Below are 57,547 nucleotides of genomic sequence, written 5' to 3' on the forward strand. Positions count from 1 at the left end.
AGGAGTTGTTTCTAAAGTTATAGCTTAATTTAGCTAAAAATTTGAAATAAAATACTTTCATTAAAAGGCGGGGAAGTCCCCGTCTTTTTTTAAAGATTATTATTGAAATTTTATGAGGAAATTAAATGAAAGAAAAATTGAGTGATTTTAAGGAAATATTTAAGAAAATATTTTTTATATCTGTATTAATTCTTGTAATTGTAGAATTTAGAAAAATATCCAAAGAAATAAAGGTTGAAGATGTAAAATTTATTTTTTCTAGCTTATCGGTTATTACATTACTTTTTATGGGAATCTATGGAATTTTTGCTAATATTCCAGCAAGCTTGTATGATTTTATTTTGAATGAAGAGCTTGGAAATGATTATGATAAAAAATACATAGGAGAAACTGGATTTTGTATTAATAATTTTAACGATCTTTTGGGGCTTGGTGGATTTATTTCTATTGGACTTAGAACGGCTTTTTACGGTAAGGGACATGAAGCTACAAAGCTTGTGAAAAAAATCTTACAACTTTTGGTATTTTTGCCATGTGGCTTGTCATTTTTTTCTATTATTTCCTTAATTTCTTTAATATTTCGCTCAAATCCAAATTTACAAAGTTATATGATTTTGCTTGTTGGTGCAAGTTTGTATATTCCTTTTGTATTGGCTTTGTCTTTTTTTGGAAAGATTAAATTTTCTAGAAAAAATCAAATAAAATTATTTTTAATCTCAATTGCTGAATGGTTTGGAGTTATGAGTGCCTTTGTGGTTATTGGGTATTTAATGGGGATTAAATTTGATTTGCTTAGTTTATCAACTTTGGTTGTTGCTGCAAATATTGTAGGATATATTTCTATGATTCCTGGTGCCATCGGTTCTTTTGACCTTATAATTTTGTTTGCTTTAAAAAGTCAGGGTATAAATCAAGAATTGGCACTTGCTTGGATTCTTCTTTATAGAATGTTTTACTATGTTGTTCCATTTTGCCTTGCTTTTGTATTTTTTACTAAAAATTTTACAATTGCTTTTCAATTTAAGGAATCTGCTTTTATAAAAAGACTTTTCAAAAATATTCTTTTGGTTTTGAATACTTTTTTGTTGTATATTTTTGGACTTTTTATGATTTTGGCTGCAACTTTGCCAGATAAGGCTTATGGTGGAGGTCTTCTTACAAAATTAAATCCTATAAGAGCATCAGCTATTTATCAGTTTCCATCTCTTCTTTTTGGATTTATATTTATAGTTATGGCAAGAGCTTATATTTCAAAACAGAAAAAATCTTTTCTTTTAAATACCATAATGTTAATTCTTGTATTTTGCTATACTTATATAACTGGTTATAGTTTATCTACTCTTATTTATATTTTTATAATGTTTGTAATTAATCTTATTACAAAAGATGAACTTTATACTAAGCAATTTATTTATGCTAGCGAAGATAGGTTTATTGATTTACTTTTGACAAATTTTATGCTCATAGTTTATGTAGGGAAAATTTTGAAACGTGGATCTATCATTGATGTGAATATTAGTGAGGCTAATGATTTTATTTTGATTCCTTTTGAGTATAATTTTATTTCAATAATTGCTACTATATCAATAATTTATTTTATTGTTTATCTTTTGGTTAGGAATTTGCAAGGGGCTAGGTTAAAAGTTGGGGAAAAATTTGATTATGATAGGTATATAAATTTACTTAAAAATCAGGGCGGTTCCAAAGAAGCCTTTCTTTCTTTTTTGGATGATAAGGATCTTTATTGGTTAAAAAATGATGAATGTGATTTGGCTTGTCTTCAAATTAGGACTGTGGGCGATAAGGTAATTGTCATGGGGGATCCTATTGGAAATGAAAAATATTTTGATGAGCTTTTGGAAAAATTTATTTATGAAGCTGATGATTTGGGTTATAACATTGTTTTTTATGAAATAAATAAAGATATAACAATGAAAGTTCATGAATATGGTTTTAATTTTATGAAATTTGGGGAAAGTGCAAATGTAAATCTTGATGAGTTTAATCTTGATGGTAAGAAAAAGAAAAATCTAAGAAAAACTATAAATAAACTTGATAGAGATGGATATAGTTTTGAAATTTTGCAAGGACCTTTTGATGGAAAAACTATAAAAAGACTTCAAGAAATTTCTAATTCTTGGCTTGGAGAAGGCAAAGAAAAGGGATTTTCTTTGGGATTTTTTGACAAAGATTATTTGAATAACGGAGATATTGCTGTAATAAAAAATCCTAATCAAAAAATAATTGCTTTTGCAAATTTATCGCCAATTTATGTAGAAAATTGGGCAACAGTTGACCTTATGCGTTATGAAGAAAATGTTGATGGCTTGATGGATTATTTGTTTATAAATATTTTCACATATTTGAAAGAAAACAATATAAAATATTTTGACCTCGGCATGGCCCCACTTTCAAATGTAGGAGTTATGAGACATTCGTTTTTACAAGAAAGAATGGTATATACAATTTTTAAATTGGGAGATCATTTTTATTCTTTTGAAGGGCTAAAGGCTTACAAAGATAAGTATGCAAGTTTTTGGGAAGAAAAATATCTTTCCTACTCTAGAGGTTCATCTTTGATTTTTTCTGCAATGACCTTATTTTATGCTATAAATAAAAAGGCGAAATAATTTTGTGGAAAAATCAAGGACAATAGTATAATAAATTATGAATTTATACAGAAAATTAAATTCTAATAAAAACAATTTTAAAGGAGAAATAAATGGAAAATCCAATAGTTACATTTGAAATGGGAAATGGTGCAATCTTTAAAGCTGAATTATATCCAGAAATTGCTCCAAATACTGTAAATAATTTTATTTCATTAATAAAAAATAATTTTTATGATGGCTTAATCTTTCATAGAGTTATAAAAGATTTTATGATTCAAGGAGGAGATCCACAAGGAAGTGGAATGGGTGGCCCTGGATATGCTATAAAAGGAGAATTTTCTTCAAATGGTTTTGAAAATAATTTGGCTCACGACAAAGGGGTTTTATCAATGGCAAGATCATTTATGCCAGATTCTGCAGGAAGCCAATTTTTTATAATGCACAAAAAAAGTCCACATCTTGACGGAGATTATGCAGGATTTGGAAAAATAATTGAAGGCATAGAAGAAATTGATAAAATCGCAAATGTAAAAACAGATTATAATGACAGACCTGTTGAAGATGTAAAAATTAAAAAAGTTACAGTTGATACAAAGGGAATTGATTATCCTGAAGTTGAAAAAATGTAAATTTAAGGCAGATTAATTTCTGCCTTTTTTTATTTTCTAAATATGGTATAATTTTATTCGGATTTTTAAAATAAATTTTTAGGAGGTCTTATGACTTTTAATGACATTATGGCAGCCTTGGGTGTAGTAATTAATGGAATTCCCCAAGCACTTTTGGCACTTTCGGTAGGTTTTTCTGCATTTCCAACTTCGCTTGGTTTTGCTGTGGGAGTAGTTGCTTGTATGCTTTTGCAATCTCCAATTCCAATTTCTATGCAAGCTGAAACAATTGCCCTTGCAGGATCTTATGGCGATAATATTAGGGAAAGATTGTCGGTTGTATTTTGGGCAGGAATTATTATGTCCATACTTGGAATTACTGGAAGCTTAAATTTTATTGTTGATTTGGCTGGAGTTTATGTATTAAATGGAATGATGGCAGGAGTTGGATTGATTCTTGCAAAAATTGCAATTGATGGACTAAAGCTTGAAACAAAAATGGTAAGTTTAATTTCTATAATTTCAGCCCTTATAACATATTTTGTTTTTGGAAGAAATCTTGTTTACACTATTATAATTTCTGTTGTTATTTCTTCAATTTATGCAAATATTATGAAAATGGAAATAGGAAAAGAGATAAAAAAAGAAGAAAGAAAACTTTCTATTAAAAAACCTATTTTAAATAAAAAAGTTATCAGAGGTTCTTTATCTCTTGCTTGCCTTACAATTGGTGCAAATATTGCTTTTGGAAATATTACAGCATCTCTTGGGGATGGAAATTTGACAGCAAATATTGACCATTTGACAATCTATTCAGGTCTTGCTGATTCTGTTTCTTCACTTTTTGGTGGAGCGCCAGTTGAAGCAATAATTTCAGCCACAGGAGCAAGCGATAATCCAATTAATTCTGGAATTTTGATGATGGCAATTCTTGGGGTAATAATGTTTATGGGATTTTTGCCAAAACTTGGAAAATATGTTCCAGGAGAATCAATCCACGGATTTTTATTTGTACTTGGCGCTCTTGTAACTGTTCCAACAAATGCAAATCTTGCTTTTGCAGCAGGAGGCGATACAATATTAGTTGCAGGTATAGCTATGGCAACAACTGCAGCAAGCGATCCTTTTATGGGACTTGTAGCAGGAGTAATTCTTAAATTTATAATTTTATAGGAGATTTTATGGATTATTATAAATTAAATGTGTGTGGAGTCGAAAGAAATTTGCCAATAATACAAATATCAGATAATTTAAAAATTGCATCATTTGTTTTATTGGGAGATACAGAGCTTGCAACAAAAGCAGGATATGAATTAAGTAAAAAAATTGATTGCGATATAATTCTTACAGCAGAAGCAAAAGGTATAGCCCTTGCACATGAAATTGCAAGAAATATTGGAGAAAAATCATTTGTAGTTGCAAGAAAATCACAAAAATCCTACATGGAAAATCCTGTAAGTGTAGAAGTAAATTCAATTACAACAAAAAATACCCAAAAATTATTTTTGGATTTTAAAGATGTAGAAAAAATAAAAGGAAAGAAAGTAGCCCTAGTTGATGATGTAATTTCCACAGGAGAATCTATAAAAGCTTTAGAAAATCTTGTGAAAAAAGCAGGAGGAGAAGTTGTTCAAAAACTTGCGATTCTTGCAGAAGGAGATGCAGCTAATAGGGATGATATAATATTTTTAGAAAAACTTCCAATTTTTGAAATTTAATATAGAAATAGAAGAAAAAACTTAAATAAATTAAACTTCCAGAAATTGGAAGTTTTTTTAATTGCAAATAAAAAGCACTTATTGTAAAAATAAGTGCTCAATTAGAATTTTTGTTCCTAATAAAATCAAAATTACTCCACCAATAAGCTCTGAAATTTGTTTGATTTTCATGCCCAATTTATTTCCTATTTTAAAGGCTATTGATGATAGGATAAAGGTTGTGATTCCTATTATTGTGCTTGAAGAAAATATATTTACATTCAAAAATGCAAAGGAAACTCCAACTGCCATTGCATCAATGCTTGTTGCGATTCCAAGTGAGAATAAAGATTTTAAACTTAAGCCGTGGCTTATTTCACAGCTTGCATCTTTTGATTCTTTTATCATTTGAAAGCCAATTATAAATAATAAAATAAAGGCAACCCAATGGTCAATTGCTTTGATTGAATTTGCAAAACTTGATGCTAGAAAATAACCAATTATTGGCATAATTGCTTGGAAAATTCCAAAACAAAGTCCAATGCTTAGGGTATTTTTTATGTTATTTTCTTTTATTTGAAGACCTTGACAAATGCTTGCTGCAAAAGCGTCCATACTAAGTCCGATAGCTAAAATTAAAATTGAAATAAGACTCATTGCTACTCCTTTTTTTCGGAAAAAATTTATCAACGAAGAAACTATACTTGATATTTTTATATAAGCAAATAGAAGGCCTTAGCCTTCTATTTCTATAATTTTTTGTATTATTGGTTGGTCTTTTATTTCATCAAACCTATTTGAATCTATATTTATGTCAGGATTTGTTTTTTCTATTTCATTTATATATCCTGATTCAGTCACTCCGATTTCTTTTGGAAATCTCAATACATATCCAGAATTTGGCAAATCAATTTGCAAAGGATCAGTTCCAATTCCATCTCCCTTGCTTTGGCTTCCTACAATTGTTGCAAGTTTTGTTTCTTTACAAAAAGATGCTAGCATTTCTGCTGATGAAAATACTGATGAATCTATAAGAAGATAGATGTGTCCTTTAAATTTTATGGAATCTTCACTTGGGATTATTTTTGCAGGATAATTTGTGTAATAATCAAATTTTGAAAGTATCTGTTTTGTATCATTTGAAAAATTACTTGCATTTAAAAATTCGCTTACGCCTTCTTTGTATTTTTCTTGGCTTATTACTTTCTTATTTAAATCTCCTTTTTTGATAAAAGAATAATAACTTGTAGAATATGGCTTATCTATAATTTGTGGAAGAAGAAAATCTTGCCAATATCTAGAATCGCCACCAGTATTTCCTCTTATATCAATAACTAGAGCTTTTTTATTTTTTGCTTTTTTTAGATAAGTTTTCAATTTTTTTCGGTCATAATTTGAATAATCATAATTTACCATTGAATTAATTTTTAAATATCCTATCTTATCATTTATATCTTTAGCTTCAATATTGTCTGTACGAATTTCGTTTGAATTTTCTGTTGCCTTGCCTAAAATATTATTATTTTTATTTATTATAGCTTTTGTTTCATACTGGTTGTATTTCAAATAATCATTTATTTTTTTATTATCTAAATTGTACCTTCTTCTTACATTTTCCTTTTCATAAACATGGCTTATATAATGACGCCAATCATTTTCTGGCATTTTGTAGTAGGTTATATACATTTCAACTGCCTGATTTTGGTCAATTATTTGGGTGTGGTCGTTATTTAGCTCATACAAAATTTTATTCATTCTCAAACCAAAGTCCACATCATTTTTGGAATTTTCTATATATTTTTTGAAGGTTTCTTTTTTTCCTAACCAGTCAACATTATTAATTTTCTTATTTATGTCAAAATAAGGATAATAAGTTTCTAAAATATCGTAGGCAAATTCAAAATCTTCTATGTATTTATCCTTTGTCAAATCTCTCATCTTTTTTTCTTCCAAGCTTGGAAGATTTATTTTTTCGGCATTTTTTGGACTTGTAAAATTCAAAAAAGCCAAAATAAGTAAGAGTGAAATTATAGCAAAGGGAAAAAGTCTTCTTTTTTTCATCTAATTTATCCTTTCCTAATTAATTATAACAAATAAAAATTTCTTTTACACTTTTCTTATAGAAACAAGGAAGGGAGGTGTGTTTATTTGATTATAAAAATTATATTTTATGACTTGAAATGTTTTTTGATCTAGATTTTTTAAAAATTCTCCCACATATTTTTCCTCATTTTTCCCTTCATCATGACCTGGATAAAAAGTTATAAGAATAAGTCCATTTTTATTTAATAAATTTAAACATGACTTGAGAGATTCTATCACAGACTTATAATTTGTTGTAATTGACTTATCTCCTTTTGGCAAAAATCCCAAATTATAAATAAAAAGGTCGATTTTTTCTTCTATATATTTTTCAATATTTTTGTGATCATCAAGGATAAATTTAAAATTTTTCCTTTGACCTATAAGTTTTTTACATCTTTCTTGTGAAAGTTTTTGTATATCAAAAGCATACAAAATTTTTGGATTTTTCTTATCCAAAATAAATTTTGAATCATTACCATTTCCTGCTGTCATATCGCAAGCTCTTATATTATTTTCCACTCTATTTTCTATCAAATAATGGGAAAGTTTTACCGGATTATTTATAATTTCATCAGTATATATCATGATTTCTTATATCCTTGCCGTCAATATCCTTAAAAAAATTAGGATCAGCTTCTTCTTTTTTTATATTCATGCCCATCCTGTGCATCTCATTTAATTTAAAAATCATAAGATTTACATTCACATTATACATAGAGGCTAGTTGGTTGTAAGTGTAGCCTGCTTTTACATCATTTATCAATTCTTTTTCATCCAAAAGAAGATGAGCTGCAAAAATATTTGCACACAATTCCATTTCGCTATTTATATCAAAAAGTTCATACTCAATCAGATTTTCATTTTTTGCCATATCTTTGTGATAAAGGTCATGGCCCAATTCGTGAGCAAAAACCATATTTTGAATTCTTTTGTCAACAAAGGGATTGTAAAAAACAAAAGAATTTCTTTTGATAATTTTATACATACCCAAAAGTTTTGTATTTTCCTTAAAAGCAATTATATTTACGCCTCTTTGAATTAAAATTTCTTTTGGATTTCTGCTGTCATATTTTTTAATTAATTTTTTTACATCATCAAAAATTTCATCGTATAAAAAAGACATATTTCACCTAATCCTTGTGAGGATTATATTTTTTATTTTTATTTTTTGCAATATAGTAGGCCTCTTGAATAGAATCGAGGATTGCTTTTTTATCTTCCTCATTTATTTCTCCGCCAGCCATAAGACCAATTACCCCATCAACCATTTCCTTTGCATCTTTTGCTCCCTTGTAGCCATATTTTTCTCTAACATCAAGAATAAAATTCTCCTCATCAGTTACAAGATAATCGTGGCTAGTGTCCAAAACCTCTGCAAGCTTATCATAAATTTTTCTATATCGTGGTTTCGATTCTCCCATTTCATATCTCGAAATAGTTTTTAAAGAAACACCAACAAGCTTAGCTAGCTCTTCTTGAGTTAAATTTTTATTTTCACGAAGCTTTCTTAACTTAGATTCAAAACTCATAATTTCTCCTTTTAACAGACACTCAAATTCTTGAGCATCTTAAATTTAATCAAGTCATTTAATGTCATAATTATACAATATCAGTCATTCAAATTCAAGGAGAGAGAATATGGGAATAATTGCTAAAATTGCATAGAAATTATTGAAGATATAGGATAAGTGGCAAAAGCAAATACAAAACTAGAAAAATGTAGATTGCAAAAAATTATTAATTTTCTTAAAAAAAAATAAAAATATATCTTTAATTTTTAAAAATATTGTGGTATGATTATTTTACATTCATTTGGGGGTATTTATCATGGATTTTATTTTTAAAATTGAAAAATTTACAATTATGATTTTATCTATGAAAAAAATTGAAAGGCTAAGATCTTTCTGCGAATTTCTATGCCCAAATTTGTCTATGAATGGAGTAATGTTTTATCAGGGAAGCTAATTTTGTTAGCTTCCCTTTTCTTGTCTTTAAATTTAGACTAAAAGCTTATGGGAGGGATTAATGAGAGCTTTAATATCTGTTACTGAAAAAAAGGATGTAGAAAAACTTGCTAGAGGTTTGAATGAATTAGGTGTGGAAATTGTATCTACTGGCGGTACATATAAAAAAATTAAAGAAAGCGGAGTAGATGTAAAAGAAATTGAAGAGATAACAAATTTTCCTGAAATTTTGGACGGCAGGGTAAAAACTTTATCTCCTTATGTTCACGGAGGAATTCTTTACAAAAGAGATGACGAAAATCACAAAAAAACTGTGGAAGAAAATAATATCAAAGACATTGATATAGTTGTTGTAAATTTGTATAAGTTTGAAGAGTCCTTAAAGAGTAATGATATTGACAATATTATTGAAAATATTGACATAGGCGGACCAACTTTGATTAGATCTGCTGCCAAAAATCACAAGGACTGCATAGTTTTGACTGATCCAAGTGATTATGATGAATTTTTGGAAAAATTAGAAAATAATCAAGTTGATTTGGAATACAGAAGATATTTGGCTATGAAAGCATATTCTCTTACGGCTTATTATGATAGTGTAATTTCTAGATTTTTCAAAGATTTGACCAAAAAAGAAAGCGAATATAAAACTTATGGTCTTAGAAAAATTGAGGATTTAAGATATGGAGAAAATCCAAGCCAAAAAGCAAGTCTTTATGAAGATACTTATGCAAAAGGACTTTTAAAAGATATAGAAATTTTACACGGAAAGGCAATGAGTTTTAATAATTACAATGATTTAAATATTGCTTTGGAACTTGCAAAGGAATTGGGAGAAAATTCTTGTGTAGCTTTAAAACACCAATCTCCTTGTGGAGCTGCTATTGGAGAAAATGCTTTTGATGCTTACAAAAAAGCATATGAAGCTGATTCATTATCAATTTTTGGTGGAATTGTTGCCTTAAATGGAGTAGTTGATGAAAAAACTGCAAGCATGATGAGTGAAATTTTCCTTGAAATTATTGCAGCAAATGACTTTACAAAAGAGGCTTTGGAAATTTTATCTAAAAAGAAAAATGTTCGTCTAATAAAAGTTGATTTATCAAAAGATATGGTTGAAGAAGATGTTAAATATTTGGAAGGAAAAGTTTTAGTCCAAGATACCGATTCAAAAGAAGATGATTTTGAAGTTGTAACTGAAGTAAAACCAGATAAAAAAGATATTGATGATTTAAAGTTTGCAATGACAGTTGTAAAATATACCAAATCTAATGCCATTGTAATTGTTAAAGATGGAAAAACTTTGGGAGTTGGTTGTGGACAAACTTCAAGAATTTGGGCTTTGGAATCAATCAAAAATAACCACCCAGATGTAGATTTTACTGATTCAATTATGTCATCAGATGCCTTTTTCCCATTTGATGATTGCGTAGAATTTGCCCACAAAATTGGAGTAAAATCTATTATCCAACCAGGCGGATCAATTAAAGATAAGGATTCAATCGATAAGTGCAACGAATACAAAATGTCCATGGTATTTACCAACAACAGACATTTCAGACATTAAGGATAAAATCATGAAAAATTTGGTTAAGAGAGTTTATGTTAGAAAAAAAGACAGGTTCGATTACAAGTCCAAAGAAGTTAAAAAAGAAATAGAAAATCTTTTAAAAATAAAATTAGAAAAATTAAATATTTACAACAGATACGACCTTGAAATAAGCGATGAAAATTTGGATAAGGCAATTAATAATGTCTTATCCGAAAGAAATCTTGATTATGTCTATGCAAAAGATGAGGCAAAAAAACTTGAAGATTCATTCGAATCTGCTCTTGCAGTTGAATATCTTCCAGGTCAATTTGACCAAAGAAGAAAGGGAGTTCTTGACACTCTAGATTTAATTTTGGATGAAAAAACAGACTGTAAAACTGCAACAGTCTATGAATTTTCAAAATTAAGTGAAAATGACCTTAAAAAAATTGAAAATTATCTAGTAAATCCAGTTGATAGTCACAAAATTGATTTGAAAGAAATGCCAGAAAGTTTGGATACAAAAAGGGAAAAAAATCTTGAAAATGAAATTTATGATGGATTTATAAATTATTCTGATAAGGAAATTTCTGATTTTGTAAAAGATCATGATCTTGCCATGGATAATAATGATTTAAAAATGGTTAGAGATTATTTTAAAAAAGAAAATAGGAATCCAAACGAAACAGAAATAAAAATTTTAGATACTTACTGGTCAGACCATTGTAGGCACACAACTTTTAATACCAGTCTTGATATTGATATAAAGGCAAAAACTGTTCTTGATGAGGCTATTAAAAATTCTTTTGAAAAATATTTAAAAATGAGAGATGAGCTTGATATTAAAAAGCCAATAAATCTTATGAGTTTTGGAACAATTCTTTCAAAATATATGAGAAGTAAAAATGACTTTGATGATTTGGAAGTTTCAAGTGAAATAAATGCTTGCTCTGTTTATGTGAAAGTTAGGGTAGAAAAAGATGGCAAGGAAAATCTTGAAGATTATCTTTTGATGTTTAAAAATGAAACCCACAACCATCCTACAGAAATTGAGCCTTTTGGTGGGGCATCAACTTGTCTTGGGGGAGCAATTAGAGATCCACTTTCAGGAAGAAGCTATGTCTACCAAGCTATGAGAATTACTGGGGCTGGAAATATTTTGGAAGATGTTGATAAGACTATGGAGGGAAAACTTCCACAAAGAAAAATTTCAAAGCTTGCTGCCAAGGGATATTCTTCCTACGGAAATCAAATTGGTCTTGCTACAGGATTTGTAAAAGAAATTTTCCACGAAGGCTACAAGGCAAAAAGAATGGAATGTGGGGCAGTTATAGCTGCAGCTCCAAAAGAAAATGTAAAAAGACTTACACCAAAAAAAGATGATATAGTTTTATTAATTGGAGGAAGAACTGGAAGAGATGGAATTGGTGGAGCAACAGGTTCATCAAAATCTCACAAATTAACTTCAATAATTACAGAATCTGCCCAAGTTCAAAAAGGAAATGCTCCAGAAGAGAGAAAACTTCAAAGATTATTTAGAAGAAGTGAAGTTTCAAAACTTATAAAAAAATGCAACGATTTTGGAGCTGGTGGAGTTTCAGTTGCAATCGGAGAACTTTATGATGGAATTGATATAGACCTTTCCAAAGTAAAATTAAAATATGAAGGATTAAAGCCATCAGAAATTGCAATTTCAGAATCCCAAGAAAGAATGGCAGTTTTAATTGATAAAAATGATAGGGAAGAATTTGAAAAATATTGTAGGGAAGAAAATGTAGAAACAGCTTTGGTTGGTGTGGTTACTGACACAAATAGGATGAGAATGTTCTATGAAGATAAAAAAATTGCAGATATTTCCTATGATTTTATAAATACAAATGGAGCTAATAGAAATGCGAAAGTTCATTTTGTAAGCGAAGAAGTTCCAAAATATTTGACAGAAAAATCAGATAATCCAAAATATTTTTACGAAAAAATAAAAGACTTAAATGTTATTAGCCAAAGAAATCTAATAGAAATTTTCGATTCGACCATCGGACAAAATACAGTTTTACAACCTCTTGGAGGAAAAAAACAAGTAAATCCATCCCAAGCCATGGTTGCAAAAATTCCAGTAAATGAAGGAAAATCCAAAACTGCTTCAATAATGTCCTACGGTTTTGACCCATATTTATCAGAAAAAAGCCAATATTTAGGAGGATATTACGCAGTAATTGAATCAATTGCAAAACTTGTTTCTGTTGGAAGTGATTTGGAAAAAATAAGATTATCTTTCCAAGAATTTTATGAAAAAATGGACAATGAAAAATCTTGGTCCAAACCATTAAAATCCCTTTTGGGAGCCTTTGAAGTAACAAACTTTTTCAAAATGCCTCCAATCGGTGGAAAGGATTCAATGAGTGGAAGTTTTGAAGATTTGAATGTTCCACCAACCTTAATTTCTTTTGCAACAACAACTGAAGATATTGAAAATATAAAATCAAATGATTTGAAAGGAAAAGGAAAAATTGGTCTTATTAGGGCAAAATATAATTCTGATATGACTATTGACCTTGACCACTTTAAAAATTTATTGGAAAAATTAATAAAGGCTATGAGAGATGGAAAAATTATTTCTACTATTGCCCTTGATAATAAGGGAATTTTAGCAAATATTTACGAACAAGCCTTGGGAAATTCTAATTTTACTTTAGATTTTGATAATTTATATACTCCAATGTTTGGATCTTTTGTGGTTGAATATGTAGAAGATTTAGATTTTGTTGAAAAAATCGGAGAATTTTCAAAAGATTTAATTGTAAATGAAGAAAAATTAGATGGTGAAAAATTAGAAAAATCTTATTTACATGAACTAGATCAAATTTTTGCTCCAAAAGAAGAAATTCCTTATGAAAAAATCGACCAAAAAGAGATGAAAGTTTCTCTAAAATCAAAAAAACCAGTCGACAAGGTCAAAGTTTCAATTCTTGCCGTAACTGGAACAAATTGCGAATGGGATACAAAGAAAGCCTTTGAAAAATACGGGGCAGAAGTTGAGATAAATTTATTTAGAAATTTAGATAAGAAAGCTATCGAAGAATCTATTGAAAATCTTTCTAAATCAATTAAAAGCTCACAAATTTTTGCTATTCCTGGAGGATTTTCTATGGCAGATGAGCCAGATGGTTCTGGTAAATTTTTGGCAAATATTATAAGAAATAAAAAAATAAAAGATGCCATTGAATATATGCTTGATGAAAATGATGGATTAATAATTGGAATTTGTAATGGTTTCCAAACTTTGATTAAAACTGGACTTCTTCCTTATGGAAAAATTAAAGAAATCGAAGAAGATGACCCATCATTAACTTACAACACAAATGATAGACACATTTCAACAATCGTTGACACAAAAGTTTTAAATAATCAAAGTCCATGGACAAGTGGTCTTGATTTGGATGTAACTTACAAAATTCCAATTTCTCACGGCGAGGGAAGATTTATTGTAAATGAAGAAAAATATAAGGACTTATTAGAAAATGGTCAAATTTTTTCTGTATACGAAATAAATCCAAATGGCTCTGATTATAATATTGAGGGGATTTTATCAAAAGATGGTAAAATTTTGGGAAGAATGGGCCATGTTGAAAGATTAGATTCAGATTTATACAAAAATATTTACGATAAAAAAGAACAAAAAATATTTGAAAATGCAATAAATTATTTTAAAAAATAGGAGGCTTTATGCAAATAATAGGAGAAGGATTAACATTTGATGACCTACTTTTGGTTCCAGGACCATCAGAAGTTCTACCAAACGAAGTTTCATTACAAACAAATCTAACAAAAAAAATTAAATTAAATATTCCTTTGATGTCAGCGTCAATGGATACTGTAACTGAATCAAAAATGGCAATTGCCATGGCAAGACAAGGTGGAATTGGAATAATCCACAAAAATATGTCAATTGAGGACCAAGCTAAAGAGGTTGATAGGGTAAAAAGAAGTGAACACGGAGTAATAACCGATCCTTTTTATCTAAAACCAGAAAATATTTTAAAAGAAGCCCTTGAGATTATGGCAAATTATAAAATAAGTGGTGTTCCAATTGTTGATGATAATATGACTTTAAAGGGAATTTTGACAAACAGAGATGTGAGATTTCAAAATGATGAAAATGTAAAAATTGACGACATCATGACAAAGGAAGGTCTTATTGTTGGTCAAGTTGGGATTTCTATGGAAGAAGCTGTCAAAAAAATGGAATCAGGAAAAGTTGAAAAGCTTCCAATAGTTGATGATGATTTTAAATTAAAAGGATTAATTACAATAAAAGATATAGAAAAATCAAGACAATATCCAGATTCTGCAAGAGATGAGCATGACAGATTATTGGTAGGGGCTGCAGTAGGAATTACTCGTGATATGATGGATAGGATTGACGCCTTGGTTCGTGCAAAAGTTGATGTTGTAACTGTTGATACAGCTCACGGTCATTCAAAAGGAGTAATTACTGCAATAAAAAAAATAAAAGAAAAATATCCAGATTTACAATTAATAGCAGGAAATGTTGCAACAGGGGAGGCTACAAAAGATTTGATAAAAGCAGGAGTTGATGCTGTAAAAGTTGGAATCGGCCCTGGCTCAATTTGTACAACAAGAGTTGTAACAGGAGTTGGAGTTCCACAAATTTCTGCAATAATTGATTGTGTAAAGGCTGCAAAAGATTCACAAATTCCAATTATAGCCGATGGTGGTATAAAATATTCTGGAGATATTACAAAGGCTCTCGCTTGTGGAGCAAGTGTAATAATGGCAGGATCTTTATTTGCAGGAACAGAAGAATCCCCAGGAGAAACAATTGTCTTTGAAGGAAAACAATATAAAGAATACAGGGGCATGGGTTCACTTTCTGCAATGAAATCTGGTTCAAGTGACAGATATTTCCAAAATGATACCAAAAAATTTGTACCAGAAGGAGTAGAGGGAAGAGTTGCTTTAAAAGGATATGTTGGAGATGTAATTTACCAACTTCTAGGTGGACTTCGCTCAGGAATGGGCTACGTTGGTGCAGGAAATTTAAAAGAATTAGAAGAAAAATCAAAATTCGTAAAAATCTCCCCAGCAACCCTCGTAGAAAACCATCCACACGATATTCAAATAACAAGAGAATCTCCAAACTATACAAAAAAATAATAAGTAAAAGATTGGATTTTGTCCAATTTCAGAGCGTAGACAAACCCTCAAGCACGAATATCGGACTTCAAAAATTGTTGATTTCTAAATTCCAAAATTCTAAAAACGCAAACTCGCTAACGCGATGACAGATAAATAGCTTAAAATTGTGCTAGTGGCACGATTTTAATATTTATCCCTAGGAATAAAACAAAGAATTAAAATTTAATTGAATTTAATTTATTTAATAAATTATCATAGCTTTAAATTTTAGAGTGCGTTTTTTTGACGAATTTTAAAATTTGAAATCAAATCAATTTTTTCCGTATGATATTCTTAGCGTGAGGATTTGTATACTTTATCAACAGTCTGAGATTGGATTTTGTCCAATCTTTTATTTTCTAAAAAATTAGGGTAAGAATATAAAAAGAAAAAAAATTAGGGGGATATATGTCAGATCTTACAAAAATAATTATTGATTATTATAAAGGAAAAAATTTATCAATAGAAGAAATTGCAGATGAATTGGATAAAGCGAAGATTGAAGTAATTGAAAATTTTTTGGACAACAAATTATATGTTAAAAAAAGAAATGGAAAAATTGAATTATTTGATATTGACAAGATATTAAGATCAATAAAAAATGCAGCAAGAGATGGAAATATTGACCTTAATACATCAGATATATCAATTTTAAAAAATGATTTAATGAAAATGGTAGAAAAAAACCACAAGAGAATTATTCCTACAGCAAAAATAAAAGAATATGTAGAAAATATTTTATATGAAGATGGCTACAAAAAAGTATTAGAAAACTACAAATCATATATTAAAAGCAAATAAAATGAGCCTTTTATGGCTCATTTTAAATTTCTTATTTTAAATTATAATTTCTACAAGTTTCATAGCAAGTGGCATTATTATTACTGCAGTAATTCCTGCAATTGCAATTGAAAGCCCACTCATTGCTCCTTGAATTTCTCCCATAAGTCTTGCTTGACTTGTTCCAACTGCGTGGGATGATGTGCCTATGGCAACTCCTTGGGCAACTGGATCTTTTATTCTAAATATTTTCATTACAATAGGGGCAAAAACTGCTCCGCTTACTCCTCTAATTACAACGACAATTGCAGTAAGTCCAATTATTCCTTGGTATTCTCCGGAAAGCGAAATTGCTATTGCTGTTGTTATTGATTGTGGAATTAAACTTGCAACTAAATTTTTATCAATTTGGAATATTTTTGATAAAAATATGGCAAGTACAAATGAAAATATTGTTCCAAATCCAACTCCAACAAGTATTGGCAAAATATTTTTCTTTAGTGTATCAAGATTTGCATATAAATCTAAAACCATTGCAACTGTTGCAGGTCCTATAAAAAATGCTATAAAATCTCCACCTTTTTTGTAATATTCGTAGTCGATTCCTGTAATGGATAAAAATCCTATAATCAAAAGTATAGCAATGAGAAGTGGATTTGCTATAGGAGTTTTTAATTTTTTATTTATCCATTTCCCAATTTCGTAGGCAGCAAAGGATAAAACTATGCCAAAATATTGATTATCAAGCATCTTTCCTCCTTTGTAAAAATTGCACTACAAGTCCTGTAAGAGCCATTGAAATTATTGTTCCAATTATAACTAAAATAATTATTTGGAAAATTTTTCCTTTAATGACATCGACATTAGCAAGTATTCCTACTCCTGCTGGTACAAAAAGAAAAGCTAAATTTTTTAAAATACCATCAGAAGTTTCTTTTATATCTTCACTTTTGAGTATGTTAAATTGTAGGGCGATAAAAAGATAAATCATTCCATAAACAGGTTCTGGTATTGGATAATTTATAATGCTTCTTGTAATAGCTCCTAAAAATAAACAAACACAAAGGATTACAAATTCTTTTAGGTAATTCATAATCAAATCCTTTAAATTTACTCACCTAATAAGGAAATAACTTTATCTGGATTTAAAATCATATTTGGATCAAAGGCTTTTTTAATTCCTCTCATTATTTCAATATTTACGTTACCTTCAAAGCTCTTTAGATATTTTTTCTTTCCGTTTCCTATTCCGTGTTCTCCAGAAATTTTTCCTCCCAAATAATAAGCTTTTTTATAGATTACATCCATAAATTTATCAACTTCTTCTTTAAATTGATCAAGTTTATCTTCTTCATTTGATAGGGTGTAAATATGCAAGTTTCCATCTCCAGCATGGCCGAATGATTTAACATTAAACATATAAGATTCGCTTTCCTTATTAACAAAATTAATATATTCAGCAATTTTTGTTACAGGAACTACAACGTCGCACTCATCCAAAAGTTTATTTTGTGTTTCAATAGCTTCAAGGAAAGAACTTCTTGCAGCCCAAGCATCTCTAATTGAATTTGGAGTATCAGCAACTAAAACATCAATTGCACCATTATCAACCAAAACTTCAGCAGCTTGCTCAAGAGTATTGTCGATTAAATCCTCATCATCGCCATCAAAAGTAATTAATAAATAGGCTCCAACATCAATTCCTTCCATATTTTTAGGGAAAGTTTCTTTGCCTATGTATTTTTCACTAGCTATAACTATATCTCTTTCCATAAACTCAATAGCTTGTGGATTTAAATTATTTTGGAATAATTTAGGAACAGTAGAAATACAATCATCCAAATCTTCAAAAGGTACAATTAAAGAAACAGTATGTTTTGGATTTGGAACTATTTTTAAAGTAAGCTCAGTAATAATTCCAAGAGTTCCTTCACTTCCAACCATCAAATCTTTTAAAGAATAACCAGTAGATGATTTAGAAACAATAGATCCAAAAGTAGTAATTTCTCCACTAGGAAGAACAACTTCCATTTTTCTTACATAATCACGAGTTGTGCCATATTTAACAGCACGCATTCCGCCTGCATTTAATGAAACGTTTCCGCCAAGTGTAGCATTTTTTTCGCCTGGATCAGGTGGATATAAATATCCCTTATCAAGACAAGTTTGAGCCAAAGTACTTAATAAAACACCAGGTTCAACCCTAACAACTAAATTTTCTTCATCAAATTCTAAAATTTTGTTCATGGATTGCATATTAATCATTACGCCATTTTTAATAGCAACACCAGCGCCAGTCAAACCACTACCAGCACCTCTTGCTATAACAGGAATTTTATTTTCATTACAAATTTTCATTATTTTTGAAACATCTTCCTTGCAAGTAGCGTCAATCAAAACATCAGGGATTCCTTCGCCATAAATTGGCATTTCATCGTGGAAGAAATCTTCATTAATTTCTTCTCCTACATAAACTTTTCCATTTACTGATGATTTAATTTGTTCAATAATTTCGTCATTAATTTTGTTGTAATCCATTTTTCCCTCCTAAATGTAAATAGAAATTGTATACTTAACTAAGTTACTTAGTTAATTATGTATCAATTATAACATGGAAAAATCGTATGGGAAAGTTTTCCTTTAATTAAATATAAATATCAATAATAAATAAATTTATAATTTAAAATGAGAAATCATCTTAAATTTCTTAGAAATTCAAAAAATTAAATTTTCTAAGAGCAAATGGGGAATAGACTAAAACAAAATAGAAATTGAAAAATTTTGATTTTTAAATTTGAAAATTTTTAAAATCAAGTCATTTAAATATATTAGCTTTTTAATAATAAACAAAATATATTTGGATTAGATGAAACTTTTTATCTTAAATTTAAGCAAAAAAAATATTTTTCATTCTTAAAATTTAAAAACTGATTTACAAAATAAAATATATAGTTAAAATTCGTAAATATATTGATAAAGATTTGACAGATAGACTGATTGTGATATTATTATAATGTAGGTAAATGTTTTTTGGGAAATCTTTTTACTATAATTAAGAGAAATAAAAATAAAGAAATAAAATTTAGAAAAAAATATTAATTAAATTTTAAATTTCATATAATAATAGTCTAAATTTTGTTTTTTGATTTTGATTTTTAGAATTTTAAATTATATAAAAAATGATAAAGAGAGGGAATTTTAATTTATATAATAACAAGGATAGAACGAAAAAAATTTCCCAAAAAAATTTAGGACTTAAAGCTAAAAGCTTGATAAAAATCGGCTAAAAAGCTTGACAAGTCTAGTTCCGATTGTTAATATAATAACATAGGTAAAAAAGTGTTTCTTACTATTATTTTTAAAAATTTAAAAATAATAAATATGGAAAATTATTTAGGAGAAAATATGTATAAATTATCAGAAGATTATGAAGAAATGAGAGAGATGTTCCATGGCTTTGCAGAAAGTGAAGTTAAACCATTAGCTCAAAAAGTAGATGAAGAGCATATGTTCCCAGAAGAAACAGTTGCAAAAATGCAAGAATTAGGTTTCTTTGGAATTCCATTTGATGAAGAATTTGGCGGTCAAGGTGCTGACACACTTACATACGTACTTGCAGTTGAAGAACTTTCAAAATACTGTGCATCAACAGGTGTAATTTTATCAGCTCACACATCATTATCAGCTGATTGTATCAATAAATTTGGTAATGATGAACAAAAGAAAAAATATTTAACACCACTTGCAAGCGGAGAAAAATTAGGTGCTTTTGGACTTACAGAACCAAATGCAGGAACTGATGCTTCAGGTCAACAAACAACAGCTAAACTTGATGGAGATGAATATGTACTTAATGGTACAAAAATCTTTATAACAAATGGTGGATATGCTGATATTTATGTAGTATTTGCCATGACAGATAAGTCAAAAGGAAATCACGGAATTTCTGCATTCATAGTTGAAAAAGGAACTAAAGGATTTGATTTTGGTACACTTGAAAATAAAATGGGAATCAATGGTTCATCAACTATGGAATTAATTTTCCAAGATTGTAGAATACCAAAAGAAAATTTACTTGGAGAAGAAGGTAAAGGATTTAAGATTGCTATGGCAACTCTTGATGGTGGAAGAATTGGAATTGCAGCTCAAGCTCTTGGTATTGCAGAAGGTGCTTTAGAAAAAGCTGTTCAATATTCTAAAGAAAGAGAACAATTTGGACGTCCTTTAGCTAAATTCCAAAATACACAATTTAAATTAGCTGAAATGGCTATAGAAATTGAAGCTGCTAGAAATTTAGTTTATAAAGCAGCAAGCCTAAAAGATGCTGGAGAAAATTACTCAGTAGCAGCAGCTATGGCAAAATTAAAAGCTTCAAGAACAGCATCATTCGTTGCTGATAGAGCAGTTCAAATTCTTGGTGGATATGGATATATCAAAGAATATGACGTTGAAAGAATGATGAGAGATGCAAAAATTACAGAAATTTATGAAGGTACTTCAGAAGTAATGTTAATGGTTGTATCAGGAGCTCTTTTAAGATAATAATTAAGAAGATAAATTTAGGAGGAATAAATGAATATTTTTGTATGTGCAAAGCAAGTTCCAGATACTAATGAAATCAAAATAGATCCTGAAACTAATACTCTTATTAGAAAGGGAGTTCCTAGTATCTTAAATACTTATGATGCTTTTGCCCTTGAACAAGCTTTAAGAATAAAAGATAATGATCCAGAAAATGTAAAAATCACAGTTATTTCTATGGGACCACCTCAAGCTGAATCTATGCTTAGAGATACTTTGGCAGTAGGAGCTGACAAAGCTTATTTGGTTACTGATAGAAAATTTGGTGGTTCTGATACACTTGCAACAAGTTATATAATCTCAGAAGCTATAAAAGAAGTAGCAAAAAGAGAAGGAGATTATGATATGATTTTCTGTGGTCTTCAAGCTATAGATGGAGATACAGCACAAGTAGGACCAGAAATTGCTGAACATTTAGATTTGCCACAAGTAACTTATGCTTATACAACAGAATTAAACGATGAGGGAATCAAAGTTCTTAAAGAAGTTGAAGGAGGAGCTTTAAATATTCAAGCAAAACTTCCAGCTCTTATAACATTTACAAAATATGGCGATGAAGAATTAAGATATCCAAAAATCAAAAATAAAATGAAAGCTAAAAAAGCTACAATTGAACAAATTACTTTTGAAGAACTAAAAGAAAATATTGACGAAACAGCAATAGGACTTAAAGGTTCACCAACAAGAGTTAAAAAATCTTATACACCTGAACATAAGAAATCTGGAGAAATCTACAACGATGAAGATGCTAGCGTTTCTGTAGATAAGTTAATAAATGCTCTTTCTGATGAGAAACTTATTTAGGAGGATATAGATGAGTGAAAATAAAAATCTTTGGGTAATTGTAGAAACAAAAGAAGATGGATCAGCTGTAAATGTTGGACTTGAACTAATGAATCCAGGAAGAAGAATGGCTGATGCTATTGATGAAAAACTTTACGCTATAATTATCGGATCAAATGTTGATAAAGCTAAAGAAGAAGTAAAAGAATACGGCGTAGATGGAATTATCACAGTTGATAATGAAATTTACAAAGAATATAATACAGAAGTTTATGCAGATGCAATAGACCAATTAGTTAAAAAATATAGTCCAAATATAATTTTGATAGGTGCAACAAATCAAGGAAGAGATTTGGGCCCAAGAGTTTCAGCAAGACTTCACACAGGACTTACAGCAGATTGTACAGAACTTGATATTGACGCTGAGAAAAAAGAAGTTAGATGGACAAGACCTGCATTTGGTGGAAACTTAATGGCAATGATTCTTTGCCCAGATCACAGACCACAAATGGGAACTGTAAGACCAGGAGTATTTTCAAAAGAAGCTATTGGTGCAAAAGAAAATATTGATATAGTTGATGAAGATATTACATTTGAAGGCGAAGCTAGAACAAAAATCTTAGATTTCATTCCAAGAGATGAAGGAGATGAGGTAGATTTAGTAGGAGCTGAATTTATAGTTTCTGGTGGACGTGGACTTGGAGATCCTAAAAACTTTGCATTAATAAAAGATTTAGCTGATGCACTTGACGGAACTGTTGGATCAAGCCGTGCGGCTGTAGATGCTGGATGGATCTCACACTCTCACCAAGTAGGACAATCAGGAAAAACTGTAGGACCAAGAGTTTATATAGCTGTAGGAATTTCTGGAGCTATTCAACACTTGGCAGGTATAAATGCTGCTGATAAAGTTATAGCTATAAACAAAGATCCAGATGCTCCAATATTTGGAAGAGCTGATTATGGTATAGTAGGTGACTTATTTGAAGTAGTACCAAAACTTACAGAAGCAATTAAGAATAAAAAAGCAAATTAATATAAATAAAATTTTAAAATTTGGGTATATCATTATTAGTATCTCAAATTAATTTAAGGATGAGAGAAGTCTCATCCTTAAATTTTTATGGAGATAATTAAAAATTATTCCAATATATAAGTAAAAATATGCGTATTTAATGGGAGGATAACGTGGACTATAATAAATTATATAAGGAAAAACTAATAAGTGCTGAAGATGCAGCAAAATTAGTTAAAGATGGAGATTATGTTGACTACTCTTGGGGAATAATTTCTCCACACGATTTTGATGAAGCATTTGCAAAAGAAATTACTAAGCTTAATGACATCGTTGTCAGAGGAGGAGTAGAATTAGAAAAATTTAAATTATTTGATGCAGATCCAAAAAATGAACATTTTGTTTATAACTCTTGGCATTCATTGGGTGCAATTAGAAAATTAGCTGGAGAGGGAAGAGCATTTTATGCTCCAATAAAATATTCAGAACTTCCAAAATATTATAGAACTTCAATAAAAAAACCAAATGTTTTTGTAACACAAGCAACACCTATGGATGAACATGGTAATTTTAATTTTGGAATTTCTGCATCTCATCTTTACGCTGCAATTGAAAATTCTGATATTGTTATAATAGAAGTAAATAAAAATGTACCAAGAGGACTTGGTGGATTTGAAAATTTTGTAAATATTAAAGATGTAGATTATATAATCGAAGGTTCAAATCCAGAAATGATAGCTTTGGGCAAAGCAAATCCAAGTGATTTAGACAAGGAAGTTGCTAAATATGTAGTAGAAGAGTTAGTTGATGGTGCATGCTTACAAATAGGAATTGGTGGACTTCCTACAGCAATTGGAAAAGAAATAGCAAATTCAGATTTAAAAGATTTGGGAGTTCATACAGAAATGTATGTAGATTCTTTTGTTGAACTAACAAAGGCTGGAAAAATTAATGGAAGTAAGAAAAACATTGACAAGGGTAGACAAGTTTATGCCTTTGCAGCAGGTAGTAAAGAATTATATGATTTTATAGATAATAATGAACAACTTTGTGCAGCTCCAGTAGATTATTGTAATGGAATCGAACAAATTTCTGCTTTAGATAATTTCATGTCAATAAACTCAGCTCTTGAAGTTGATTTGAATGGTATAGTTTCTGCAGAAAGCTCTGGAACAAAACATATTTCAGGTTCAGGTGGAGCTTTAGATTTTATGATTGGAGCTTATAATTCAAAAGGTGGAAAATCTTTTGTAACCCTACACTCATCAAGAGTAGACAAAAAAGGCGTAAGACATTCTAATATTGTTCCAAGATTGATTGAAGGAACACAACCAACAGGTTGCAGAGCAAATACTCATTATGTGGCAACAGAGTTTGGTATGGTTAATTTAAAAGGTCAATCTTTGTGGGAAAGAACAGAGAAATTGATTTCAATTGCTCATCCAGACTTTAGAGATGATTTGATTAAAGAAGCTGAGAGTATGAGAATTTGGAGAAAATCAAATAAATAGTTAAAAAAAAGTCAATATTTCTTGAAAAACTAGGAAAACAATGTTATAATATATATAAGTTATTAATTTAACAAGCGAACGAAACTTTTTTAAAACACACAAAGGAGTAAATATGAAAATTGGTGTAATTGGATCAGGAATTATGGGTGGAGGAATTGTAGAAGTAGCTGCAAAATTCCACGAAGTAGTAGTAAGAGATATTAAAGATGAATTCTTAGAAAATGCAAAAGCTAGAATTGAAAAAGATTATGCTAAACAAGTTTCTAAGGGAAGAATGGAAGAAGATGCTAAAGAAAAAGCAATCAAAAACATTTCCTACACAACAGAAGTAAAAGACTTAGCTGATTGTGATATAGTTATAGAAGCTGCTACAGAAAATCCAAAACTTAAAAAAGAAATTTTCAAAGAATTAGATGAAGTAGTTAAAGAAGGAGCAATACTTGCTTCAAATACATCTTCACTTTCAATAACAGATATAGCTGCTTCAACAAATAGACCAGAAAATGTAATAGGAATGCATTTCTTCAATCCAGTTCCAGTTATGAAACTTGTAGAAGTTATTAGAGGACTCCATACAAGCGATGAAACAAATAAAAAAGTATTTGAACTTGCTGAAGAATTTGGAAAACAACCAATAGAAGTAAAAGAAGGCCCAGGATTTGTTGTAAATAGACTTTTAATTCCAATGATTAACGAAGGAATTGGAGTTTTATATGATGGACTTGCAAGCGTTGAAGATATTGATAAGGGAATGCAACTTGGAGCAAACCATCCAATGGGACCTCTAGCATTAGCTGACCTTATAGGACTTGATACATGTCTTGCAATTATGGAAGTATTATTCAATGAATTTGGTGATAGCAAATATCGTCCAAATCCATTATTAAGACAAATGGTAAGAGCAGGAGATCTTGGTAGAAAAACTGGTAAAGGATTCTACGATTACTCTAAATAAATTTAAATTTACAAATGGACTTTGCGAAAGCAAGGTCTATTTTTTTATTTTAATTTTTCGATTTGAAATTTTTTATTTTATATTTTTATTTCACTCAAAATCTTTATGATATAATTGTAGAGAGGTAATTATGGAAAGAAAATGCTATGGAAAAATTAATCTTAGTCTTGATTCTTTGTATAAAAGAGATGATGGTTATCATGAAATTGATACAATTATGACTAGGATTTCTTTGTTTGATAAATTAAAAATTGAAAAAAATAATACTAATGAAATTAAAATTAAAACAAATAGCCAAATTTTATCAAGGGAAAATATTGAAAATAATTTGATTTACAAGGCTTGGAATATTTTAAAAGATAGGGTTAAATCATGTGGAGTAGATGTGTTTTTGGAAAAAAATATTCCTATTGCGGCGGGACTTGCTGGTGGTTCAACAAATTGTGCAGAAATGATTTTGGCTTTAAATGAGCTTTGGAATTTAAATTTGAGTGATGATGAGATTTTTAAAATTGGGAAAAGTTTAGGAGCTGATATTCCATTTTTCTTTTTGAAAAAATCTGCAAGAGCTCAAGGTATTGGAGAAATTTTATCTCCTTTTGATATAAATTTAGATATGAAAATTCTTTTGGTAAATGATGGGACAAGTATTTCTTCAAATTTTGTATATAAAAGATTAAAAGATTATGGAAATATTGAAACTAAAAAAATAATTGAAGGTTTAAAATCTTCTGATAAAAATATTGTAAAATATTTTTCTAATGTGATGGAAGATGTGGTATATGAAAATTTTCCTCATCTTTATAAAATAAAAAATAGACTTGAAAATCTAGGGGCAGCCAAAGCACTTCTTAGTGGTAGCGGTGCAAGTATTTTTGCTGTATTTTTTGATGAAGAAAAAATTAATTATGCATTAAATGAAATAAAAAATGATTATAAATTTGTTGAAAGGGTGAATTTAATAGATGACTAATATTGGTGTATTTGATTCAGGACTTGGAGGGCTTACTGTTCTTAAAGAATTGTCTAAAAAGCACAAGGCAAATTATTTTTACCTTGGAGATAATAAAAATGTTCCTTATGGAGATAAGTCAAATGAAGAAATAATTGAGCTTTCAAAAAAAATAGTAAAATTTTTATTAAAGAAAGATATTGATTTTTTTGTGATAGCTTGTAATACAATTTCTACTGTTGCAATAGAATATCTTAGAAAAGAATTTGATAAAAAATTTATTTCAATTACAGATCAAGCAATAAAAAAATCCTTAGAATGTGAAGGGGATATTTTTGTTATGGCTACAAAGGCAACGTGCTTACAACATACTTATAAAATTAAAATTGAAGAAAATTCTAATAAAAAAGTTTTTGAAAAAGCTTGTCCATTACTTGTTTCCCTTATAGAAAAAGGAATAGTAAAAGGAGATGTGCTTGATAAGGCTTTAAAAGATTATTTGGAACTTGCAAATGAGAAAAAAATTGAAAATATAGTTTTAGGTTGTACCCACTATCCTATAGTAGAAGATGAAATTTTTAAAAATTTAAACTACAAAGCAAATATTATTGACCCTGCTAATGTTTTGGCACAAAATATAAAATTTGATGAGAATGAAAAAAAATATATAGAAATATATATGACAGATGTAAATGAAATTTCTCAAGAAATGACAAATAAAATAATGGGAGAAAAAATTAAAATTCAAAAAGCTAGTTTATAGTTAATTAATTTGATAAAAAATTCATAATAAAAACTTATATGGTTTTTTAAAAAAAGTAAAAAATTTTATAAAAATGTATTAAAAAAATCGCTAAAATTAAAAAAAATTAATTTTTAGCGATTTTTTTTCAAATATTTTACAAAAAAAATCATTTATACTATACATATTTTTTTATACTTGTGTTATAATGGAGTTAAGAAAATATTAAAAAGTTTTGTAAAGTCTTTTATTATAGATTGAAATACATTTATATGATTTTACAAACTATCCCACAGACGTAAATTTAGTTATATTGAAATAGATTTAAGGAAGAAAACTAAAAATGGCAAACAAAAGTATTAGAGATTTAAGACGTAAAAAGGTAAAAGAAAGAAAAATAAAAAGAAGAAATAATTTAATAAAAGTTGGAATTTGTGCTCTTTTGATAACAGGAGCTTTGAATATAGATTTTAAAAAAAGTAGTGATGATTTTCAAATTAGAAAACCAATAGAAAACAGATATGCTCAAGCTAATAAAAAACAAGAAAATGAAGTGCTTAAAGAAGAACTAAAAAATGCAAAAACTCAAGTTGCAACTCCTATTGGTTTTGAAAATGTAGTAATTAGTGATGGGGAAAAAATTGATGATGATGGATATAGTGATACTATGAAATCCTATGTCAAATCTCTTAAAAGTCAATATTGCTACCAAGAGCCAAGCGATTTTACAAAAACTGATGTAAGCATTAATAGCAACCAATACATAGAATATTTTGGTACAGAAAATTCTTTCTCAAAAATTAAAATTAATGATGAATTTTATTATGTAAATAAATATGGTCTTGGAAAGCTTAAAGATAGCGAAAATATTAGTGTAGTGAATGGAGTTGTTTTTGTAAATGAATCAAATCCTTTGCCTAAAGATTTTAATCCAGGCGTTGATTCTACAAGCAAAAAAGCTTTTGATACTATGCTTATTGATATGCAAAGAGAAGGCTTGGATATAAAAATCGCATCTGATTTTAGGATGGGACAAAGTGAAGAAAAATTGGTAGATCAAAATAATCCTGATGCTGATTTGCCTTATACAAGTGACCACCAAACAGGAACAAGTTTTGATTTTTATACTGGACAAAGCAAATATTCAGACAAATTTAAAGATACAAATGAATATAAGTGGCTAAAGGAAAATTCTTATAAATATGGTTTTATTCAAAGATACACCAAAGAAAAAGAAGAAATTACTGGCAAAAAAGAAAGGTGCTGGGAATTTAGATATGTTGGTGTAGAAAATGCAAAATCTATGTATGAGAATAGTCTTTCTTTGGAAGAATACTTGAAAATAAAATAATAAATTATAGCACAAGTGATAGCTTTATTTCTTGTGCTTATTTTTATTTTTAATTTTTTTAAACAATAAATAAGATAAAAGAAAATTAAAGAGTTTATAAAATTATCGTAAAATTTTTCTAAGATAATAGACTTAATTATGGATAAATTTATCCATTGAAAGAGGATTTTTTAAAGATATAATAAAATTTATAAATTAAAAAAGAGAGGTAATTATGGGACAAACTGCTTTTATGTTAATGCTTGTAACAATTCTTTCTAAAGTTTTTGGATTTTTGAGAGAATCTGTTATGGCTTATTTTTATGGAGCGGGGGATATAGTTGCAATTTATGCTGTTGCAAATACTCTTCCTGTAGTAATTGCAAATTTTGTTGCGTCGGGTATTATATATGGTTTTATTCCGATTTATACCAAGGCAAAAAATGAAGAAGGCGAAGAAGTTGCTGAAGAATTCACATCAAATATTTTTAATATTTTGATGGTATTTGGTCTTGTAGCAGTTATTTTTGGTTTTATTTTTGCTGGAGCATTTTGTAAATTATTTTCTCCTGATTTAAAAGGCGAACTTTTACATACTGCCATAGTTTTTACAAGAATTATAATGTTTGCAATATTTGCATATTTATATTCAGCTGTTTTTAGGGGATATTTAAATTTAAAAGGCAATTTTTTTATTCCGGCTGTAACTGGATTGATAATGAATGTTATAATAATTGCCTTTACAATTATTAGCGGACTTGCCAAAAATCCTTACCTACTTGCTATAGGTTGTTTGTTGGGAAATGTTTTGCAATATATAATGTTTCCTAAGGCAAATAGGGAGCATGGATATAAATACAAGAAAAAAATAGATATTCACAATAAATATATTAAGTCTCTAATTATGATTGCAATTCCTGTTATAGTTTCATCAGCTGCAGGAGAGATAGCTCTTACAGTAGATAATTCTATGGCATCATACTTTTTTGGAAATGCATCAATATCATTTTTGAGATATTCAAAAACACTTTTGGCACTGATTACAGGAGTAATAACAGTTTCAGTTACAACTTCAATATTTCCTACCATTTCACATTTGGGACAAAAAGGAGATATAGAAAATATGAAAATTCAAATAAATTCAGCTATAGTTTTGACTATGCTTTTGGTAATACCAGCAACAATTGGAATGATGTCTTTGGCAGAGCCAATAATAAAATTGGTTTATCAAAGGGGAGCTTTTGATAATAAATCTGTAGTAGTTACAGCATCAATGCTAATTGCCTATGCGCCATTTGTTATTTTTCAATCATTTTCTGATGTAATCGACAAGGGATTTTATGCAGTTGGAGATTCAAAATCGCCAGTAATAATTGTAGTTATCCAACAAATAATAAATGTAATTTTGAATTTTATTTTGATACAATTTTTTGACATTCAAGGTCTTGCCTTAGCAACTGCAATTTCTGCTGCGGCTGGTGCAATTATGATGTTAATAAAATTTAGGAAAAATTTTGGAAGAATTAATTTCAAGACTTCTTTAAAATCTTTGATAAAAATTACAGTTTTATCAATTTTGATGGGATTAATTGCAAGTGTTATTTATGGAAATTTGAGTGGGAAAATGTCATATCTTTTGGCTATGTTTATTGCCATAATAATAGCAGCAATATTTTATGCGCTTACAATTTTATTTGCAAGAATTCCTGAAGTTATGAAAATGGTAAATCGTCTTTACCATAAATTTTCTAAGAAAAAATAAAAAATAATTTAAAAGGCTGGTAAAAATTATAAATTATTATGGTTTATAATTTTTTGCCAGCCAATTTTAATTTGCTATTAAATTTTTCATATAAATTGAAACAATTTTGGAGAAATTGTCTAAATTTTTTATCCTACAAAAATCTGCTCCATAAATTAATTTTGCATTTTCTATATCTTCATCTTCTCCAGTAAAAACTCCCAAAACTTGGATTCCATCGCTTTTTAATGCTCTTATTTCTTTTGCAGTATCATCAACTGCTTTTTTGTCTATATATTGGTCCTTGATTTTTGCATTTACTGTATTTATATTGTGTTTTTCATCGTTTGGGCGACCGTCTGATAAAATTATCAAAATTTTTCTTACACTTTCATTTTTATCTTCATTAATTAATTTGTGGATTGTTTTAAAGGCAAGGCCATCTCTATTTGCACCTGATGCAAAAAAATTATAAATATTTTCATTATTGCCCTTGTCTTTAAAATCCCTGTACATATTAAAAACTGTATAATCTCTCAAAGTTGAAAATGAAGAAACTCTTATTGGAATATTTACCTTGTCCATGGCATTTGCAATTATAAAAGCTTGGTTTGCAACAAGATTTTGCCTTTTAATTTGGCTTGCAGATCCATCAATTAGTAAATCCATTTGAAATTTTGGTTTTGGATCTTTGTTATTTGAAAAAAATACTTTTGATTCATTTAAAACAGGAGCCCTCCAAACATTTATAGAATCAAGAAGTCCATAATTTTTTCTGTAAAGCTCATCTTCTTCGTGATTTGCCAGAGAATTTTCTATAGTTCTTGTAAGCTCATTTACAGCTCTGTTGTTTATTGAAAGATTATTTTCAATATATTCTTTTGTTTTTTCCCTTTGTTTTTTTCTAACTTTCTGATTGAATCTTGCATTTGGAGAATCAGTGTATTCTCCCTTTGTAAAATACAATTTTTTTGACTTATGGATACCCTTGGCAAGTTCTTTTTCTAATAATTCTTGCCTTTTTTTGCTTATAGAAAGTTTTCCATAAAAATCTTCAATAAAGGAATCTTCTCTTTTTTCTTTTTCCTTATCAGATTTTTCAAAGATAAATATATCCTTGTTCATATCTTCTTTTTTTTCTTCAAAATAAATATAACCATTAAACTCCGCAGATTGAATTTGAAATTGGTCTTCAATATTTTTTTCAACATCAGCCTCTTCCAAATCTTCGTGGTCAAAATTTTTGGGCTTTTCTTCCTTTACCATTTGATCAAAAAGTTCATTGTATTGGTCAAATCTTTCAAAAAGAAAATATTTTTTAAAAAGATCATTTAATTTATCTATAATCTCACTTGATTTGTAAGTATCAATTGAAAAAAGCTCATAATAAAAATCTCTTACAAGTTTTGCTTCGGTTATGGGTTTATTAAAAATTTTCCCATAGTAGGCTTTTTCGATTTGTTCATAAACATTGTCGGTTTCTTTTTTGTATTGGTATTTGTCGAGAATTTTTTTTGCATAGGATTTTCTTAAATCTTTTATAACAAGATTTGTTTTTTCTAATTTTTTGTAGGATAAATCTTCCAACAAAAGAAGGGTGATTGCCTTAAATTCTTCAAAAAATGGGTTGTCTTTTTTTAAATAGGAAAAAAAAGAAGAAAATAAATCAAGCCTAAAATTTTTAAACTTGTATCCCTCAATTATATTTTTATAATTTTTATCCATAGGATAGTAGGATTTTGGAAAAATTTTATAATCATCAGCAAAATCCCAAATCACATTCATTGCCCTTAACTTTTCAAAAGTATCAGTCATCAAATACACTCTCTTTGATTTCTTTTGGAAGTTTTGAATCAACGCTATCTCTTACAAGCTCTCTTTCAAATTCATCAAAAGATTTATTAATAAGTCCCATTTCAATTGCATCGTATGGGTTAAGTCCAATCTCCATTGTTTCTATTGCAGAAATTAGTCCCCTAAGGTCAACTGATTTTGTAGAAATTTCTGAATTTTCACTTTTTTCTTGGAGAGATTCAAAAATGTCTATAAAAGTATTCATATATTTGTCCTTTAATTTTGGAAATTTATCTTTTAGTAAATGTTTTAAATTTTCTCTTGTAATATTGGGCATATTTATAACCATAAATCTTGATGCCAAAGCTTCGTTTACTTCTCTTGTTCCAACATAACCATAATTCATTGTTGCAATAAATCTTGTTTTATCGTCAAGTTTTATTTTGTCATAACCTGGAATATCAATTACACGTCTGTGATCTAAAGTTGCGTGAAGAACAGAGATAGCTTCATTTTTTGCCATATTAATTTCATCTAAAACTCCAAAGCCGCCTTTTTTTGCACATTCATAAACAGGACCTTTTCTAAATACGACTTTTCCGTCTTTGAAAGTGTCAGCTCCAACCAAGGAATTGTAATCAGTATTTACGTGAAAAGAAATATCCCATGATGGACGGTTAAAAATATAAGAAAGATTTTGAGCTAAAACATTTTTTCCTGTAGCCTTTGGACCAGAAAGTAAAATATTTTTTCCAGATAAAATTGCAGTTATTGCTTTTTTCAAAACATCTTCTCCATAATATTTAAATTCTGGTTTAACAATCCTATCTTTGTCTTCATCATCTATATCTTCATTTCTAAATTCTATAATTTTATCTATTAATTTTTGATCTAAATTTATTTCATTTAAATAATCTATCATAATTCACCTCATTTGCTATTATACAACAAAAATATTCTTAGGCTATTGATAAAGTTCATTTTAAATTTGAAAATATTTCAAATAAATTTTTTGTTTAAAACAGTATAGAGATTTTAAAATGGAAATTTTCAAAAAAATAAAAGCGAAGAAAGTCATTTAAGACTTCTACGCTTTTAGATATACATTATTTAATTATTACTTAGCAAAAGAATTTATTATTTCTCTTTCAATTAGATTTCTATAAGCTTTTGCACCTTCAACTTCTGGATGAACCATATCTTTTGCAAATAAATTTGCTTTTTCCTTTGCAAATTTATACCAATCAACCATGTAGGCATTTTTGTTTTCATCGCAGAATTTTTTGATTTTAGAATTAATAGTCATCTCCCAAGATTGACTATTTACAGTATTTACAAAATAAACTTTTCTTCCTTCAGAAATATTTAAAATATCTACCATATTTTGCTCGCTTAAAGTTCCGTTAGAACCAAGGCTTACAAGAACAATATTGCCAAGGCCGTTTTTATTTTTTATATCTTGCAATACTTTTGGGCCATCGGTCATTTGTCTGCCAACTTCTCCATCAAGGTAAAGATTTGGATTAAATTCTCTTAAAAATGGATCAATATTAATTAAAACAGAATCGCCAACAGCAGTAATAGAAGTATTTTTTAAAAATTCTTTTTCCTTATCAGTAAAGTTGAAATCATCATAAGCTTTCTTTTCAAAAACAGGCTCTTTATTTTCTTCTTTATTTTTATTTTTATTTTTATTTTCATTTTCTTTGTTACTTTCATTTTGCTTTGGATCTGTTTCTTTATTTTCGTTTGAAAGCTGATTTTTAGATTTTTCTAAATTTTCTTTATTCTCTTTTTTCTTTTGTTCTTTTACATATTTCTCATTGTTTTTCTTTATATTATCTTGATTTTCACTAATTCTTTTTTCAAGCTCTTTCATATCTTTTTCCTTAGGATTTGGAATAAAAAATGCCAAAGCATTTAATCCCAAAATAAGAGCAGATGTGATAATAAAATATTTTTTAAAATCAAATTTTCTATTTAAAATAACGTAAGTTAGCTCTGATAAAATCAAAACAATAATTATTTCCAAAATATAAGCTATAATCCTACTTTTGCTTGTGTGGGCAAAAGCATAAGAAAGAAAAGTGCTTATTATATATTGCCACAAATAAATGTAATAAGATCTAAGGCCTATATAATAAAGGAAAGTTTTGAAAATTCCCATTTCTTTTTTCTTTATTACAAATTTATTTTCCTTTTCATAAGAGTACAAAACGCCAATTAATAACGCTTGAATAAGAGTGTAGATTGGGATTATTATTCTGTAAGTATATAAGTTTTCACCACTTACAAAAAAGTAAGCGATAAAAGTTAAAAACAAAAGAGCATACAAAATATATTTTTCAGAAAAATTTTTCTCCTTTGCAAATTCAAAAATTTTTGAAAAATAATCTATCAAAAGATAAGCAAGAGCTCCAATAAAAATAGCATTTATTCTAACATCAGGTCCATAATAAATTCTTGAAATATTATTTTTATCAAAAGAAAAAATAATCATCAACAAAATACTTATTGCAGAAATAAGAGTAAAAAGATAAATTTTTATATTCTTACCAGAAAATTTATCCTTATATTTATTTATAAAATAGTTTACCAAATAAAAAATAAGGATAAATTGAACTTGCATGGATATATACCAAAAATGTGTAAACATATCAAAATATCCATTTTTTGTAAAATATGAACCACCCTTAAAAATTTGATATAAATTTTGAAAAGAAAGGGCTGTAGGTAAAGATGATTTTATAGAATCATGAAAAATTATTCTTGAAAAAATCAAAGCAAAAACCAAAGACAGGCTTATAACAAAATACAAACTTGGCAATAGCTTTTTGAATCTTTTTTTTATAATCGATTTAAATTCATTAAAATCATAATCATCTATAGTATTTAATTTTTTCATCATTAAAAATCCACTCATTACAAAAAAGCCAATTACTGCCATAAAACCACCAGGAAGAAATTGCACTGATGAATGAAATATGGAAATAGCAATAATAAAAATAGCTCTTAAAAAAGTGAATGAATCAATTTGTTTTTGTTTTCTCATGTATCCCCCAATGAATTTTATTATAGGCGAAAAAAGAAAAAATATCAAGAAAAGTGCGAAATTGTAACCTTTGTAAACTATCGGAAAATAAATATTTTAAAATAAAATCACATAAATAAACCATAAAGCACTATTTAACATCAAATAAATAATAAATATACCTTTGCATAAAATTATAAATAAATATTCATTTTAAAAATCAAAAAATAATAACAAGATAAACATTGAAAAAAAGACAATAAAATAATCAAATAAAAAATATTTGACAAGATGAAAATCCTGTGCCATAATTATTATTATAAATTTTAATCTTTATTTATACTTAATTATTAAAAAAATATGTGGAGGAAAAAATGAAAAAAACAAAAAAATTAATGACCTTAGCTTTTGCATCAATATTTGCATTTGCAGGATGTCAAGCAAAAAATGGAGAAAATAAAAAATCTGAGAATTCTGACACAATTAAAATTGGAGCAATAATACCACAAACTGGTCCAGTTTCAAATTATGGAAATTCATCAGAAAAAGGAGCTTTGTTAGCTGTTGATGAGATAAATAAAAATGGCGGAATTAATGGCAAAAAAATTGAATGGATTTCTTATGATGATAAGGGAGAAATAACAGATTCAACAACTGCATACAATAAATTAAAAGGAGAAAAAGTAACAGCAATTGTAGGGCCTATTACATCAAAACCTGCTCTAGCAGTTTCTGAAATTGCAAAAAAAGATGGAATTGCTATGATAACTCCGACAGGAACTCAAGGAAATATTACAGAAGGAAAGGATAATGTATTTAGAACTTGCTTTACTGATCCTTATCAAGGAAAATTATTAGCAAAATTTGCAGCAGAAAATCAAAAAGCAAAAAAAGTAGCTATCCTTAGAAATACTTCTTCAGATTATTCAAATGGAATTGCTGATGAATTTAAAAAAGAAGTAGAAAAATTAAAACTTGATTTAGTTGCTGATGAATCTTATGGAGATAATGACAATGATTTTAAGGCACAACTTACAAAAATTGCAAAAGCAAAACCAGATGTATTATTAGTTCCAGATTATTACGAAAAAGTTGCTCTTATAGCTCCACAAGCAAGAGATGCTGGAATTGATGCAAAATTTATTGGTTCTGATGGTTGGGATGGAGTTGTAAATGTAATGGATAAATCTCAATTAGGATTGGTAGAAGGATCATGTTTTTCAAATCACTTTGCTTTAGATAGTGATGACCAAAGAGTAAAAGATTTTGTAAAAAAATATAAAGAAGAAAATAAAGAAGATCCTTCAGCTTTTTCTGCTTTGTCATACGATACAATTTATTTATTAAAACAAGCTATTGAACAAGCGAAAAGCGAAGAAAGTGATAAGATTATAGAAAAAATTAAAGCTATAGAATTTGATGGAATAACTGGCAAATTTAAATTTAATGAAAATCATAATCCAATCAAATCAGCATCAATGATGGAAATAAAAGATGGAACATATAAATTTAATTCAACAGTAACAGCTGATGAAAATTAATAAAAAGGGGGATTGCTAGCTAGCAAAACCCCTTAAATTTTAAGGAGATTTTATGGATTTTTTAATTCAACTTTTTAATGGTCTACAATTAGGATCAATATACGCTTTAATAGCCTTGGGTTATACGATGGTTTATGGCGTAGCAAAATTAATAAATTTTGCCCATGGAGATATTATAATGGTAGGCGCTTATACAATATTTTTTGTTGTTCAAACAAGTCTTTTCAGAAGTGGTTTACCATTATATTTAGCAATAATACCAGCAATTATTGCTTGTACACTTTTGGGAGTTGTAATAGAAAGAATTGCTTACAAACCTTTGAGGAATTCTTCATCAATTTCAATTTTAATTACTGCTATAGGAGTATCTTTATTTTTGGAAAATTTATTTGTAAAAGTTTTTACTGCTAACGCAAGACCTGTTCCAAGTTTATTTAATCAAGCTAGCTTAAATATTTTTGGAATAAGATTATCTTTTCAAACAATTTTTACAATAGTTTTAACTATTATTCTTACAATAATTTTGCAAATTTTTATTTCTAAAACAAAATATGGCAAGATGATGCTTGCTGTTAGTGAAGATTATAAGGCGTCAAGTCTTGTTGGAATAAATGTAGATAATACTATGACGATGACTTTTGCAATTGGCTCTGCACTTGCTGGAGTTGCATCTTTATTGTATGTTTCATCATATCCTCAAATAACTCCTTTTATAGGTTCTATGCTTGGAATAAAAGCTTTTACAGCAGCAGTTGTTGGAGGAATTGGTTCAATACCAGGAGCTGTAATTGGTGGATTTATTTTGGGAATGATAGAAGTTATGACTAGAGCATATCTTTCAAGCTCATACGCAGATGCAATAGTATTTTTGGTATTAATTTTAGTTTTAATAGTAAAACCAACTGGAATTTTAGGAAATATGGAAAAGGAGAAAGTATAAAATGGATAAAAATAAAAAAACATCATATCTAGTTAGCTTTGTCCTTGTATTAGTTTCATTTGCAATTATTCAAATATTAATTTTAAGTGGAATAATCGATTCTTATTGGCAATCAATTCTATTTTTATTGTGTATCAATATAATACTTTCAATTTCACTAAATATAACCGTAGGAAATTTGGGACAAATAACCTTGGGGCATGCCGGTTTTATGTCAATAGGTGCATATAGTGCAGGAATATTTTTGAAAACTGGAATAATAGAAGGAATACCAGGATTTTTTATAGCCTTATTAATTGGAGGGCTGTTTGCATTTTTGTTTTCCCTTGCAATAGGAATACCAGTATTGAGGTTAAACGGAGATTATCTTGCTATAGTAACCTTGGCTTTTGGAGAAATAATTAGGGTTGTTGTAGAAAATTTATCTATTACTGGTGGAGCTCAAGGAATGGCAGGAATACCTACAGTTGATTCTTTTGCTTTAGTATTTTTTGTTACAGTTTTGTGCGTTGTATTTATGTATTCAATTATGACATCAAGATTTGGTAGGTCAGTTTTGGCAATAAAAGATAATGAGCTTGCCGCTGAAAGCTGTGGAATAAATACAACAAAATCTAAAATATTTGCCTTTACTTTATCAGCGCTTTTTGCTGGAGTCGCTGGAGCAATATACGCTCAAACAACTGGAGTAATAGCAGCCGATGTATTTAATTATAATAAAAGTTTTGATATTTTAGTAATGGTTGTTTTAGGAGGAATGGGTTCATTTACAGGCTCAGTAATTTCAACTATAACATTAACCATAGTTCCAGAAATATTAAGAGCATTCGCAGAATATAGGATGATAATTTATTCTGTAATCTTAGTAATTGTTATGATATTTAGACCACAAGGCTTAATGGGAAGAGAAGAATTTTCTATTTCAAGACAAATTGCAAAATTTAAAAGAAAAATCAACAAAGAAGGAGTAAAAAATGGATAAAAGAAGATCTGTATTAAAATGTGATAATATTTCCATCTCCTTTGGAGGATTGAAGGCAGTAAATGGATTTAATCTTGATGTGAAAGAAAAAGATTTAATTGGTTTAATTGGACCAAACGGAGCAGGAAAAACTACAGTTTTTAATATGCTAAGTGGAGTTTATGAGCCAACAGAAGGAGCAATTTATTTAGATGGAGAAAATATAACAGGCTTACCTGTTCATAAACTAAGTCAAAAAGGAATAGCAAGAACTTTTCAAAATATAAGATTATTTGATTACTTATCAGTTGTAGATAATGTAAAAGTATCTATGAACAGAGATATGAGATATAAAATTGTTGATGGAATGCTTAGGCTTAAAAATTATTGGAAAGAAGAAAGAGAAGCAACAAAAAAAGCCTTGGATATTTTAAAAATTTTAGGACTTGCAGCTTATGCGAATGATAGCGCAGGAAATTTATCCTATGGAGCCCAAAGAAAATTAGAAATAGCAAGAGCTCTTGCGACAAATCCAAAATTATTATTATTAGACGAGCCGGCTGCAGGAATGAATGCAATTGAAACAGAATCATTGATGGATACAATTAGAATGATAAGAGATAATTTTAATTTATCAATTGTTTTGATAGAACATGACATGAAATTGGTTTTGGGAATTTGCGAAAAACTTTACGTATTAAATCATGGAATAGTTATAGCAAAAGGAAAACCAGAAGAAGTTGTTAAAAAAGATGATGTAGTAAGCGCATATTTGGGAAGTGGATATGGAGAATAAAAAATGCTTAATGTAGAAAATTTAAATGTATATTATGGAAATATCCACGCTATAAAGGATGTTTCCTTAAAAGTAAATAAAAAAGAAGTAGTTTCATTAATTGGAGCAAATGGAGCAGGAAAAACTACAACCCTTCAAGCAATATCTTCTTTGCTTGAAAAAAGAAGCGGAAAAATCACTTTTGAAAACGAAGATATAACAAATAAAAAAGCATACAAAATAACAAGGCTAGGAATTGCACAAGTTCCAGAAGGAAGGAGAGTTTTTTCAAATCTTTCAGTCGTAGATAATATAAATTTAGGTTCAGTTGCAACAAATTTAAAAGACAAGGAAAGGGAAGAAAAAATTGAGAGAATATATGAGCTTTTTCCAGTTTTAAAAGATAGGAGAAATCAAAAAGCAGGAACTTTGTCAGGAGGAGAACAACAAATGCTTGCTATGGCAAGAGCTATAATGACAAATCCAAAATTGCTTTTATTAGACGAACCATCAATGGGACTTTCGCCTCTTTATGTAGAAAAAATATTCGAAACGATAAAAGTTTTAAAAGAAGAAGGCTCAACTATTTTACTTGTAGAACAAAATGCAAATCTTGCCCTAGATATATCAGACAGGGCTTACGTAATAGAAACAGGAAAAATTGTAAAAGAAGATAAGGCAGAAAACCTTAAAAATGATCCTGCAGTAAGAAGTGCATATTTAGGAATTTAAAAAACTAGGAATTAGTTTTAAGCTAATTCCTAGTTTTTTTGAAAAATTTTTTATAAGCTAAATTTATAATTTTTGCAAGTTTTTTTGGATTGTCAATATCCATTATTTAATTTTCTTTTTTGATTTTTTAAAAATTTAATTGTAGCAATTGTAGCTTTCCAAAATAAAATTCCAATTATAAAAAATATCAAGGCTAAAATAAGACCTGCAATTAAAGCTAAAATTCCTTTTAATTCAAAGCCAAAAAAGATAAATTTTAATTCATCGATTGGTTTAATGTGAATTATTCCTTTAAAAAGTCCCATTATACCTGCAAATGTGCTAATCCCACTAGAAAAGAAAAAAGAGATTGAAAGTATTGCAAGAGTTGGTATAAGACAAATCCACGCTAATGAAGCGTAAGAATAAAATCCTATAGCCATAAATAAATTTTTAAAGGAAAAATCTTTACTTTTTACAATACTATCGCCCATATAAGAAAATGCTAAGTCTTTTGGACTTTCCATTTGAGAAATTATATACTCAGAACTTTGCCCATCATTAAGCCTTTCATAAAATGAATTTTTAAGTTCACTTAAAATATCAGTTTTTTCAGAAATAGACATATATTTTAAATTGCTGTCTACTTTTGATAAATATTTTTCTAAATTATTATCAATTTTACTATTTTTCATTTTTCTTCCTCACTAAGATCTGAAATATTTTTTACAAGAATCATCCAATCTCTTTTCAAAGCATTTAAATAAAAATTTCCAAGCTCTGTAATTTTATAATATTTTCTTGGAGGAGTGCCTTCTTCAATATTTTTCCAATAAGCTTCTAAATAATTATTTTTTAGAAGTCTTCGAAGTAGTGGGTAAACAGTGCTCTCCTTTGTTTGTAACATTGGATATTTTTCAAGAGTTTGAATTAAATCATAGCCATATCTATCCTTTTTTTTAATTAAAATTAAGATAGCATATTCTAAAGTTCCACGTTTGATTTGAGAAATCCAATCTTCATTCATAACAATCCTTTCAAATTATAAGTTAATCCATCTTATTGCTATATACATTGTACAACATAGTATAATAATGTCAATAGGTATATGGGATTTTAAAATTTTAAATCTTATTTTCCTTGTTTTTATAACAAATATTTTGTAAACTAATACTTAATAGAAAGGATGAGAAATGAGATTAAGATTTAAAGAAAATGCAATTCCAGAAATGAAAGAAAATCCTTTGATTTATTTTGATGGAAAAGAAAATAAGGGAAAGTGGAAAGAAATTTTTGGAAATAATAATGAAATATATTTGGAAATTGGCTCCGGCAGGGGAGATTTTTTAATTGAAATTGCTAAGGATAATCCTGCTATAAATTTTATAGGACTTGAAGTAAATACAAATGCCTTTGTTGTTGCAAGCAGAAAAATAAAAGAAAATGAACTTACAAATGTTAGAGGGCTTATAGCAGATGCGGAAAATTTGGAAGAAATTTTTGAAAATGAAGAAATTTCAAGAATATATTTGAATTTTTCAACTCCTTGGCCAAAAAGACGCCACCACAAAAGAAGACTTAGCCACGAGAGATTTTTAAATAGGTACAAAAATATTATAAAAGATAAGGCGATTTTGGAGCTTAAAACTGACAACAAAGAATTATATGAGGCATCTTGTAAATATTTTGAAGAATTTTCTATGGATATAATTGAAAAAGATGAAAATATTTCAGAAGAAAAAAGCAAATATTTAAGCGAATACGAAAGAAAATTTAGAAATAAAAATATGCCGATTTATTATATAAAAGCGAGATTTAACAAATGAATATTTCAATAGTAAGTGTGGGAAAAATCAAAGAAAAATATTTTAAAGATGCAATAAGCGAGTATGAAAAAAGATTAAAACCATACGTAAAATTAAAAATAATTGAAGTAAATGACGAAAAAGCTCCTGAAAATTTATCAGAAAAAGAATTGGAAATTGTAAAAGATAGGGAAGCTGATAGGATTTTAAAAAAGATTAGAGAAAATTCCTATATTATAAGCCTAGAAATTGAAGGCAAAAGCCAATCATCAGAAAGTTTTTCAAAATTAATTAAAGAGCAAATGACTTATGGAATGGGATGCGATTTAGTTTTTGTAATTGGTGGGTCAAATGGACTTTCAAAAAAAATAAGCCAAAAGGCTGATTACAAATTATCATTTTCAAAAATGACTTTTCCCCATAAATTAATGAGATTAATTTTAATTGAACAAATTTATAGGGCTTACAAAATTATAAATAACGAACCTTATCACAAATAAAATGGACCAAAAAAGGTCCATTTTTTAAAAATATAAATTATCAAATAATTATTATTTTTCTTCAATTATTTCAATAGAAAAACCTTGAGGGTCTTTTATAAAATAAAATTTATCAGAACCGTCAGAAAGTCCGCCGATTTCTTGACTTACTACTCCCATTTTTTTGTGAAGGTCATAGGATTTTTCGAATTCTTTTGTTTTAAATGCCATGTGACCATAATAAGAGCCGTGCTCATATTTTCTTCCGTCGTGATTAAATGTTAATTCAAGCTCATAAGCTCCATCTTCTGTTGCCATATAAATTAAAGAAAATTCATCTTCATCGTAATCTTTTCTTCTAGTAATGTGCATATTTAACGCATCTTCATAAAATTTTATACTTTCCTTATCATTATCTGTGTATATACATGTGTGAATTGATTTAAATTTCATAAAACCTCCTAATTTCTTATATTATATTTTTACCCAAAAATTTTAAAATAAATTTTACTAATATTTTACAAGATAAAATTTTCCTAGGGTATATAAATAAGGGACAAGAAATTTCGCGACCTTATGACCAGAGCTTATGCAATTTATGAAAAATAATTTGTTTTGCAAGGCTCTTTTTTTGAAAAAATTTATGGGCAAATAAAATTGATTTTGTAAATTTAAAAATATAAATCGAATTATTTCTTTGTGAAATTTTAAAAAAATTTGACAAGAATTTTAATTTAGCATATACTATAAAAGTAATGTTTAGCCCAGATAGCTCAGTCGGTAGAGCAGGGGACTGAAAATCCCCGTGTCGGTGGTTCGATTCCGCCTCTGGGCACCAGAATAATTGCGGAAGTGGCTCAGTGGTAGAGTATCGCCTTGCCAAGGCGAGGGTCGCGGGTTCGAATCCCGTCTTCCGCTCCAATATGGCGCCATAGCCAAGTGGTAAGGCAGAGGTCTGCAACACCTTTATCCCCAGTTCAAATCTGGGTGGCGCCTCCAAATATTTGTCCTCGTTGAGGACTTTTTTTGTACCTAAATTTAAGGAGAATTATGTTAATTATTAGTCACAAATCAAAAAAAGAATTTACAGATTTTTTGGATTTTAAAAATATAAAATATTTAAAAACAATTGATAATCCAAATCTTGACAAAAGAATTTCAGATCATCCTGATCTTTCTTTATTTAAATTGGATGATAAAAATTTAATAGTTGATAAAAATGTCTATGAGTATTACAAAAAAAATATAAAAAATATTAATATTATTAAAGGAGAAGAAGTTTCAAAAAATTATCCTTACGATGCTCTTTATAATATTGTAAAATTTAAAAATTTTTATATTCACAATGATTTTACTGAAAAAAATATAAAATTATTTTTTGAAGAAAAAAATATCAAGCACTTATTTATCAAGCAAGGCTACTCAAGGTGTTCTATGCTTGTTTTTAATGAAAATATTTTGACAAGTGATATGGGAATTTTTAAAAAATTAAAAAACATTTTGCCAGTTACTTTATTAAAAGAAGAAAAAATTTCTCTTGATGGTTTTGATCAAGGATTTTTGGGTGGATGTTTTGGAAAAATTGATGAAAATACTATATTATTTAATGGAAATATAGAAAGATTAAATTCGTATGATATAATTAAAAATATAGTATATAAGGAAAAATTAAATTTGTTATATCCAGACACTAATTTAGTAGATACTGGATCTTTAATATGGATATGATTAGGAGATTAAAATGAATATAGTAAAACCACAAACTATTGCGGGTGTTATGGAATTATTACCAGAAGATCAATTAGCATTTGATTATATAAAAAATATTATTGAAGAAACATTTTTGTCTTATCAATTTTTACCAATTGATACACCAGCAATTGAAAAAAATGATATTTTATTTGCCAAAGGCGGTGGAGAAACTGAAAAGCAAATTTTTGGAATTGATTCATCAAAAAAAGATATGTCTTTGAGATTTGATTTAACAGTTCCTCTAGCAAGATATGTTTCTGAACATTTTTCTGATTTGAATTTCCCTTTCAAAAGGTATCAAATTGCAAAAGTTTATAGGGGAGAAAGAAATCAAAAGGGAAGATACAAGGAATTTTACCAATGTGATATTGATATTATTGGAAATAATTCTTTGTCAATACACAATGATGCACTTTTGCCTAAGGTTATTTATGAAATTTTTCAAAAACTTGACTTTAACGGAATAAAGTTCCATATTAATAATAGAAAGCTATTGAATGGATTTTTTGAATCGCTTGAAATTTCTGATAAGGAAGAAGTTTTAAGAACAATCGATAAAAAAGCAAAAATCGGTGAAGAAAATACAAAAGAGCTTTTGGTAGAAATTTGTGGAGAAGAAAAAGCGGATAAATTGATGGAGCTTATAAATAATAAAAGAGAAAACAAAGAACTTTTGACTTATCTTGAATCACTAAATTTAAATGATAATTATAAAATTGGATTAAATGAATTAAAAGAAGTTTATGATTATATGATTAAATTTGGAATAGATGATGATTCTATTATGATTGATTTGTCAATTACTCGTGGTCTTGATTATTATACATCTACAGTTTATGAAACTTTTTTGGATGGTTATGAATCAATTGGAAGTGTATGCTCTGGTGGAAGATATGAAAATCTTGCAGGAAATTTTTCAAAACAAAATTTACCAGGAGTTGGACTTTCTATTGGTCTTACAAGATTATTTTATCAATTTCAACAGCTTGGTCTTGTAGAAAAATATAAAACTAAATTTACAGATTGTCTTGTTATTCCTATGGATGAGAAATTAAATTTTTATGCCATAGATATAGCAAACAAATTAAAAGAACAAGGTCTAAAGGTTGACATATATCTTGAAGATGGAAAATTTAAGAAAAAAATAAATTATGCAGACAAAATTGGCGTAAAAAAAGTATTGATAATTGGACAAGAAGAATATGAAAATAAAATGGTTTCTGTAAAAAATATGGAAGATGGAAAGCAAGTTAGTGTGAAAGTTGAAGAGATTAGAGAATATCTATAAGGAGAATTATGAATTTTAAAATTATAACAGACGGTTCTAGCGATATGAACGTTGATTTCATAAAATCATCGAATATTACTATAGTGCCTATGCAATCAAACATGGAAGATGAAATTTATGAAATTATAGGTACAGATATTGAAAGACTAAATGAATATTATGAATTTATGTTAGAAGATAAAAATGTATCTACAAGTCAAGTAAACTTAGCCGCTTTTGAAAAATATTTTGAAGAAGTTTTAAAAAATGGAGAAGACGTATTTTATATAGGTATTACTGATGTGCTATCTGGAACTTATAAAAATGCTATGAAAGCAAAGGAAATTTTAGAAAAAAAATATCCAGATAGAAAAATTTATGTTTATGATACAAATCAAGCGTCAACAGGTACTGGTCTTTTGTGCCAAATTATTTGTAAAATGCAAGAAGATGGAAAAAGTATAGATGAAATTGATGATTTTATAAAAGATAATTCAAAATATATGGTAGCCCAATTTGGAGTGGACAATCTTAAATATTTATATAAAGGTGGAAGGATTTCAAAAACTAGCGCAGGAATAGGAAGTTTTTTGAAAGTGAAGCCAGTTTTACATGTATCTGATGATGGTTCTTTACAAGTTTTGAAAATTGAAAGAGGAAATAAAAGAGCTATAAAAGTTTTATTCAATAATTTCAAAAAAAATTGGAAGCCAGAAATATCAAAAGAAGTTTTAATAGGATATGCTTACTTTGATGAAAATGCTAAAATATTAAAAGAATTAATAGAAGAAAATTTTAAAGATGCAAAAGTAAGCCTTGCTCCAATCGGCTCTTTGATTGGATCTCACGTTGGACCAGGAATGTATTCTTTGTCATATTTTGGAGAAAAAAGATAGGAGAAATATGCTCAAAAATAAAAAAAACGCAGTAATTTTTTCTTTAATAGCAATGTTTTTATGGGGGAGTGCAATCCCCCTTATTAAATCCACTTATCAAGTTTTGCAGATAGAATCATCCGATACTTTTGCAAAAGTTTATATAGCTGGAATTAGATTTTTTATGGCAGGGATTTTGGCGTTTTTTTATGCCAAAATTTTTGGAAAAAACAAAATTTCATTTTCTAAAGTAAATATAAAATTAGTAATAATTCTTGCAATACTACAAACTTTTTTACAATATTTTTTCTATTATATAGGTCTTTCAAATACAAGCGGAGTAAAATCATCAATCATACAAGCATCAAATTCATTTATGATTGTAATAATTTCACTTTTCCTACTTCCAGAAGATAAAATTTCAATAAATACAATTATAGCCTTAATAATTGGAACAACAGGAATTATTTTGGTAAATTCAAATCAAAAAATGGGAAGTGGATTTAAACTAACAGGAGAAGGATTCATTTTTACATCAACATTTATTAATGCTTTTGCATCAGTTTTATTAAGAAAATATTCAAAAAATTCAGACCCATATATTTTAAATGGTATGGTGCTTTTATTCGGTTCCTTGCCTTTAATAATACTTGGCAGATTTTTATATATAAATCCAGTTGTTATAAATTTAAAAGCTTTTTTAATGCTTTTTTATGGAGCATTTATCACAGCAACGTCATTTACAATTTGGACAATAGTTTTACAAAATCATAGCGCAAACCAATTTGGAGTATTCAAATTATTTATCCCAATATTTGGTTCTATTTTATCAGTAATAATTTTGGGAGAAAATTTTACAATAAGATTATTTATAGGACTTATCTTAGTTCTAACAGGCTCTTTGGTTTTGATGAAGGGTAAAAGTAAAAAAAGTGGTGTTACAGAATAATTAAATTTTTCTGTAACACCACTTTTTTGTGTTAAATAATACATTCTAATACAATTAAAAATAAGCGTGGATTTTATTTCCACGTCTTTTTTTGAGCTTTTCTTTTAAATAGTAATAATTTTAGAATTTCGTTGTAACGAAAAAAAGCAACTTAATGAATTTTTAAGAATAACTTATAATTAAATTAATCAAAATTACTTGTTAGATAAAAATAAAAAATGTGATGGAGGACTTATGAAAAATTTAATAATTTTAGCGGGATATCCAGCCACAGGGAAAACGTGTATCATAAATGGTTTGATGGAACATAATAAGAAATTAGAATATATTTCGATAGATGAGATAGAAGAGTTTTTCTATGATAATTTAGGTTTTAAAAATAAAAAAGAAAAGAATAAAATTTATAATTTGAGCTTTGAATTTTTTTATATGAAACTAAAGTCTATGATGAATAAAAATTATGATATCGTAATAGATTATCCTTTTAGTTATTTACAATATCCAATTCTTAAAGAATTATCTTTTAAATACGATTATAAGTGTATCACAATTAGATTAAGTGGAGATATAAAAGAAATCTACAAAAGAAGAGTTAAAAGAGATTTAGATGAAAGTAGAAATCCTGCACACCTAGTAAATAGTTATGACAAAAATATAAAAATGAGTTTAGAAGAAAGAAAAGATAATCTAATAAGTTTTGAAGAATTTATAAAACATTGCAAATTAAGAGAATACGATAAATTTAAATTAGGCAAGCTTTTAGAAATAGACGTTACAAAAAAATATGCAGATGTAGACTCTATTAATGAATTCCTTGATTTAGAAATGAGAACTTAAATGGAAATTACAAATAGGCAAAAGAAAATTATAGGAATTTTATTAGAGTCTAAGGATACAATAACTTGTCAAGAAATAGCAGAGATAATAAATGTATCTGACAGGACTGTTTTAAACGAAGTTAATAGTATAAATAAAAAACTTAGTGACGGGAATAGGTTAACTGTTGCTAAGGGAAAAGGGATAAAACTTAATAGAAATACAACAATTTATGAGTTGCATAAATTGTATAACTCAGAAGATGAAAATGAAATTTTGATAAAAAGATTTATCAACACACTCTTAATTAATAATTATTTTAAGCAAAAAAAATATAGCATAGATTTTATAGAAGAGCTTTATATTTCCCAAAATACTCTTAAAAAACTAATAAGGGATACTAGAGAAGTATTGAAAAGATATCAGATAGATTTAATAGTGAACAATAAAGAAGGAATATTTATAAAAGGTAGAGAAAATAATATAAGGCTGTGTATGTCCAATATATTATTTTCTTCATCTAGTGATTATGAATATTTTTTAGATTCTATTAATCTTTTTAATATTAAAGAAATTGATGAAATAAAAAGACTAACATTAAAAATATTAAATAAATATGACCTATCCTTAACAGGAGTTGCTTTTAACAGCTTTGTAATTCATATCTTAATTTCCATAATTAGAAATCAAAACGAAATTAACTATGATAAGGATTTATTAAAAACTATGGATAAATCAGTTGAAAAAGATATTGTTAGAGAACTAATGAAAACCATAAAAGAAAAGCTAAATTACGATTTATCTAGTGATTATTATTATTTAACAAAACATTTAATAACAAGTCAAAAATTTTCAAAAGATGATGATAAATTAGAAGCAGATGAATTTGTAAATATTATATACAACAACATAATTAATAGAATCAAAAGAGATTTTTCAATAGACTTTTCAAATGACGAGATACTTACAGGAAGTTTGAAAATTCATCTTACAACTTCAATAAATAGATATATGTTAAATAGTTCTATTAACCATATTGATTTATCTGAAATAAAAAGTCAGTATCCTATTGCTTACGATATGGGAATAGTTGCAGCTGAAGAAATACATTCTGTAATAAAAAGAGATATTGATGATACAGAAATATTATTTTTAGCCTTACATCTAGGAACTGCTTTTAATAGAGTGAATAATGATGGAAAAGAATCTGGAAGTAATATTTTGATAGTTTGTGGAGCAGGTCTATCAACAGCTAGATTTTTAAAATATTCTCTCTTAGAAAAATTTGATAAGGAAATTAAGAACATAGACATAATATCTTCTAGTCAATATAAAGACGATATGTTTGATAATTATGATTTGGTATTAAGTAGCATAAATAACTTGATTAATATTGAAGGCTCAATAAAGGTTAACTATATCTTAAATAATATAGAAGTAAATATTGTAAAAAATAAATTAAGATACGCAAAAAATTTAGAACATCTTAAAGTATTTAATAATGAATTATTTTATAAAAAATCATTTGAGAGTAAGAAAGAAGTGTTAGACTATTTAACCACAGATTTGTCAAATAAAAATATACTTAATAAAAAACAAATTGAGTCTATATATGATAGAGAAAAAATGGGAAATACTTGTTTAGGAAATAGAATTGCTATACCTCACCCATTATCATATACAGCAAAAGAAATGAAAATTTCTGTATTGATAAATGATAAAGCAATAGATTGGGATAATGAAGAAGTTTTTGTGGTTATGCTGTTACTAATACCCAAAGATAAAATAAAGGACTGGGATGTTCTTTTCAAGAAGATGTTTAAAGTATTTAGTTCTAGAAAAAATGTAGATAAATTAATAAATAGCAATACATTAAATGAATTTAAAGAAGTATTTATGGTAGAAATGGAGTGATTATTTGGAATTTACAGATAAAAATACAGAATTTGACATTGTAGTTAAAGACTGGGAACAAGCAATTCTTGAAACTGGAAAATTATTAGAAGAATCCGGTTATGCCAATGAGAATTATAAATATAACATAATTAATGATGTTAAAAATTATGGTTCATATATTATGATTAGTCCAAATGTTGTAATCCCACATACAAGACCAGAAAATGGAGCTTTAAAAATTGGCTGTACGATTATAACAATAAAAAATGATATATATTTTGATGATAATAACAAAGATGCAATTAAAGTTTTAATTGGTTTTACAGCAATAGATAATAAAAATCATTTAGAGATGCTAAAAAATATCATTAATATAATTGAAAAAGGATTAGTGGATAAATTAAATTATTTTTTAAACTTATCAAAAAAAGATAAGCTTATATATTTAAATTCATTAGTAAAGGGGGGAAAATAATGAATATTTTAGTTGTGTGTGGCGCGGGATTAGGCAGTAGCTTTGCCTGCCAAATGTCGGTAGAGAGTGTTTTGGAGGAATTAGGAGTTGATGCAAAAGTCGATCACAGTGATATTTCTTCAGCAGCAGGAACTAGAGCAGATATATTAATTCTCGCTTCTAACTTTAAAAATCAAATAGACAAATATAATTTAGACACAAGAGTAATATATTTGGATAAATTGATTGATAAAAAAGAAATTAAAGAAAAATTAGAGCCAGTTTTAATTGAAATGGGAAAATTATAGGAGGAATTTATGGCAGTATTAAATTTTATTATTAATAATATTTTAACCCAAGCTTTTATAACAATAGGTTTAATAGCTTTTATAGGATTATTAGCGCAAAAGAAAAGTTTTGGCGACATAGTATCAGGTACTTTTAAAACTATGTTAGGTTATTTAGTTTTATCAGCAGGTTCATCAATAATAGTTCAAGTATTAATATATTTTGGAGAAATTTTTACAGCAGGCTTTGGAATGCAAGGAATAGTTCCATCTATTGAGGCAGTTAATGGTCAAGCAATGAATGAGCTTGGTCTTGGAAATCAAATAGCTTTAGCATTTTTGGGAATATTTTTAGTAAATATTATAATAGCAAGACTTACTAAATGGAAATATATATTTTTGACAGGACAAGCTATTTTGTGGATGGCTACAATGGTAATAGTTTTTGGTTCAGATGCAGGATTAGGAGTTGTACCTAATATAATAATTGGTTCAATTATTGGTGGTATTTTTGCAGTAGCAATGCCAGCAATTGCACAACCAATAGTAAGAAAAATAACTGGAAGCGATGATATTGCATTAGGACATTTTTGTACAATAGGATATTTATTTGCAGCCTTAGTTTCAAAAACTTCAGGAAATAAAGAAAATTCTACTGAAGATATTGAATTACCATCATCATTGTCATTTTTAAATGACACTTATCTTTCTGTAGGATTTGTTATGATTTTGTTATTTATAATAACAGCAATATTTGCAGGACCAGAAGTAGTAGCAGAAAGAACAGGTAACTTAAATTATATCGTTTATGCATTTACACAAGGAATGCAATTTGTTGTTGGTGTTTATGTATTGCTAGCTGGAGTTAGATTATTGCTTGGAGAAATAGTTCCAGCATTTAGAGGAATTGCTCTAAAAATAGTCCCAGATGCAAAACCTGCTTTAGATTGTCCAGTACTATTTCCTTATGCACCTAATGCTGTTACATTAGGATTTGTTTCAACAACAATAGGAACAGTTATAGGAATGTTATTCTTCCCTAAAATTGGATTAGCAATGCTTTTACCAGGTATGTTATCAAATTTCTTTGCTGGTGGTACAGCTGGAATTTTCTGTAACGAAGTGGGTGGAACAAGAGGAACGATTATTGGTGGTATAGCTCATGGATTATTTATCACTTTATTACCAGCTTTATTAGTTATGATATTTAATTCTATGGGATTTATAAACGCAACAGCTACAGACGTAGATACAGTTGCAGCAGCCTTATTGTATGCTTGGATAATTAAACCAATTATTGGATTTGTAGGAATTTAAAATGTTTTTTAAAATAAATAAAGATAAAAAAAATGAAGAAAAAATATTGCTTGATGAATGCAAAAATTTAGTTGAAAAAAATGATATAGATTCAGCGATTAATAAATTAGAAAAATATATAGAAGAAAATAAAAAGTTAGGTAAAGTTTTTACTTATCTAATGGAATTATATAACAAACAATTAAGTGAAGCTAGGTTGAATGGAGAAGATGAAAAAATAAAATTTAATTTAGACAGAATTGATAAACTTATGCAAAAATCAAAAGATATAGTTAGGGGAAGATAATGTATTTAAATTTGAATGAACTATTTAAAAAATATAGGGGAAAGACAGGAATTGGTGCTTTTAATCTACATTGTATGGAGATGTTTCCATATATTGTAGAAGGAGCTAAGAAATCTAACAGTCCATTGATAATTCAAACTTCAAAAGGAACTGCTGAATATTTAGGATTTGATTGGATAGTAACAACAGCAAAATTATTTGCTAAAGATATAGACCTATGTGTTCACTTAGACCATTGTAAGGATATTGATTTTATAATAAAAGCAATTGATTCAGGTTATAACAGTGTAATGTATGATGGTTCATCTCTAGATTTTGAAGAAAATATAAAAAATACAAAAGAAGTTGTAGAGTATGCGCACAAAAGAAATGTAAGCGTTGAAGGTGAAATTGGGAGCATAGGTGGTTCAGAAGATGGAATTGAAGAAAAAATAAACTCAATTATTTACACAAAAGCAGAAGATGCAGTAAAATTTGTTGAAGAAACAGAAATAGATGCCCTAGCGGTAGCTATTGGTACAGTTCATGGTTTATATAATGGAAAAGCTAAAATAAATTTTGAATTACTTGATACTTTGACAAAAAAATTAATAGATGTTGGAATGGTTTTACATGGTGGAACAGGTGTTTCAGATGAAGATTTTCATAAGTGTGCAGAAAAAGGAATGATGAAATTTAACGTTGGAACTGAGCTAAATAAAAATTATATTGAAAATATACTTAAAGATTTTCCTTCAGCTAAGCCAACTACATCTTTAAGAGGCCTGTTAAAAAATGCTAATGAATCAATAGTTAAGATAGTTGAGCATAGGTCAAATGTAATAAAATTAGCTTAATATTATACCAAATTTCTAAAATTTAAAAATGTATGAGTATTATCTTTAGTTAGAATTTATATTGATAAAGAATTTTTGCCTACTTAAAGATTAAAAAGTGGTGTTAGAGAAAAAACTAATTTTCTGAAACATCACTTTTTTTTATTGGTCTTTTTAAATTGTTTGTTAATTTATAAATTTCATCTATATATAAATACTTATTTTTATCTTTGTATCTTGCAATTTTCATCAAATCGAGTGCCCAATTAACTAAATATTTTGATAAGTAAAAAGCGTAAATGTCGTTTGCAAGTATTGATCTTCTTCCGTTTATTACTATGTCATTTCGAATTTCTTTAAAATATCTTATCAAATTTTTTCTGTTGTATTTTGAAAAAATTACTTCTATTAGGGCGACTAATGCCAAAAGGTACTTGTCTTCAATATAATTAATTTTAAAATCTATGCTCTCATCTTCTTTTAAAATAATATCTTCAATTTTGTCGTGGCTTTTATAAAATTTAAAATATTTTTCTTTAGAAAAATTTTCGAAAAAATTAGGATAGAGTCCATATTCAAAATTTGATTTTTCTAAATTTTTCTTAAAAAATTCTAGTGAAGTGGAATTGTCAAAAATTGTTATAAAAATTGGAGATAAAATCACCAAAAGTCTTAAAATTTCGTTTTCTTTGTCATTTTTAAAATTTATAATTATTTTTTCTTCTTCACTTGTTTTTTCTAATTTAGAAAAGTCTTTAATTTTTAATTTATTATCAAGTTCGAATACGTCTTTTGCATTATATTGATATATTTTTTTATTTTTAAATATTTTAACTATCATTGTCTTATATTTTCAAATTTTCCATTTACTGCTTTTGCCAAATCAAATGGATTTAGTTTTAAACTTACTCCACATTTTCCACCTGATACAATCATTTTATCCAAATCTTTTGCGCTATCATCTATAAAAACTGGATAATCTTTTTTCATTGCAAGGGGAGTGGTTTCGCCTCTTTGATAGCCAACTTTAGCTTTTAAATTTTTGGTTGGAAGGATTGAAATGCTTTTAACTCCTGCAACTTTTGCAGCTTTTTTCATATCAATTGAATCATAGCTTCTTAGTAAATATATTATTATTTCATTTTCTTTTGAAATTGTCGCTATGGTTTTATACATTATATTTAAATCTACGTGAGATTTTTTGCCAGCATCTACGGCTGATTTAAATTCTCCGCCCAAATCATATTCTATTTCTTCGTATTCTATCTTATTATTTTCCAAAATTCTCATTGCGTTTGTCTTAACTTTTCCCATACTTGCTCCTTTCTTTTTTTATATTACCAGAAAAATATAAAAATTCATTAATTCAAGGCGATTTTGGGTATATTTATTTTATAAGAAATTAGGAGAATTTTGATGATTGAAAAAATTATAATAACTTATATTTATCATTCCTGTTATACTGTAGAAATAGGGGATTATTTTATTATATTTGATTATTATAAGGGAGTTTTAAATATTCCTGAAGATAAAATTGTTATTTTTATTGCAAGTCATGGACATTCTGACCATTATACTTCGGAAATTTTAAAAATTCCTAATATGAAAAATTATACTTATATTTTATCAAGTGATATTGGACATTTAGAAAGCGATGATAATATTATTTATATAAAGGATAATAAACTTGGCATGGACCAATTGAAATCTTTGTATAATTCTAAAAATGTTTATCTTGTTGATCCTTATCAATTTAAAGAAATTAATATTAATGGAAGAAAAATTTCTATAAAAACTTTCGGCTCAACTGATGAAGGGATTTCTTTAATTTTATATATTGAATCCTTATCAATATTTCATGCGGGCGATTTAAATTATTGGGCTTGGGAAGATTATGATGACAAAAGACTAGAAAAAGAGTATTATGCTTTTATCGACCAAGTAGAAAAAATCAAAAAAGATTCGATAGATATAGCTTTCTTCCCAGTTGATTATAGGCTTGGAGAAAATTATTATAAGGGTGCAAAAATATTTGCAGATACTGTAAAGCCTCAATTGATGTTTCCAATTCATAGTGGAGATCATGAAAGCATAAGCCAAAGATTTGCTAGAGAAATCAAATTAGAAGAAACTATATTTAGAGCAATTATTGACAAAGGTCAAAAAATTATTGTAGATATAAAGGATTAGAAAAATGGAAAAAATAGCAGTATTAGTAGATTCTGGATCGGATTTAGATTTAGAAAAAACTAAGGAATTTGGCATTTATATGATGCCATTTTATGTAAATTTAGATGGAAAATTTTATAGAGAGCAAGTAGACTTAAAAGCAGACGAATTTTATAATTGGATTAAAAAGCACGAAAAATTACCAAAAACATCAATTCCATCTCCTGGGGAATTGATAGAAAAACTTGATGAAATAAAAAATGATGGTTTTGAAAAATTAATAATAATAACTATATCAAAAAATTTCACAGGTTTTTATAATTTGTGCTCACAAATAGAATACGACAATTTAGAAATTGAAGTAATAGATTCAAAATCAGTTGCCCTAACCACAGGCTTACTTGCAATTTATGCAAAAGATTTAATCAAAAAAGGCTATGAATTTAAAGAAATTGTAGATAGGTTGGAAGATAAGAAAAAAGAATCAAAAATATTTTTTACAATCGATAGCTTTAAATATCTAGTGGCAGGAGGAAGAGTGCCAAAAGCTTTTGGAAAAGTGGGAGAGCTTTTAAATATCAAACCAATAATTGTTTGTAGTCCAGAAGATGGAAAATATCATATAGAAAAAACTTGCAGAGGAGAGAAAAAAGTTCTTAAAGAGATGGAAAAGATTGCAAGCGAATATTTGGGAAAATTTGACAAATATTATATGATAATTTCAAATGGTGGCTACAAGAAAGGCTCAGAAATTTTAGAGGAGAAATTGAAAGTATTTAAAGAAAAATCTACTCTATTTTTGACTTCACAAATAGCCCCAAGCCTTGGAGCAAATACAGGTCCAGGCTTATTTGGTTTTGGATTTTTGCCAATTGATTAAAAATTTATAAATTAAAAAGGACTGTTGCAAAATGATTTATTCATTAGCAACAGTCCTTTTTTAATAAAATCTTATTTAATTTCTAAAGAATTTTCCCAAAGTCCATGAATATTGCAATAAGATAATGCAAATAATGTACCTTTTTTATCAGATTTAAATTCGCCAACTGCTTTTGGTGTAGTGTAAATTTCACTTTCGCCATGAGCGGAGAAATTATAATTTGCAATTTCTACTGGCAATTTGCCACCTTCAGGAACAAAGAAAACTTTAATCCAAACAATATGATGCTCTAAAGTATTTGGGTGTGCAATTTCTTTTCCAACAAAAGCAGAAACTTCATATTTTCCTTCGCCAAGTTCTTTATATTCTAATTCTGGTACGTGTTTTTCATTTTTCCAATCGCCTGATTGAACTGTTTGTGTTAATAACATAAAATCCTCCTAAATTTTTATCTACATTTATTTAATACCCTTCCATGATAAAAAATAACAAAATTATAAAAGTTTTTAAAATCCATTGAATTTGATATAATAAATATATTATGGAAAAAATAATAATAACAACAAGCTTTGGTATGGAAAGCTTAATAAAAAGACAATTAGAAGAAGAAAATTACAAAAATTTTGAAGTTTTAAATGGAAAAATTATTTTAAATGGAAATTTGGATGATATAGGCTATTTAAATTTAAATTTAAGAGAAGCTGATAGGATATTTTTAGAAATTGAATATTTTACTGCAAAAACTTTTGAAGAATTATTTGAAAATATAAAAAAAATAGATTGGTTTGATTATTTAAAAATCGATGATAATTTTATTGTAAATGCAAGAACTTACAAATCAAAATTGTTTTCTATTCCTTCAATCCAATCAATAAGTGAAAAAGCTATAATTGATTCATTAAAAAGAAAATATAAAATTTCAACTTTTAAAAAATCAGGCTCTCGTGTTCAAGTTGAAATTATGATTGAAAAAGATAAGGTTTCAGTTTGCCTTGATACATCAGGAGATGGTCTTCACAAGAGAGGTTATAGACAAGGAAGTGTAAAAGCTCCTATAAGAGAAAATTTGGCAGCAGGGCTTGTTGATTTATCTTTTTATAAAGATGATAGGTTTTTGTTTGATGGATTTTGTGGTTCAGGTACTATTTTAATTGAGGCTGCAAGAAAAGAAAGAAATATAGCACCAGGACTTGATAGAGATTTTGATTTTACATCTTTTAAATTTTACGACAAAAAAAGATTTGAAAAAATAAAAAAAGAAGCTTATGAAAAAATTGATTATAGGAAAAAAATAAATATTCTAGGTTCTGATATATCCAAAAAAGCAATTGAGCTTGCAAAAAATAATGCTTTGAATGCAGGAGTTTATGAAGATATTACTTTTTTAAATAAGGATTTCAAAGATATAAATTTAAAAAATAATTTTGGAATTTTCATTTCAAATCCACCATACGGAGAAAGATTATCAAGATTTGATAAGGCAAAAATTTCAAAAATGATAAATGAAAAATTTGAAAATTTAAACACTTGGTCAATGTTTATAATTTCATCAGATGAAAATATTGATAAAAATATAAAAAGAAAATTATCCAAAAAAAGAAAACTATATAACGGAGGACAAAAAGTAGATTTATATCAATTTTTTGGCAAAAAACCAAAAAAAG

55 protein-coding genes and 3 tRNA genes (1 of these 58 only partly in view) are annotated in these 57,547 nt (G+C 27.9%); 41 read left to right on the forward strand and 17 right to left on the reverse strand.

Annotation, left to right across the window (positions count from 1 at the left end):
- The first annotated feature begins 125 nt into the window (after window positions 1-125).
- The 4 genes from mprF to HMPREF0078_RS01070 all read left to right on the forward strand — a co-directional run bounded on the left by mprF (window position 126) and on the right by HMPREF0078_RS01070 (window position 4,938).
- Complete coding sequence (mprF, locus tag HMPREF0078_RS01055) at window positions 126-2,630, forward strand: bifunctional lysylphosphatidylglycerol flippase/synthetase MprF (RefSeq protein ID WP_004838167.1); 2,505 nt, start codon at window positions 126-128, stop codon at window positions 2,628-2,630.
- Between the two features lie 92 nt (window positions 2,631-2,722).
- Window positions 2,723-3,241: a peptidylprolyl isomerase gene (locus tag HMPREF0078_RS01060; protein WP_004838169.1), complete on the forward strand. Its 519-nt coding sequence runs from the start codon at window positions 2,723-2,725 to the stop codon at window positions 3,239-3,241.
- 90 nt (window positions 3,242-3,331) lie between these two features.
- Window positions 3,332-4,393, forward strand: coding sequence for a hypothetical protein (locus tag HMPREF0078_RS01065; RefSeq protein ID WP_004838170.1), 1,062 nt, complete (start codon window positions 3,332-3,334; stop codon window positions 4,391-4,393).
- A gap of 8 nt (window positions 4,394-4,401) precedes the next feature.
- Entirely contained in the window at window positions 4,402-4,938 is a 537-nt protein-coding gene (locus tag HMPREF0078_RS01070; protein WP_004838171.1) for a phosphoribosyltransferase family protein, read from the forward strand.
- A gap of 78 nt (window positions 4,939-5,016) precedes the next feature.
- Here the strand turns inward: HMPREF0078_RS01070 and HMPREF0078_RS01075 are convergent, their stop codons facing one another.
- The 5 genes from HMPREF0078_RS01075 to HMPREF0078_RS01095 form a co-directional block, all read right to left on the reverse strand.
- The gene (locus HMPREF0078_RS01075; protein ID WP_004838172.1) at window positions 5,017-5,574 is read right to left on the reverse strand and encodes a manganese efflux pump MntP; all 558 of its coding nucleotides are present in this window, start codon (window positions 5,572-5,574) and stop codon (window positions 5,017-5,019) included.
- Between the two features lie 78 nt (window positions 5,575-5,652).
- Window positions 5,653-6,978 (reverse strand): S41 family peptidase, encoded by a 1,326-nt coding sequence (locus HMPREF0078_RS01080; RefSeq protein WP_004838173.1) that lies wholly within the window; start codon window positions 6,976-6,978, stop codon window positions 5,653-5,655.
- 45 nt (window positions 6,979-7,023) lie between these two features.
- Window positions 7,024-7,587: a tRNA (mnm(5)s(2)U34)-methyltransferase gene (locus tag HMPREF0078_RS01085; protein ID WP_004838176.1), complete on the reverse strand. Its 564-nt coding sequence runs from the start codon at window positions 7,585-7,587 to the stop codon at window positions 7,024-7,026.
- Window positions 7,574-8,125, reverse strand: a complete 552-nt coding sequence (locus HMPREF0078_RS01090; RefSeq protein WP_004838177.1) for an ImmA/IrrE family metallo-endopeptidase — start codon at window positions 8,123-8,125, stop codon at window positions 7,574-7,576. Before HMPREF0078_RS01090 ends, HMPREF0078_RS01085 begins: the two co-directional genes overlap by 14 nt.
- 7 nt (window positions 8,126-8,132) lie before the next feature.
- Window positions 8,133-8,531, reverse strand: coding sequence for a helix-turn-helix domain-containing protein (locus tag HMPREF0078_RS01095; RefSeq protein ID WP_004838178.1), 399 nt, complete (start codon window positions 8,529-8,531; stop codon window positions 8,133-8,135).
- A gap of 496 nt (window positions 8,532-9,027) precedes the next feature.
- Here HMPREF0078_RS01095 and purH point away from each other — a divergent pair, with 496 nt between their 5' ends.
- From purH to HMPREF0078_RS01115, 4 genes are all read left to right on the forward strand, one after another.
- Window positions 9,028-10,533, forward strand: a complete 1,506-nt coding sequence (purH, locus tag HMPREF0078_RS01100; protein ID WP_004838180.1) for a bifunctional phosphoribosylaminoimidazolecarboxamide formyltransferase/IMP cyclohydrolase — start codon at window positions 9,028-9,030, stop codon at window positions 10,531-10,533.
- Between the two features lie 10 nt (window positions 10,534-10,543).
- A complete protein-coding gene (locus HMPREF0078_RS01105) occupies window positions 10,544-14,212 on the forward strand; it encodes a phosphoribosylformylglycinamidine synthase (RefSeq protein WP_004838181.1) in 3,669 nt (1,222 codons plus the stop codon).
- 8 nt (window positions 14,213-14,220) lie between these two features.
- Entirely contained in the window at window positions 14,221-15,672 is a 1,452-nt protein-coding gene (gene guaB / locus HMPREF0078_RS01110; RefSeq protein ID WP_004838182.1) for an IMP dehydrogenase, read from the forward strand.
- Window positions 15,673-16,101: 429 nt separating this feature from the next.
- Window positions 16,102-16,494: an ATP cone domain-containing protein gene (locus tag HMPREF0078_RS01115; protein ID WP_004838183.1), complete on the forward strand. Its 393-nt coding sequence runs from the start codon at window positions 16,102-16,104 to the stop codon at window positions 16,492-16,494.
- 36 nt (window positions 16,495-16,530) lie between these two features.
- On the opposite strand, the gene HMPREF0078_RS01120 is transcribed toward HMPREF0078_RS01115, so the two are convergent.
- The 3 genes from HMPREF0078_RS01120 to HMPREF0078_RS01130 are packed head-to-tail and all read right to left on the reverse strand — an operon-like array spanning window position 16,531 to window position 19,011.
- The gene (locus tag HMPREF0078_RS01120; protein ID WP_004838184.1) at window positions 16,531-17,223 is read right to left on the reverse strand and encodes an LrgB family protein; all 693 of its coding nucleotides are present in this window, start codon (window positions 17,221-17,223) and stop codon (window positions 16,531-16,533) included.
- The gene (locus HMPREF0078_RS01125) at window positions 17,216-17,566 is read right to left on the reverse strand and encodes a CidA/LrgA family protein (RefSeq protein WP_004838185.1); all 351 of its coding nucleotides are present in this window, start codon (window positions 17,564-17,566) and stop codon (window positions 17,216-17,218) included. The genes HMPREF0078_RS01120 and HMPREF0078_RS01125 overlap by 8 nt, the downstream gene beginning before the upstream one ends.
- 17 nt (window positions 17,567-17,583) lie before the next feature.
- Complete coding sequence (locus HMPREF0078_RS01130; RefSeq protein WP_004838188.1) at window positions 17,584-19,011, reverse strand: FAD-binding oxidoreductase; 1,428 nt, start codon at window positions 19,009-19,011, stop codon at window positions 17,584-17,586.
- Window positions 19,012-19,878: 867 nt separating this feature from the next.
- Between HMPREF0078_RS01130 and HMPREF0078_RS01135 the strand changes: the two genes are divergently transcribed.
- The 9 genes from HMPREF0078_RS01135 (at window position 19,879) to murJ (ending at window position 30,104) form a co-directional block, all read left to right on the forward strand.
- On the forward strand, window positions 19,879-21,015 hold the full coding sequence (locus HMPREF0078_RS01135; protein WP_019118130.1) for an acyl-CoA dehydrogenase: 1,137 nt from the start codon (window positions 19,879-19,881) through the stop codon (window positions 21,013-21,015).
- Between the two features lie 30 nt (window positions 21,016-21,045).
- A complete protein-coding gene (locus HMPREF0078_RS01140) occupies window positions 21,046-21,858 on the forward strand; it encodes an electron transfer flavoprotein subunit beta/FixA family protein (RefSeq protein WP_004838191.1) in 813 nt (270 codons plus the stop codon).
- Window positions 21,859-21,868: 10 nt separating this feature from the next.
- Entirely contained in the window at window positions 21,869-22,873 is a 1,005-nt protein-coding gene (locus tag HMPREF0078_RS01145) for an electron transfer flavoprotein subunit alpha/FixB family protein (RefSeq protein WP_004838192.1), read from the forward strand.
- A 152-nt stretch (window positions 22,874-23,025) separates the two neighbouring features.
- Window positions 23,026-24,363, forward strand: coding sequence for an acetyl-CoA hydrolase/transferase C-terminal domain-containing protein (locus tag HMPREF0078_RS01150; protein WP_004838193.1), 1,338 nt, complete (start codon window positions 23,026-23,028; stop codon window positions 24,361-24,363).
- Between the two features lie 112 nt (window positions 24,364-24,475).
- Window positions 24,476-25,318 (forward strand): 3-hydroxybutyryl-CoA dehydrogenase, encoded by an 843-nt coding sequence (locus HMPREF0078_RS01155; protein WP_004838194.1) that lies wholly within the window; start codon window positions 24,476-24,478, stop codon window positions 25,316-25,318.
- 130 nt (window positions 25,319-25,448) lie between these two features.
- A complete protein-coding gene (ispE, locus tag HMPREF0078_RS01160; protein ID WP_004838196.1) occupies window positions 25,449-26,291 on the forward strand; it encodes a 4-(cytidine 5'-diphospho)-2-C-methyl-D-erythritol kinase in 843 nt (280 codons plus the stop codon).
- A complete protein-coding gene (murI, locus tag HMPREF0078_RS01165; protein WP_004838197.1) occupies window positions 26,284-27,033 on the forward strand; it encodes a glutamate racemase in 750 nt (249 codons plus the stop codon). The genes ispE and murI overlap by 8 nt, the downstream gene beginning before the upstream one ends.
- 322 nt (window positions 27,034-27,355) lie before the next feature.
- Window positions 27,356-28,363 (forward strand): M15 family metallopeptidase, encoded by a 1,008-nt coding sequence (locus HMPREF0078_RS01170; protein WP_004838198.1) that lies wholly within the window; start codon window positions 27,356-27,358, stop codon window positions 28,361-28,363.
- 214 nt (window positions 28,364-28,577) lie between these two features.
- Window positions 28,578-30,104 carry a murein biosynthesis integral membrane protein MurJ gene (murJ, locus tag HMPREF0078_RS01175; protein ID WP_004838199.1) on the forward strand — a complete coding sequence of 509 codons (1,527 nt, stop codon included), beginning with the start codon at window positions 28,578-28,580 and terminating at the stop codon, window positions 30,102-30,104.
- A gap of 66 nt (window positions 30,105-30,170) precedes the next feature.
- On the opposite strand, the gene HMPREF0078_RS01180 is transcribed toward murJ, so the two are convergent.
- From HMPREF0078_RS01180 to HMPREF0078_RS01190, 3 genes are all read right to left on the reverse strand, one after another.
- A complete protein-coding gene (locus HMPREF0078_RS01180; protein WP_004838201.1) occupies window positions 30,171-31,898 on the reverse strand; it encodes a vWA domain-containing protein in 1,728 nt (575 codons plus the stop codon).
- Entirely contained in the window at window positions 31,891-32,799 is a 909-nt protein-coding gene (locus HMPREF0078_RS01185) for an AAA family ATPase (protein WP_004838203.1), read from the reverse strand. Before HMPREF0078_RS01185 ends, HMPREF0078_RS01180 begins: the two co-directional genes overlap by 8 nt.
- A 195-nt stretch (window positions 32,800-32,994) precedes the next feature.
- Window positions 32,995-34,929, reverse strand: a complete 1,935-nt coding sequence (locus HMPREF0078_RS01190; protein ID WP_004838204.1) for an acyltransferase family protein — start codon at window positions 34,927-34,929, stop codon at window positions 32,995-32,997.
- 353 nt (window positions 34,930-35,282) lie between these two features.
- Here HMPREF0078_RS01190 and HMPREF0078_RS01195 point away from each other — a divergent pair, with 353 nt between their 5' ends.
- The 5 genes from HMPREF0078_RS01195 to HMPREF0078_RS01215 are packed head-to-tail and all read left to right on the forward strand — an operon-like array spanning window position 35,283 to window position 39,857.
- Window positions 35,283-36,449, forward strand: coding sequence for an ABC transporter substrate-binding protein (locus tag HMPREF0078_RS01195; protein WP_039920357.1), 1,167 nt, complete (start codon window positions 35,283-35,285; stop codon window positions 36,447-36,449).
- A gap of 52 nt (window positions 36,450-36,501) precedes the next feature.
- On the forward strand, window positions 36,502-37,389 hold the full coding sequence (locus tag HMPREF0078_RS01200; RefSeq protein WP_004838207.1) for a branched-chain amino acid ABC transporter permease: 888 nt from the start codon (window positions 36,502-36,504) through the stop codon (window positions 37,387-37,389).
- Window position 37,390: 1 nt separating this feature from the next.
- Window positions 37,391-38,371: a branched-chain amino acid ABC transporter permease gene (locus HMPREF0078_RS01205; protein ID WP_004838209.1), complete on the forward strand. Its 981-nt coding sequence runs from the start codon at window positions 37,391-37,393 to the stop codon at window positions 38,369-38,371.
- Window positions 38,364-39,146 (forward strand): ABC transporter ATP-binding protein, encoded by a 783-nt coding sequence (locus tag HMPREF0078_RS01210; RefSeq protein ID WP_004838210.1) that lies wholly within the window; start codon window positions 38,364-38,366, stop codon window positions 39,144-39,146. Before HMPREF0078_RS01205 ends, HMPREF0078_RS01210 begins: the two co-directional genes overlap by 8 nt.
- A 3-nt stretch (window positions 39,147-39,149) precedes the next feature.
- On the forward strand, window positions 39,150-39,857 hold the full coding sequence (locus tag HMPREF0078_RS01215; RefSeq protein WP_004838212.1) for an ABC transporter ATP-binding protein: 708 nt from the start codon (window positions 39,150-39,152) through the stop codon (window positions 39,855-39,857).
- A 92-nt stretch (window positions 39,858-39,949) separates the two neighbouring features.
- On the opposite strand, the gene HMPREF0078_RS01220 is transcribed toward HMPREF0078_RS01215, so the two are convergent.
- Window positions 39,950-40,531 carry a DUF1700 domain-containing protein gene (locus HMPREF0078_RS01220; protein ID WP_004838215.1) on the reverse strand — a complete coding sequence of 194 codons (582 nt, stop codon included), beginning with the start codon at window positions 40,529-40,531 and terminating at the stop codon, window positions 39,950-39,952.
- A complete protein-coding gene (locus tag HMPREF0078_RS01225; RefSeq protein WP_004838217.1) occupies window positions 40,528-40,863 on the reverse strand; it encodes a PadR family transcriptional regulator in 336 nt (111 codons plus the stop codon). The genes HMPREF0078_RS01220 and HMPREF0078_RS01225 overlap by 4 nt, the downstream gene beginning before the upstream one ends.
- Window positions 40,864-41,029: 166 nt before the next feature.
- Here HMPREF0078_RS01225 and trmB point away from each other — a divergent pair, with 166 nt between their 5' ends.
- Together trmB and rlmH are read left to right on the forward strand one after the other, a co-directional pair.
- Window positions 41,030-41,662 (forward strand): tRNA (guanosine(46)-N7)-methyltransferase TrmB, encoded by a 633-nt coding sequence (gene trmB / locus HMPREF0078_RS01230; protein WP_004838218.1) that lies wholly within the window; start codon window positions 41,030-41,032, stop codon window positions 41,660-41,662.
- Window positions 41,659-42,141, forward strand: coding sequence for a 23S rRNA (pseudouridine(1915)-N(3))-methyltransferase RlmH (rlmH, locus tag HMPREF0078_RS01235; protein ID WP_004838220.1), 483 nt, complete (start codon window positions 41,659-41,661; stop codon window positions 42,139-42,141). The genes trmB and rlmH overlap by 4 nt, the downstream gene beginning before the upstream one ends.
- A gap of 51 nt (window positions 42,142-42,192) precedes the next feature.
- Here rlmH and HMPREF0078_RS01240 read toward each other — a convergent pair whose 3' ends face one another.
- Window positions 42,193-42,573 carry a VOC family protein gene (locus HMPREF0078_RS01240; protein ID WP_004838221.1) on the reverse strand — a complete coding sequence of 127 codons (381 nt, stop codon included), beginning with the start codon at window positions 42,571-42,573 and terminating at the stop codon, window positions 42,193-42,195.
- A gap of 309 nt (window positions 42,574-42,882) precedes the next feature.
- On the opposite strand from HMPREF0078_RS01240, the gene HMPREF0078_RS01250 reads away from it, so the two are divergent.
- The 14 genes from HMPREF0078_RS01250 (at window position 42,883) to HMPREF0078_RS01315 (ending at window position 52,855) form a co-directional block, all read left to right on the forward strand.
- A tRNA-Phe gene (locus HMPREF0078_RS01250) sits at window positions 42,883-42,958 on the forward strand.
- Between the two features lie 8 nt (window positions 42,959-42,966).
- Window positions 42,967-43,041: transfer RNA gene (locus tag HMPREF0078_RS01255), tRNA-Gly, on the forward strand.
- Between the two features lie 4 nt (window positions 43,042-43,045).
- Window positions 43,046-43,119, forward strand: a tRNA-Cys gene (locus HMPREF0078_RS01260).
- Between the two features lie 51 nt (window positions 43,120-43,170).
- Window positions 43,171-43,848: a DUF6873 family GME fold protein gene (locus HMPREF0078_RS01265; protein ID WP_004838223.1), complete on the forward strand. Its 678-nt coding sequence runs from the start codon at window positions 43,171-43,173 to the stop codon at window positions 43,846-43,848.
- A 13-nt stretch (window positions 43,849-43,861) separates the two neighbouring features.
- Entirely contained in the window at window positions 43,862-45,160 is a 1,299-nt protein-coding gene (gene hisS, locus HMPREF0078_RS01270) for a histidine--tRNA ligase (protein WP_004838225.1), read from the forward strand.
- 8 nt (window positions 45,161-45,168) lie between these two features.
- Entirely contained in the window at window positions 45,169-46,035 is an 867-nt protein-coding gene (locus tag HMPREF0078_RS01275; protein ID WP_004838227.1) for a DegV family protein, read from the forward strand.
- Window positions 46,036-46,042: 7 nt separating this feature from the next.
- On the forward strand, window positions 46,043-46,963 hold the full coding sequence (locus tag HMPREF0078_RS01280; RefSeq protein ID WP_039920359.1) for a DMT family transporter: 921 nt from the start codon (window positions 46,043-46,045) through the stop codon (window positions 46,961-46,963).
- Between the two features lie 234 nt (window positions 46,964-47,197).
- A complete protein-coding gene (locus HMPREF0078_RS01285; RefSeq protein ID WP_039920360.1) occupies window positions 47,198-47,800 on the forward strand; it encodes a DEAD/DEAH box helicase family protein in 603 nt (200 codons plus the stop codon).
- Window positions 47,801-49,693: a BglG family transcription antiterminator gene (locus HMPREF0078_RS01290; protein WP_004838233.1), complete on the forward strand. Its 1,893-nt coding sequence runs from the start codon at window positions 47,801-47,803 to the stop codon at window positions 49,691-49,693.
- 4 nt (window positions 49,694-49,697) lie between these two features.
- Window positions 49,698-50,150: a PTS sugar transporter subunit IIA gene (locus HMPREF0078_RS01295; RefSeq protein WP_004838234.1), complete on the forward strand. Its 453-nt coding sequence runs from the start codon at window positions 49,698-49,700 to the stop codon at window positions 50,148-50,150.
- Window positions 50,150-50,437: a PTS sugar transporter subunit IIB gene (locus HMPREF0078_RS01300; protein WP_004838236.1), complete on the forward strand. Its 288-nt coding sequence runs from the start codon at window positions 50,150-50,152 to the stop codon at window positions 50,435-50,437. Before HMPREF0078_RS01295 ends, HMPREF0078_RS01300 begins: the two co-directional genes overlap by 1 nt.
- Before the next feature lie 9 nt (window positions 50,438-50,446).
- Window positions 50,447-51,733 carry a PTS sugar transporter subunit IIC gene (locus HMPREF0078_RS01305; RefSeq protein WP_004838238.1) on the forward strand — a complete coding sequence of 429 codons (1,287 nt, stop codon included), beginning with the start codon at window positions 50,447-50,449 and terminating at the stop codon, window positions 51,731-51,733.
- Between the two features lies 1 nt (window position 51,734).
- Window positions 51,735-52,019: a hypothetical protein gene (locus tag HMPREF0078_RS01310; protein ID WP_004838239.1), complete on the forward strand. Its 285-nt coding sequence runs from the start codon at window positions 51,735-51,737 to the stop codon at window positions 52,017-52,019.
- The gene (locus HMPREF0078_RS01315) at window positions 52,019-52,855 is read left to right on the forward strand and encodes a class II fructose-bisphosphate aldolase (RefSeq protein ID WP_004838241.1); all 837 of its coding nucleotides are present in this window, start codon (window positions 52,019-52,021) and stop codon (window positions 52,853-52,855) included. The genes HMPREF0078_RS01310 and HMPREF0078_RS01315 overlap by 1 nt, the downstream gene beginning before the upstream one ends.
- Window positions 52,856-52,970: 115 nt before the next feature.
- Here HMPREF0078_RS01315 and HMPREF0078_RS01320 read toward each other — a convergent pair whose 3' ends face one another.
- Window positions 52,971-53,675 carry a hypothetical protein gene (locus HMPREF0078_RS01320; protein ID WP_004838243.1) on the reverse strand — a complete coding sequence of 235 codons (705 nt, stop codon included), beginning with the start codon at window positions 53,673-53,675 and terminating at the stop codon, window positions 52,971-52,973.
- Window positions 53,672-54,148, reverse strand: coding sequence for a YbaK/EbsC family protein (locus HMPREF0078_RS01325; RefSeq protein WP_004838245.1), 477 nt, complete (start codon window positions 54,146-54,148; stop codon window positions 53,672-53,674). Before HMPREF0078_RS01325 ends, HMPREF0078_RS01320 begins: the two co-directional genes overlap by 4 nt.
- Before the next feature lie 102 nt (window positions 54,149-54,250).
- Here HMPREF0078_RS01325 and HMPREF0078_RS01330 point away from each other — a divergent pair, with 102 nt between their 5' ends.
- Window positions 54,251-55,024 (forward strand): MBL fold metallo-hydrolase, encoded by a 774-nt coding sequence (locus HMPREF0078_RS01330; RefSeq protein ID WP_004838247.1) that lies wholly within the window; start codon window positions 54,251-54,253, stop codon window positions 55,022-55,024.
- Window positions 55,025-55,028: 4 nt separating this feature from the next.
- Window positions 55,029-55,883 carry a DegV family protein gene (locus tag HMPREF0078_RS01335; RefSeq protein WP_004838248.1) on the forward strand — a complete coding sequence of 285 codons (855 nt, stop codon included), beginning with the start codon at window positions 55,029-55,031 and terminating at the stop codon, window positions 55,881-55,883.
- A 71-nt stretch (window positions 55,884-55,954) separates the two neighbouring features.
- Here the strand turns inward: HMPREF0078_RS01335 and HMPREF0078_RS01340 are convergent, their stop codons facing one another.
- A complete protein-coding gene (locus HMPREF0078_RS01340; RefSeq protein ID WP_004838249.1) occupies window positions 55,955-56,314 on the reverse strand; it encodes a desulfoferrodoxin family protein in 360 nt (119 codons plus the stop codon).
- A gap of 110 nt (window positions 56,315-56,424) precedes the next feature.
- Here HMPREF0078_RS01340 and HMPREF0078_RS01345 point away from each other — a divergent pair, with 110 nt between their 5' ends.
- Window positions 56,425-57,547, forward strand: partial view of a THUMP domain-containing class I SAM-dependent RNA methyltransferase gene (locus HMPREF0078_RS01345; protein WP_004838251.1) — the 5' portion only. Its footprint extends 8 nt past the window's final position; only the first 1,123 of its 1,131 coding nucleotides appear in the window; its start codon is at window positions 56,425-56,427; the stop codon falls past the right edge of the window.

The sequence above is a fragment of the Anaerococcus vaginalis ATCC 51170 genome (assembly GCF_000163295.1).
Lineage (GTDB): Bacteria > Bacillota > Clostridia > Tissierellales > Peptoniphilaceae > Anaerococcus > Anaerococcus vaginalis.

What these genes read in the sequence shown, in the direction of transcription:
- mprF (WP_004838167.1), top strand. Translation starts at nt 126, where the DNA reads ATGAAAGAAAAATTGAGTGATTTTAAGGAAATATTTAAGAAAATATTT.
- HMPREF0078_RS01060 (WP_004838169.1), top strand. Translation starts at nt 2,723, where the DNA reads ATGGAAAATCCAATAGTTACATTTGAAATGGGAAATGGTGCAATCTTT.
- HMPREF0078_RS01065 (WP_004838170.1), top strand. Translation starts at nt 3,332, where the DNA reads ATGACTTTTAATGACATTATGGCAGCCTTGGGTGTAGTAATTAATGGA.
- HMPREF0078_RS01070 (WP_004838171.1), top strand. Translation starts at nt 4,402, where the DNA reads ATGGATTATTATAAATTAAATGTGTGTGGAGTCGAAAGAAATTTGCCA.
- HMPREF0078_RS01075 (WP_004838172.1), bottom strand. Translation starts at nt 5,574, where the DNA reads ATGAGTCTTATTTCAATTTTAATTTTAGCTATCGGACTTAGTATGGAC.
- HMPREF0078_RS01080 (WP_004838173.1), bottom strand. Translation starts at nt 6,978, where the DNA reads ATGAAAAAAAGAAGACTTTTTCCCTTTGCTATAATTTCACTCTTACTT.
- HMPREF0078_RS01085 (WP_004838176.1), bottom strand. Translation starts at nt 7,587, where the DNA reads ATGATATATACTGATGAAATTATAAATAATCCGGTAAAACTTTCCCAT.
- HMPREF0078_RS01090 (WP_004838177.1), bottom strand. Translation starts at nt 8,125, where the DNA reads ATGTCTTTTTTATACGATGAAATTTTTGATGATGTAAAAAAATTAATT.
- HMPREF0078_RS01095 (WP_004838178.1), bottom strand. Translation starts at nt 8,531, where the DNA reads ATGAGTTTTGAATCTAAGTTAAGAAAGCTTCGTGAAAATAAAAATTTA.
- purH (WP_004838180.1), top strand. Translation starts at nt 9,028, where the DNA reads ATGAGAGCTTTAATATCTGTTACTGAAAAAAAGGATGTAGAAAAACTT.
- HMPREF0078_RS01105 (WP_004838181.1), top strand. Translation starts at nt 10,544, where the DNA reads ATGAAAAATTTGGTTAAGAGAGTTTATGTTAGAAAAAAAGACAGGTTC.
- guaB (WP_004838182.1), top strand. Translation starts at nt 14,221, where the DNA reads ATGCAAATAATAGGAGAAGGATTAACATTTGATGACCTACTTTTGGTT.
- HMPREF0078_RS01115 (WP_004838183.1), top strand. Translation starts at nt 16,102, where the DNA reads ATGTCAGATCTTACAAAAATAATTATTGATTATTATAAAGGAAAAAAT.
- HMPREF0078_RS01120 (WP_004838184.1), bottom strand. Translation starts at nt 17,223, where the DNA reads ATGCTTGATAATCAATATTTTGGCATAGTTTTATCCTTTGCTGCCTAC.
- HMPREF0078_RS01125 (WP_004838185.1), bottom strand. Translation starts at nt 17,566, where the DNA reads ATGAATTACCTAAAAGAATTTGTAATCCTTTGTGTTTGTTTATTTTTA.
- HMPREF0078_RS01130 (WP_004838188.1), bottom strand. Translation starts at nt 19,011, where the DNA reads ATGGATTACAACAAAATTAATGACGAAATTATTGAACAAATTAAATCA.
- HMPREF0078_RS01135 (WP_019118130.1), top strand. Translation starts at nt 19,879, where the DNA reads ATGTATAAATTATCAGAAGATTATGAAGAAATGAGAGAGATGTTCCAT.
- HMPREF0078_RS01140 (WP_004838191.1), top strand. Translation starts at nt 21,046, where the DNA reads ATGAATATTTTTGTATGTGCAAAGCAAGTTCCAGATACTAATGAAATC.
- HMPREF0078_RS01145 (WP_004838192.1), top strand. Translation starts at nt 21,869, where the DNA reads ATGAGTGAAAATAAAAATCTTTGGGTAATTGTAGAAACAAAAGAAGAT.
- HMPREF0078_RS01155 (WP_004838194.1), top strand. Translation starts at nt 24,476, where the DNA reads ATGAAAATTGGTGTAATTGGATCAGGAATTATGGGTGGAGGAATTGTA.
- ispE (WP_004838196.1), top strand. Translation starts at nt 25,449, where the DNA reads ATGGAAAGAAAATGCTATGGAAAAATTAATCTTAGTCTTGATTCTTTG.
- murI (WP_004838197.1), top strand. Translation starts at nt 26,284, where the DNA reads ATGACTAATATTGGTGTATTTGATTCAGGACTTGGAGGGCTTACTGTT.
- HMPREF0078_RS01170 (WP_004838198.1), top strand. Translation starts at nt 27,356, where the DNA reads ATGGCAAACAAAAGTATTAGAGATTTAAGACGTAAAAAGGTAAAAGAA.
- murJ (WP_004838199.1), top strand. Translation starts at nt 28,578, where the DNA reads ATGGGACAAACTGCTTTTATGTTAATGCTTGTAACAATTCTTTCTAAA.
- HMPREF0078_RS01180 (WP_004838201.1), bottom strand. Translation starts at nt 31,898, where the DNA reads ATGACTGATACTTTTGAAAAGTTAAGGGCAATGAATGTGATTTGGGAT.
- HMPREF0078_RS01185 (WP_004838203.1), bottom strand. Translation starts at nt 32,799, where the DNA reads ATGATAGATTATTTAAATGAAATAAATTTAGATCAAAAATTAATAGAT.
- HMPREF0078_RS01190 (WP_004838204.1), bottom strand. Translation starts at nt 34,929, where the DNA reads ATGAGAAAACAAAAACAAATTGATTCATTCACTTTTTTAAGAGCTATT.
- HMPREF0078_RS01195 (WP_039920357.1), top strand. Translation starts at nt 35,283, where the DNA reads ATGAAAAAAACAAAAAAATTAATGACCTTAGCTTTTGCATCAATATTT.
- HMPREF0078_RS01200 (WP_004838207.1), top strand. Translation starts at nt 36,502, where the DNA reads ATGGATTTTTTAATTCAACTTTTTAATGGTCTACAATTAGGATCAATA.
- HMPREF0078_RS01205 (WP_004838209.1), top strand. Translation starts at nt 37,391, where the DNA reads ATGGATAAAAATAAAAAAACATCATATCTAGTTAGCTTTGTCCTTGTA.
- HMPREF0078_RS01210 (WP_004838210.1), top strand. Translation starts at nt 38,364, where the DNA reads ATGGATAAAAGAAGATCTGTATTAAAATGTGATAATATTTCCATCTCC.
- HMPREF0078_RS01215 (WP_004838212.1), top strand. Translation starts at nt 39,150, where the DNA reads ATGCTTAATGTAGAAAATTTAAATGTATATTATGGAAATATCCACGCT.
- HMPREF0078_RS01220 (WP_004838215.1), bottom strand. Translation starts at nt 40,531, where the DNA reads ATGAAAAATAGTAAAATTGATAATAATTTAGAAAAATATTTATCAAAA.
- HMPREF0078_RS01225 (WP_004838217.1), bottom strand. Translation starts at nt 40,863, where the DNA reads ATGAATGAAGATTGGATTTCTCAAATCAAACGTGGAACTTTAGAATAT.
- trmB (WP_004838218.1), top strand. Translation starts at nt 41,030, where the DNA reads ATGAGATTAAGATTTAAAGAAAATGCAATTCCAGAAATGAAAGAAAAT.
- rlmH (WP_004838220.1), top strand. Translation starts at nt 41,659, where the DNA reads ATGAATATTTCAATAGTAAGTGTGGGAAAAATCAAAGAAAAATATTTT.
- HMPREF0078_RS01240 (WP_004838221.1), bottom strand. Translation starts at nt 42,573, where the DNA reads ATGAAATTTAAATCAATTCACACATGTATATACACAGATAATGATAAG.
- HMPREF0078_RS01265 (WP_004838223.1), top strand. Translation starts at nt 43,171, where the DNA reads ATGTTAATTATTAGTCACAAATCAAAAAAAGAATTTACAGATTTTTTG.
- hisS (WP_004838225.1), top strand. Translation starts at nt 43,862, where the DNA reads ATGAATATAGTAAAACCACAAACTATTGCGGGTGTTATGGAATTATTA.
- HMPREF0078_RS01275 (WP_004838227.1), top strand. Translation starts at nt 45,169, where the DNA reads ATGAATTTTAAAATTATAACAGACGGTTCTAGCGATATGAACGTTGAT.
- HMPREF0078_RS01280 (WP_039920359.1), top strand. Translation starts at nt 46,043, where the DNA reads ATGCTCAAAAATAAAAAAAACGCAGTAATTTTTTCTTTAATAGCAATG.
- HMPREF0078_RS01285 (WP_039920360.1), top strand. Translation starts at nt 47,198, where the DNA reads ATGAAAAATTTAATAATTTTAGCGGGATATCCAGCCACAGGGAAAACG.
- HMPREF0078_RS01290 (WP_004838233.1), top strand. Translation starts at nt 47,801, where the DNA reads ATGGAAATTACAAATAGGCAAAAGAAAATTATAGGAATTTTATTAGAG.
- HMPREF0078_RS01300 (WP_004838236.1), top strand. Translation starts at nt 50,150, where the DNA reads ATGAATATTTTAGTTGTGTGTGGCGCGGGATTAGGCAGTAGCTTTGCC.
- HMPREF0078_RS01305 (WP_004838238.1), top strand. Translation starts at nt 50,447, where the DNA reads ATGGCAGTATTAAATTTTATTATTAATAATATTTTAACCCAAGCTTTT.
- HMPREF0078_RS01310 (WP_004838239.1), top strand. Translation starts at nt 51,735, where the DNA reads ATGTTTTTTAAAATAAATAAAGATAAAAAAAATGAAGAAAAAATATTG.
- HMPREF0078_RS01315 (WP_004838241.1), top strand. Translation starts at nt 52,019, where the DNA reads ATGTATTTAAATTTGAATGAACTATTTAAAAAATATAGGGGAAAGACA.
- HMPREF0078_RS01320 (WP_004838243.1), bottom strand. Translation starts at nt 53,675, where the DNA reads ATGATAGTTAAAATATTTAAAAATAAAAAAATATATCAATATAATGCA.
- HMPREF0078_RS01325 (WP_004838245.1), bottom strand. Translation starts at nt 54,148, where the DNA reads ATGGGAAAAGTTAAGACAAACGCAATGAGAATTTTGGAAAATAATAAG.
- HMPREF0078_RS01330 (WP_004838247.1), top strand. Translation starts at nt 54,251, where the DNA reads ATGATTGAAAAAATTATAATAACTTATATTTATCATTCCTGTTATACT.
- HMPREF0078_RS01335 (WP_004838248.1), top strand. Translation starts at nt 55,029, where the DNA reads ATGGAAAAAATAGCAGTATTAGTAGATTCTGGATCGGATTTAGATTTA.
- HMPREF0078_RS01340 (WP_004838249.1), bottom strand. Translation starts at nt 56,314, where the DNA reads ATGTTATTAACACAAACAGTTCAATCAGGCGATTGGAAAAATGAAAAA.